This window comes from Waltera sp. (assembly GCF_046969025.1).
In the GTDB taxonomy this organism is placed as follows: domain Bacteria; phylum Bacillota; class Clostridia; order Lachnospirales; family Lachnospiraceae; genus Acetatifactor; species Acetatifactor acetigignens.
In genome coordinates this window covers 57672-115342 of sequence record NZ_JBKVQF010000002.1, presented here as the reverse complement: position 1 = coordinate 115342, position 57671 = coordinate 57672, and the positions used below count along the sequence as shown (strand labels likewise).

Sequence of the window (57671 nt, the reverse complement as noted above, 5' to 3'; positions counted from 1 at the left end):
GATCATGGATGCCATGGAAGAATACATTGCCGAACATGCAGAAAATTCCAAGATCGACAAGCGAGTGGAAGATAAGGTCAACAAGGTAGCGGATAAGGCCAGAGAACTGGCGGAAGAACTACACCGCAAGGTGACCACGGAGGAACTGATGGAAGAGACCGGTATGTCCCGCAAGATGATCGAGGATGCCATAAGAATGAGCGGTTTCAAGATTGAGGATATCGACAACAATGCAAAAGACAGTTTATGAGAATTATAAATACAGCCTGCAGGATACGGCAAAGGTCTACATAGGCGCAAAATATACCTTTGCAGAGCTGCTGGATCAGGACGAGGTGGCGTTTAAATTCCGCCTGATCGTGGAACGCTATATTTTAGCGGAAAAAGAGGTGGATCCCCAGGATACGCTGGAGACCCATCTGTATTATCTGAAGCCGGACAGTTTTCTTGTGAAGATCTACGACCGGATCAAGGCCCGGGTGAAGATCAATATCATCGAGGAGAAAAAAAGGATTTTCGGCAGAGGCAAAAAGCGTTATGTCACGAAGGAATTGAACATCCGGGAATTAGTTGCCATGACACCGGAGGAGAAAGAGGCGAAGGGTGTCGTGATTCAGGAAATCTCCATGAGCAAGCTGGCACTGGCCGCGTTTTGACAGATTAAGCTCACCCACAGAAATCTACGCGGCTGCTTGCAGACAGCGGAGATTTTCTGTTCGTTACGATTTCGATAGCTCGAAGAGCAAAGAAATCGGTTAAGAAAGATTTAGAAAAGGGGACACATCAGAAATGAGAGTAGAAGATTTATCCACATATGAGATTATAGAGAAACGGCAGATCCCGGACATCAACAGCGTGACCTATCTGTGCCGTCACAAGAAGACCGGAGCAAGGGTGGCACTTGTATCCAATGATGACGAGAACAAGGTATTCTATATCGGTTTCCGCACCACACCCAATGATTCCACCGGTGTAGCCCATATTCTGGAACATTCCGTATTATGCGGATCGAAGGAATTCCCGGTGAAGGATCCTTTTGTGGAACTGGTAAAGGGGTCTCTGAACACTTTCTTAAATGCCATGACCTATCCGGACAAGACTGTATACCCCGTGGCCAGCTGCAATGACAAAGATTTCCAGAACCTGATGCATGTCTATCTGGATGCGGTTTTTTACCCGAATATTTACAAAAACGAATCTATTTTCCGACAGGAAGGCTGGCATTATGAGCTGGAAGGTGACAACGAGGAGCTGAAAGTCAACGGTGTGGTCTATAACGAGATGAAGGGTGCTTTTTCCTCTCCGGATGATGTGCTGGAGCGGGAGATCATGAATTCCCTGTATCCTCACACCACCTACGGCTGCGAATCCGGAGGTGATCCGGAAGCGATCCCCGAGCTGACCTACGAAGAATTCCTGAATTTCCACCGGAAATTCTATCATCCCTCCAACAGCTATATCTATCTCTATGGCAATATGGATATGGCGGAGAAACTGACCTTTATCGATGAGCATTATCTGTCTGCCTACGATGCCCTTGAGGTGGATTCCGAAGTGACGGAAGAGGCGGCATTTACCACGCCGAATCGTATTGTCAGGGAATGTCCCATCGGCGAGGGAGAGGACGAGGAGGAGAATACCTACCTGTCCCAGAACTTCTGCGTGGGCAATAGTCTGGACCCGAAGCTTTACATTGCGTTCCAGATCCTGGACTATGCCCTGTGTTCCGCTCCAGGAGCACCCTTAAAACAGGCCCTGGTGGACTGTGGTGTGGGTAAGGATGTCTACAGTATCTATGAGAATGGTATCCGCCAGCCCTATTTCAGTGTGGTGGCGAAGGACACTTCCGTAGAGAAAGAACAGGAATTTTTACAGGTAACGGAAGAAGTGCTGAAAAAGCTGGTAAAGGACGGCTTCGACGAAAAGGCATTGCTTGCCGGCATCAATTATTATGAATTCAAATACAGAGAGGCGGATTTCGGTTCCTACCCCAAGGGACTTATGTACGGTTTACAGGTGCTGGACAGCTGGCTGTACGATGACAGACTGCCGTTCATTCACATCGAGGCCAACGAGACTTTCGCTGAACTTCGAGGGAAAGTGAAGACCGGATATTTTGAGGGTCTGGTACAGAAATATCTGCTGGAAAATACCCATCGCAGCGTGGTGATCTTGCAGCCGAAGCTGGGACTTCTGGAAGAGCAGGAGCAGAAACAGCGGGAAAAGATGGCACAGGTGAAAGCTGCCATGAGTCCGGAAGAGATCGAGAACGTGAAGGAGACCTTCCAGAAGCTGACCGAATTCCAGGAGAGCGAAGACGCAAAGGAAGATCTGGAGAAAATCCCTCTGTTAAAACGGGAAGATATGAAGAAAGAGGCAAATCTGCCGGTGAACGAAGTGCGGAGCATTGGAGATACCACACTTTTGTATCATGATCTGTTTACAAACGGCATCGGCTATTTACGTCTGATCTTCAGATTGGATCAGATCCCCGGTAAATATTTCCCGTATATCGGCATTTTGAAGGGCTGCCTGGGACTGTTAAATACGGAGCATTATGCTTATGGAGATCTGTTTAATGAGATGAATCTGGTCACCGGCGGCATGGCTGCGGTAAATAATGTCTATGGCAAGCTGCAGGATACGGATCAGTTTATACTGACTCTGGAACTGAAGACGAAGGTATTTTATGACCGCCTTGCGGAAGCAATCGATCTGATGCGTGAGATCGTAATGACCAGTGATTTTACGGATGCCAAGAGACTGTATGAGATTCTGGCGGAGGGCAAGTCCCGGATGCAGGCACAGATGACCTCCGGAGGACACAGTGTGGCGGCCGGAAGAGCCTTATCCTACGGCAGTATTCCCGGAGCTGTGAGCGAAGAGATTTCCGGTATCCCGTTCTATCGTCTGATCACGGATCTGGAAGCTCATTTTGACGAGAAAAAAGAAGAATTGGTGGAAATCTTACAGACCTTAGTGAAAATGATCTTCCGTCCGGAAAACCTCATGGTGGATTTCGTAGGTGAGGAAAAAGCCGTGGCTCTTTTAGATGCTCCGGTGGAGGCTTTCAAAGCAGCACTTTATATGGAAAACGTGGAAAAAGAACATTACATTCCGGAAACCTCCCGGAAAAACGAAGGTTTCTTAACCTCCGGTCAGGTCAATTACGTATGCCGTGCCGGTAATTTCCGCAAGAGTGGACTGCAATATACGGGAGCATTAAGAGTACTCAAAGTCATGATGGGGTATGAATATCTGTGGGTTAATGTCCGTGTCAAGGGTGGTGCCTACGGCTGCATGTGCAGCTTCGGCAGATCCGGTGACAGCTACTTTGTCTCCTACAGAGATCCGAATCTGGGCAAGACCATTGAAACTTACGAGAAAGCTGCAGATGCCATTGCAGAGTTCACAGCAGATGAACGTACCATGACCCAGTATATCATCGGTGCGGTCAGTGATCTGGACGTACCCATGAATCCGGCGGCAAAGGGACTGTATTCCCTGAGTGCCTATATGACAGGACTGGATAATGCCACTTTACAGAGAGAACGCGACGAACTACTGGCGGCTACCGAAGAGGATATCCGTGCATTGTCCGCACATATCCGTGCATTTATGCAGGAGGATCTGCTCTGTGTCGTAGGCACGGCTTCTAAGATAAAGGAGGAACAGGAGAGATTCCTGAAGGTGGAAAATCTTTTTTAAAACGGCAAAAGGAAAGCTGCGATTTTGCAAAAGTGGTTCTGAATCGTAAAAAGATCAAATAAATAAAGAACTTTTGTGATATTATTTCGTTTATAGAGGTGAACAATAAAAAGTCAACAGCAGGCGGATCCGACAGGCTGTCAGGATGCCGTCCGCAGAACGGAGAGGGTTATGAAAAAACGAAATTTTGAAACAAAGATCATTACAGGGTTGCTCACTGCCGGCATGATATTATCGCTGACCGCCTGCGGCAGCTCATCGAACGGCAGTTACGGAATCAGTGATCTCATGGATGCGGATTATGCTGTTGCTTCCAAGGAGGCAGCTGCACCGGAGGCGTCCGCTTATGAAGATGGATTTGGCATGACAGAAGGGTACGATTCCGCAGGAAATGCTCAGGACACAAGTACTACAGTGCCTGAGGAGACTGCAGCCACAGCAGACCGGAAACTGATCAAGACCGTGAATATGGATGTCGAGACCAGGGAGTATGATAAGCTGTTAAGCGCGGTAGAGAATAAAGTAACAGAGCTCGGCGGCTATATCGAAAGTCTGGATGCCTATAACGGCAGTACATATTATAGTTATCGTTCTACAAGGAATGCCAATCTGACCATCCGCATCCCGAAGGACAGACTGGAGGAGTTCCAAAATACGGTCTCAGAGCTGGGCAATGTGACCAGTCGTTCGGAGAATGTACAGGATGTGACACTGACCTATGTGGATCTGCAAAGTCACAGGGATGCCCTGCAGACGGAACAGGAGAGACTGTTGCAGCTGTTGGAACAGGCGGAGAGCATCGAAGACATCATTACCATCGAACAGCGCCTGTCCGATGTGAGATACCAGCTGGAAAGTATGGAATCCCAGTTGAGAAGTTATGATAATCAGGTTGACTACAGCACCGTATACCTCTATATTGATGAAGTAGAGGTCTATACTCCGGTAGAGGAAGAGACCACATGGGAACGTATTTCTGCAGGCTTTATGGACAGCTTAAAGAGTATCGGCGAGGGTATTAAGGAAGCAGCCATCTGGTTCGTGATCCATATCCCCTATCTGGTGATCTGGGCCATCGTGATCGTGATCATTGTACTGATCCTGAAAAAGATCAAGAAGCGCACGAAGCGGATCCGGGCGGAGGAAAAGAAAAAATTCGCCGAAGAGGAAGCAAGAATGCAGAAGACTTTGCAGAACACGGCAGAGAATACAGCAGAGAATGCGGTAGCCACACAAAACAGCAATGAGTGAGAATCTATAAGATAAGCCGGACGGACCGGCGGCTGACAGAAAAGCGTCAGGGAAAAAGACAAGAACAGGAGAAATAATAATGAACGAAAATCCGGCATACAAATCCGGCTTTGCCACACTGATCGGACGTCCCAACGTAGGAAAGTCCACACTGATGAACCGACTGATCGGACAGAAGATTGCCATTACATCTAACAAACCCCAGACCACCCGTAACCGTATCCAGACGGTGCTGACACTGGACGAGGGACAGATCGTATTTCTGGACACTCCCGGTATCCATAAGGCGAAAAACAAGCTGGGCGATTACATGGTCAATGTTGCGGAGCATACATTGAACGACGTGGATGTGATCCTGTGGCTGGTGGAGCCCACGAACTTTATCGGTGCCGGAGAACGTCATATTATTGAGCAGCTGAAGAAGACCAAGACTCCCGTGATTCTGGTGATCAACAAGACGGATACCGTGAAAAAGGAAGAGATCCTGGCGTTCATCGATACCTATCGCAAAGAACTGGATTTCCAGGAGATCGTTCCGGTGTCCGCACTGAAGGGAGACAACACGGATGTGCTGATCCAGTGTATTTTAAAATATCTGCCTTACGGCCCGGCATTTTATGATGAAGATACCATCACCGACCAGCCCATGCGTCAGATCGTGGCGGAGCTGATCCGTGAAAAGGCTCTGAGACTTTTGTCCGAAGAAATTCCCCATGGTATTGCCGTGACGGTGGAAAGCATGAAGGAGAGAGGCCGGATCTGTGACATCGAGGCCACGATCATCTGTGAGAGAGATTCCCACAAGGGTATCATTATCGGCAAAGGCGGACAAATGCTGAAAAAGATCGGCTCCCAGGCCCGCCCGGAGATCGAGGATATGCTGGAAATGAAGGTCAATCTGCAGCTTTGGGTGAAGGTGAAGAAGGACTGGAGAGACAGCGACATCTTATTGAAAAACTTCGGATATAATCCGAAAGACATTGAGATGGGCGAATAGAAAAACGAAATTTGCAGACCCTATTTTTACAGAGGATAATACACTGATAGAAGAGGGGGATGCGTAAGATGCAATTCACGAATTACTGGCAGCAATTTGAACATACCGGCAGAGTGGAGGATTACCTGAAATACCTGCAGAGCGCGGGAAAGGAGAAACCTTTGGCTGGTGCGGAATGTAAAAGCCCCCTGGTGGATTGCAGAGCGGAGGGGCGTACAGACCTGTCCGCAGGGGAGGATGGATCATGCAGGAATCCCTGTATGTAACGGGAATTGTATTAAAACAGACACCCTTCGGTGAATATGACAGGCGTGTATGCCTGCTTACCAGAGAAAAAGGGAAGATCACTGCTTTTGCCAGAGGGGCCAGAAAGCCCGGTAACCGGCTGGCTGCAGCGACCAACCCTTTTGCTTTTGGCTCTTTTCGTCTGTATGAAGGACGGAACTCTTATACGATATCGGAAGCAGAGATCCGGAACTATTTTCCGGAACTGATGACGGACTACGTGGGGGCATGCTACGGTATGTATTTCGCGGAAGTGGCGGATTTTTACTGCCGGGAGAACAACGATGAGAAAGAAATGATGAAACTGGTCTACCAGTCGCTGCGGGCTTTGTGTGCACCGGCACTTCCCAATGAACTGGTGCGCAGTATTTTTGAACTGAAGGCCATCGTTGTCAACGGAGAATATCCGGGAGTACCGGAGGAGCGCAAACTGGAAGAATCCACACGGTATGCACTGAAGTACATAGCGGAGAGTTCTGTGGAAAAGTTATATACCTTTACCGTATCGGACAAGGTTCTTGCAGAACTTTCACAGATCGCGTCGGAATATCGGAAGCGTTTCATGGACAGGTCGTTCAAAAGTCTTGAAATACTGAAAACTCTATGTTAAAATCGGTTATGGCTGATGCCAAAAAAGGAGACTCATTTATGAGGCAGAATAGAATAAAAAAGTTTCTTACGGCAGGATTGTCGGGGCTTTTGATACTGTCCCTCACAGGCTGCGGTCAGGCGGCAAAACTTCCCGAGACTGTAGTGAATACTTCTCTGGTGGTGGAGAAGGACGGCAAAGTGACCTCTTATCTGGTGAATACTTTTGACAAAGACTTCTACAATCTGGACGGCCTTACACAGATGGTGGAGGAAGAGGCTGAGGAATTCAATGCCACACATACAGAGGCTACAGAGAATCCCATGAATGTGAAAACGGTGCAGGTTTTGGGAGACGGAGTCATGGTGCAGGTGGTACAGGAGTTCGCCGATACGGACAGTTATGCCGAGTACAACGAACAGGACCTGTTCTACGGGACCAGAGTGGAAGCGCTGGCACAGGGGCTCACGGTGAATCGGGAACTTGTAAACGCAGCGGACGGCACTCCGGCGGATTCTGAGAAGCTGGACAAGGCGTTGGAAAAGAATCATCTGATCATTACAAATGCAAGCGCATATATATACTGTCCTTATCCGGTGCTATATATCAGCGAGGGTGTGGTCATGGGAGAGGATGGGTATGTGGATGCCTCCCAATCCGATGGTGTCGTTACGATACTGATGAAAAAATAGGCTTTACAGTAATACAAATATAGAGCAAGAAAGGTTTGGTACTGACATGGAAAAGACAATGGAGAAAATCGTAGCCCTGGCAAAAGCAAGAGGTTTTGTATATCCCGGTTCCGAGATCTACGGAGGACTGGCAAATACCTGGGATTACGGTAACCTTGGTGTAGAACTGAAGAATAATGTGAAAAAGGCATGGTGGCAGAAGTTCGTGCAGGAGAGCCCTTACAATGTAGGTGTGGACTGTGCGATCCTGATGAATCCCCAGACCTGGGTGGCCAGTGGACATCTGGGTGGTTTCTCCGATCCTCTGATGGACTGTAAGGAGTGTCATGAGCGTTTCCGTGCAGACAAACTGATCGAGGATTTCTGTGAGGAGAACGGCATTGCCATTGAAGGCAGTGTGGACGCATGGAGCCAGGAAGAAATGAAGAATTTCATCGAGGAGCACAATGTTCCCTGTCCTACCTGCGGCAAGCACAACTTCACCGACATCCGTCAGTTCAACCTGATGTTCAAGACCTTTCAGGGGGTTACCGAGGATGCCAAGAACACGGTTTATTTAAGACCCGAGACCGCACAGGGTATTTTTGTTAACTTCAAAAATGTACAGAGAACTTCCCGCAAGAAGATTCCCTTCGGTATCGGACAGATCGGTAAATCCTTCCGTAACGAGATCACACCCGGCAATTTCACTTTCCGTACCAGAGAGTTTGAACAGATGGAGCTGGAGTTCTTCTGCGAGCCCGGCACCGATATGGAGTGGTTCCAGTACTGGAGAGGCTTCTGCCGTGACTGGCTGCTGTCTCTTGGCATCAAGGAAGACGAGATGAGACTTCGTGATCACTCTCCTGAGGAACTGTGCTTCTACAGTAAGGGAACCACCGATATTGAGTTCCTGTTCCCCTTCGGATGGGGCGAACTGTGGGGTATTGCGGACAGAACCGATTATGATCTGACCCAGCATGCCAATACCTCCGGCGAGGATATGACTTACTTCGATGATGAGAAGAAGGAAAAATACATCCCTTACGTTATTGAGCCTTCTCTTGGTGCAGACAGAGTGGTTCTGGCATTCCTGTGTGCAGCTTACGACGAGGAAGAGTTAGAGGGCGGCGATGTTCGTACTGTGCTTCATTTCCATCCCGCACTGGCACCGGTAAAGATCGGTGTGCTGCCTCTGTCCAAGAAACTGAACGAGGGTGCGGAGAAGATCTACGCAGAGCTTTCCAAGAAATACAACTGTGAATTTGATGACAGAGGAAACATTGGTAAGAGATATCGTCGTCAGGACGAGATCGGAACTCCTTTCTGCGTAACTTACGATTTTGATTCCGAGACAGATGGCTGCGTTACCGTACGTTTCCGTGATTCCATGGAGCAGGAGCGTGTTGCTATCAAAGATCTGGATGCTTACTTTGCAGATAAGTTTACATTCTAAGATCACTATTCAGGAGCAGAAAGATTTTTCTGCTCCTTTTCAATATCTTTTTCTATTGGTACGAAAACTTTGATACTTACAGTGGAGGGGACAGCGTGGAACCGATCGAAGTGTTTCAGATTCTGGGAATCGAACAGACAAAAGACGAAAGGGCACTGAAGAATGCCTATCGTGACAAGCTGACGGTAACGAATCCGGAGGATGATCCGGAAGGCTTCAAGCGACTGCGGATGGCTTATGAGGAGGCCTGCCGCTATGCCGGAACGCCGGATGCAGAAGAGAACGAGGAGGCGGAACCGACGCTGGAGGACGATACTCCGGCTGGACAGTGGGTACGTGGTGTTCGGAAGGTCTATGAGAATATTACGGACCGCTGTGATGTGGAAAAATGGAAAGCGCTTTTTGAGGCGGATGACTTTCTTTCTCTGGAGGAAGAGGAAAACTGCACCACTTATCTGCTTCGTTTTCTGATGGAACATTATAAGCTGCCGACCGCAATCTGGAAGCTTCTGGATGAGAAAATCCACATTGTACAGAATGCGGGGGCCTTCAGAGAGCGCTTTCCGGCACAGTTTGTAAGCTATATGGTACATAAGTGCGAATCCGGGGAAGAAGTGGATTTTTCCGAGTTCCGTGGTGCGGAAGATGCGGATTACGATCAGTTTCTGCAATATTATGACAGAGCTTATCAGGCGCTGCAGGAGAAAAAATTACAGGAAGCGGAGCAGATGATCGGATGTGGGGATGCTCTGGGGATTACCCACCCTGTTATGGAAATCTGCCGTGCGTCCCTCTATGAAGGAAAGGGACAGACCGCAGAAGCCATTACTTTGTTAAAGAAACTGTCTGCAAAATATCCGGAGGATGATCTGATCGCTTACAATACGGCGGAAATACTGTGGAGAAATGAAGGGCGCGTAGAAGCGTCTGCTATTTATGAGAGTCTTCGGGAGAAGCTGCCGAAACACTACATGGCGAACCTGCGTCTGACGGACTGGTATTATGAGCAGGGGAACTATAAAGAGGCAAAAAAATGTGCGGAAGAGATTCTTTCCGTAGGCGGAGACGACACATTTCTGGAGACACTGCAGAAGATCAACACCGAACTGGAACGGGAAATGAAACGGGAATATGCGCAGAACCATGATCCCGGTCTGGGACTGGATCTGGGCTGGTGTTATCTGCAGGATGGCAGGACCGATCTGGGAATCCGCACGGTCAGGGAGCTGGAAGCAAAAGTTCCTGCGGACAGGCGTGAGGAATATCTGGGACTTATGACAAAACTGCTGGCAGAAGCGGCAGAATATGAGAAGGCAATTTCCACGGCAGCCAAATGGGAAGAAAGCCTGGAGAAAAAGATCCTCCGGGATACGGATGCCGAAGAGGAGGAAAAAGACAGAGACCGGATCCGACAGTCACATATGATCCGGATGCAGTGCTATCGGGCTTATGGCTATGTACAGCCAGAAAAATTCGCCGAAGCCATTGCGGAAGCGGAAAAAGCCGAGACCGGAACACCGAAGGATATCGGTATGCTGATCGAAAAGGCACAGATCTATGTGGAGATGGAAGAGTATGAACGCTGTGCGGAGATATCCCAGAAACTGATCGGGGATTATCAGGTTTACGCTGCATATGCCAACGAACTGGAAGCGGCGAAGAGGCAGTGGAATGCAGCGGGGGTGATCCAGAACGGCAGAGCCTGTCTAAATTATTTTCCAACCTATGTCAAGGCCTATGAAATGATGGCAAAGGTGTACATGGATCTGACACATCCGGAGGAACTGAAGGAACTGTTACAACAGGCGAAGGATAATAATGTCAAAAGTGTGATCCTGGATGCCTATGAATGGCAGCTGACCAATACGGGGCTTCCCCAGGAACAGATGAACGACGCTATAGATAAATTCCGGAAGGAATATCTGAGCAAACTGGAAGCGGGCAAGACCATATTTTACCGGAGAGGACTTCCGATCATTACGGAATATCTGTATGCCTACCCTTGTGAATTTTTACTGGTGGAGCGGGGAGATTTTCATAATGCGGCGGGCTGTCTGGAGGCGGCAAAAGCGGATTATGAAAAGGCGCTTTCCACGAACCCGGCCAATCCTTTTGCCTGGAAGGGACTGGCACGGATCCACAGATGCCGCGGCAAATACGATGAAGCCATGATCTGCCTGAGAAAATGTGTATTTTTCTATGAAAAGAGCGGAACACAGAATCATGCCTGGCCGGAACTGATTGCGGAACAGGCAGAAATTTATTTTTTGCTGGGTAATACGGAAATGGCGGAACAGTTTTACCGGAGATACCGTGAGATGACGGGAAGTGCCGGAGACCGGGACCGGAACCGTATGAGGGATTTCGCCAGATGTCTGGCCTGCAATGACAAGACTACGGAGGGATTAAAAGTTCTGGAGAAGGCATTCGTCAATGTACTGGATGCGGCAGGAGAAAAGCTGGATCTGTGTGTCTGGTGCGGGGAAAAGACGATCGCCGGAAATATTCTGACATCGTGGCCGGAGAAGATCGAACTGCTTGGGAAAAATACCGGGAATACCCAGGAGTATTTCGAAGATTACTTTTTCCATCTGGGATGGTATGGGCTGATCTGTGGTTCCGGAAAAGTGGCCATCAAGAATATGGATAAGGCACTGATCTTCAATAAGGAGGATCTCAGCAAAAAGGATGACATTGCGGACCTGATTCTGGCATGCATCCTGTACGGAGATAAGAAGAAAGGTGCTGACTATGCACAGGCGCTGAAAGCCTGCATGGAAAGAGAAGATAAAAGCGGCAAGGATGTGTATCTGAAATATCCGAAGCTTCGGATCGTACACGAATATCTGGCGGGATATTATACGGCCACCGATGAGGAACAGGATACGCTCCTGCAACTGGACAAAGACTGTTCCTTCTGCCATGGCTGTGTACATCCCGTCTGCGAGGAACTGGAGATGGTACGGATACTGCAGATGCTGAAAAAGGGCCGGGAGAAAGAAGCACTGGAGCGGCTGAAAGAGCAGATGCAGGAACATCCCGGAATGGGATTGCAGGCCATCTGGCACCGGTATCATTCGGAACAGGTGACGAAGGATACGGATCCTGCCGTAGCCGCTTTTCACAAGGAAAAGCCGCAGCCGGAGAAACGGGGATTCTGGCAGAGGCTGTTCGGGAAGAAGTAAAAAATTAAAATGAAGAGAGAAGAAAACATATGATAGTCGGAATCGATTTGGGAACCACCAACAGTCTGGTGGCAGCATTTACGGAGGAAGGACCTGTGATCATCCCCAACCGTCTGGGAAAACATCTGACCCCCTCTGTGGTCAGCGTGGATGAGAACGGCAATGTCTATGTGGGGGAGACGGCACAGGAACGCAGAAACCTCTATCCCGACAGTGTGGCGCAGGCATTTAAGCGCAGCATGGGAACGGATCGCACTTATGACCTGTCCGGCAAAAAGTTCCGCCCAGAAGAATTGTCCAGCATGATCCTGCGTTATCTGAAAGAAGATGCGGAAGCCTATCTGGGGGAAGAAGTCACAGAGGCCGTGATCAGTGTACCGGCCTATTTTGACGACAAGAGAAGAAAAGCCACCAAGCGGGCCGGAGAACTGGCCGGGCTGAAGGTGGAGCGTATGATCTCGGAGCCTACTGCAGCGGCGGTGGCCTACGGCCTGTACGAAAAAGAAAAAGACACCAGATTTCTGGTATTTGACCTGGGCGGCGGAACTTTTGATGTCTCCATTCTGGAGCTGTATCACAATATTCTGGAGGTGCGGGCGGTAGCCGGAGACAATTATCTTGGCGGTGAAGATTTCACGGAAGTGATGTCGAAGCTTTTTCTGCAAAAGACAGGACTGCATTATAAGGATCTGTCGGAGAAAGAACAGGTGCGTCTCTATAAAAAGGCAGAAGAAGCCAAGCGGGGAATCAGTGATCAGACTGCGGTGACCATGGAACTTATGCTGGGTGAAGAGAACAAAACGGCAGAGATCACCTTAAAAGAATATGAGGAAGAGTGCGAAGAACTGCTAATGAAGATCAGGGAACCGGTGAAGAAGAGTCTGGCGGATGCAGGACTGAAGCTGTCGGACATCGATGAGGTATTGCTGATCGGTGGAGCCACCAGACTGTCGGTGGTCAGGGATTTCCTGATCAGGCTGTTCCGCAAATTCCCGGATACAAGACTGAACCCGGACGAAGCCGTGGCACTGGGCGCGGCGATCCAGGCGGCCATGAAGGAACGCCGGGAGGAGGTAAAGGAAGTCATTCTGACGGATGTATGCTCCTTTACATTGGGAACGGAAGTCGTGGTGGAATACGAGGAAGGCAAATTTGAAGACGGCCGTTTCTGTCCCATCATTGAGCGCAACACCGTGATCCCCGCCAGTCATACGGAGCGGTTGTACACTGTCAGAGACAATCAGGACAAGGTGCGCGTCCGGGTACTGCAGGGAGAGAGCCGTTTCGCCAGAAATAATCTGTTTCTGGGAGAACTGAACATTGATGTTCCCAAGGGGCCCAGAGGCAGTGAAGCCGTGGATGTGACTTACACCTATGACATCAATTCCCTGCTGGAAGTGGAAGTCAAGGTGGTATCCACCGGACTGACCCAGAAAATGATCATCAAGGGACAGGACAACCAGATGACGGATGATGAGATCCAGAAGCGAATGGAAGAATTGTCCTACCTGAAGATCCAGCCCAGAGACCTGGAGGAGAACCGTCTGGTGCTTCTCAGAGCGGAGCGGATGTATGAGGAAGCACTGGGAGACCGGAGAAAAGAACTGGATCGTTATATCACTGTTTTCGAGGCTGCATTGAAAAAGGGCATAAAAGAGGAGATCGAGGAGGCCAGAGAGGCATTGAACGAGATCCTGGAAGACGAGGATGAGTGATGTTTTATCCTTGACGCGGCGAAACGATAACATTATAATGTAGAAATGTAGGTTTATTTTCCGAAAGGTGTAATTTTTAGACAAGGAGACCGAGAGAATGAGACAATTCACTTCTGATGAGCTGAGAAAAGCTTGGAAACAATTTTATATAGACCGTGGCCATGTGGATGTGGGAGCAGTATCCCTGGTATCTGACGGATCCACCGGTGTTATGTTCAACGTAGCGGGCATGCAGCCTCTGATGCCTTATCTGCTGGGACAGAAGCACCCTCTGGGTACCAGACTCTGCAATGTGCAGGGCTGCGTTCGTACCAACGATATCGATTCCGTAGGTGACAAGAGCCATGTGACTTTCTTCGAGATGATGGGAAGCTGGAGCCTGGGAGATTATTTCAAGAAAGAGCGTTGCCAGTGGAGTTTCGAACTACTGACACAGGTATTCGGATTTGATGCCGACCATCTGGCTGCTACTGTATTTGCCGGTGACGAGAATGCACCCAGAGATGAGGAAGGCGCACACTACCGTATCGCTTCCGGTTTCAAGAAGGAGAATGTATATTATCTGCCTGCCGATGACAACTGGTGGGGACTGGAATACGGCCCCTGCGGTCCCGACAGTGAGATGTTCTATATTGCAGACAGACCGGACTGCGGACCGAACTGCGGACCCGGCTGTGACTGCGGTAAATACACGGAGCTGGGTAATGATGTATTTATGCAGTATGAGAAGCATCATGACGGTCATCTGACCCCCTTAAAGCAGAAGAACGTGGATACCGGTTGGGGTCTGGAGCGTATTCTGGCCTTTTTAAACGGTACCAGAGATGTATACCAGACAGACCTGTTTGCCCCGGTGATCGCTTACATTGAAGAGGCTTCCGGTGTGAAATACAATGCGGATGAAAAGCTGACCAGATCCATGCGTATTCTGGCAGACCATCTGCGTACCAGTGTAATGCTGATCGGTGACGAAGCAAAGCTGCTTCCTTCCAATACCGGTGCCGGTTATATTCTCCGTCGTCTGATCCGTCGTGCGGTAAGACACGGACGTACTCTGAATATGACTACAGAGCAGCTGCTGCACATTGCTGCCATGTACATTGATGAGATCTATGCAGAAAGTTATCCTCTGATGAAAAAGAACAGAGAGTTCATTCTGAGCGAACTGCAGAAGGAGATCGCACGTTTCGAGAGCACTCTGGAGAACGGCATGAAGGAGTTGCAGAAGATTCTGGAGCAGAAGAGAAGTGAAGGTAAAAAGGAGATCGACGGCAAGTCCGCATTCTACTTATATGATACCTTCGGATTCCCTCTGGAGCTGACTGTAGAGCTGGCACAGGAAGAGAATCTGACCGTAGATGAGGAAGGCTTTGCCGCTGCCATGGAAGAGCAGAAGCAGAAGGCAAGAGAAGGACAGAACTTCTCCCAGAAGATTACCACCGCAGCAGGTGTATTCGATGGACTGGATGAGAAGGTCACCAGTGAATTTGTAGGTTATGATAAACTGACCGCAGAAGGAAAGGTAGTAGCACTGGCCACCGAGACTGAACTGGTAAACACCTTAAAGATAGGTGAGACCGGTACACTGATCACCGATGTGACTCCGTTCTATGCTACCATGGGCGGACAGAAGGGTGACTTTGGTGTGATCAGCACCGAAAACGGTACTTTTGAAGTGACTGAGACCGTGAAGATCGCAGGCGGACGCATCGGACATATGGGTAAGGTCGTATCCGGAACAGTTACTGTGGGAGACAAGGCAGAGCTGGCAGTGGATACCGACAACAGAAAGAGCGTATGTAAGAACCATTCCGCAACCCATCTGTTACAGAAGGCACTGCAGATCGTACTGGGTGATCATGTAGAACAGCAGGGTTCTTACCAGGACGGCGCAAGAACCCGTTTTGACTTCAGCCACGGACAGGCTATGACTGCAGAAGAAATCGCTAAAGTAGAGGCTCTGGTCAACGAGAAGATCGCAGAGGATATTGCAGTTGTTACCGATATCATGAGCATCGAGGATGCGAAGAAGAGCGGAGCTATGGCTCTGTTCGGAGAAAAATACGGCGATACTGTCCGCGTGGTATCCATGGGAGACTTCTCCAAGGAACTGTGTGGTGGTACTCATGTAAAGCATACCGGTGAGATCGGTTACTTCAAGATCCTGTCCGAGAGCGGTGTCGCTGCCGGCGTCAGAAGAATCGAAGCACTGACCGGTGCCAACGTGATGGCATACTATCAGGCTATGGAAGAGAACTTCAATAAGGCAGCCGCAGCCGCAAAGGCAGCTCCGGCAGCCCTGACCGAGAAGATCCAGCATATGCAGGCAGAACTGAAGGCTCTGAATGCTGAGAACGAATCCCTGAAAGCCAAGATGGCACAGTCCGCACTGGGCAATGTCATGGATCAGGCAGTGGAAGTCAAGGGAACAAAGCTTCTGGCAACCAGCGTAGACGGTGTGGATATGAATGGCTTGCGAGACCTGGGCGACCAGCTCAAGGATAAGCTTGGCGAAGGCGTTGTCGTACTGCTCTCTGCACAGGATGGCAAGGTCAATATGATCGCCATGGCAACAGACGGTGCTGTAAAGGCCGGTGCCCATGCAGGCAACCTGATCAAGGGAATTGCCGCACTGGTTGGCGGTGGCGGCGGCGGACGTCCGAACATGGCGCAGGCCGGCGGTAAGAATCCCGCAGGCATTCCCGCAGCGATCGCGGAAGCGTCCAAAGTACTGGAGGGTCAGCTCGCATAATGGAACGAGAGAATCTGAAATCCCGTTTAGGCTTTATATTGCTGTCTGCCGGCTGTGCCATTGGTATCGGCAATGTATGGAAGTTCCCGTACATGGCCGGCCAGGGCGGCGGTGGCGCATTTGTATTGTTTTATCTGATCTTCCTGGTGATCCTTGGTCTGCCGATTATGACCATGGAGTTCGCTGTGGGAAGAGCAAGTAAGAAAAGTCCCGTAAAGGCTTACCAGGCACTTGAGAAGCCGGGACAGAAGTGGCATATCCACGGGTATTTCACGCTGGCAGGCTGTTATCTGTTAATGATGTTCTATACTACCGTAGCAGGCTGGATGTTACACTATTTTTATATGACGGCTACCGGTAAACTTTCCGGCCTTTCCGCAGATGCGGTAGCGGATCAGTTTACCCGGATGTTGGCAGATCCAGGGGTCATGATGTTCTGGATGGTACTGGTGGTAGTCATCGGTGTCGTCATATGTGCCGGTGGCCTGCAGAACGGTCTGGAGCGTGTGACGAAAGTCATGATGATCGCACTGCTTGCCATCATGGTAGTACTTGCCATCAACAGCTTCTTCATGGCGGGAGCAAAGGAAGGTCTGAAGTTCTATCTGGTACCTGATTTTGGACGTATGCAGGGGGTTGGTGTGGTATCTACACTGGTAGGTGCCATGAATCAGGCATTCTTTACCTTAAGTCTTGGCATTGGTGCCATGGCGATCTTCGGAAGCTACATCGGCAAGGATCATTCCCTGATGGGTGAGTCCGTCAGAGTTGTGGTACTGGATACTTTCGTGGCAATTACCGCAGGACTGATCATTTTCCCCGCCTGCTTTACCTATGGGGTGGATCAGACTTCCGGGCCCAGCCTGATCTTTATTACTTTGCCGAATATTTTCGCAAATATGCCTTACGGCCGCCTGTGGGGAAGCCTGTTCTTCCTGTTCATGGCGTTCGCAGCTCTGTCTACAGTACTGGCGGTATTTGAAAATATCATCTGCTGTGGTATGGAACTGACCGGTGCCAGCCGCAGGAAATCTTCCTTGGTGAACCTGTTCCTGATCATTGCATTGTCCGTGCCCTGCGTACTGGGGTATAATGTGTGGAGCTGGGATGGTTTTGCTGTCTTCGGCGGAGCAGTGCTGGATTTTGAAGATTTCCTGGTAAGTAATCTGTTCCTGCCGTTAGGATCTCTGGTATATCTGTTGTTCTGCGTGACCAGATACGGCTGGGGATGGGAGAACTATAAGGCAGAAGTAAATACCGGCAAAGGCTTAAAAGTCCACGACTGGATGCGCGGTTATCTGACTTGCGGACTGCCCCTGATCGTGATCTTTATTTTCCTGTTTGGAATTTATGATAAGTTTTTTAAATAAGATTTTGTTAAAGCCAGTAGCTCGCATGAGAATAAGAACCGCAGACCCGCTTTCGCTTCGGACGCTTAACCGTAACGGTACATAAGCGAGGAAAATACCCTCGCTAAGTACCGACGGTTGCTTAGAGTCTGCTTGTCCTTATTTTCATGCGGGCTACGGAGACTATAATATAATAAAAAATTAAAAAAGTAGTTGACGAATGTATTTTTTATGCTATAATATCAAATGTGTGTAGAACAACTGCGCATTAGAATAACCCAGTCAGTCATGTTACTTGAAGGGACTGAAGGGAGGTCGGGTGTAAGATGTCAAACGTAATCGTAAAAGAGAACGAGACTTTAGATAGCGCTTTACGTCGTTTCAAGAGAAGCTGCGCTAAGGCTGGTATCCAGCAGGAGATTCGTAAGAGAGAGCATTACGAGAAGCCTAGCGTAAAACGTAAGAAGAAGTCTGAAGCAGCAAGAAAACGTAAATATAACTAATGCAAGACAACAGTCCTCGGCGTAATCACCGGGGACTTTGTACTTATGAGGGAAACAAAATGTGGAATTATGAAATACTGGGAACAGATATCTATCATCTGTTAGCAGCGTTTGTATTGTACAGTATTCTTGGCTGGGCATTGGAATCTACCTATATGTCTTTTTGCAATCACAAGCTGACCAACCGTGGCTTTGGCAAAGGCCCCTTTTGCCCGATCTACGGTTTCGGCGGAGTGCTGGGATATCTGATTTTAAGTCCCCTGCGCGGGAAACTGGTAAAGCTGTATTTTCTTGGAGCCATTCTGGCCACCACTTTTGAATATCTGGTGGGAATCGGTATGATCCGTTTCCTCGGAGAGCTCTGGTGGGATTATAATAACAAGCCCTTCAATTACCGTGGTATCATCTGCCTGGAAAGTACTGTTGCCTGGGGCTTTTATGCAATAGGAATCGTACAGTTCGTTCACGATGCCATGTATCACATTATTGACAGAGTACAGATCCAGGTGGGCATCCGTTTGATTCAGGTAATTCTGGCGATTGTAGCTGTGGATTATGTGGTCCAGCTGATCAAAGTATTTCACATCGATGTGCGTAGCAAGGGTGAAGCCCTGAAGGAACGCTGTCAGGCACTGATCACCAGACTGTAGTGTTCCGGACGGTTGGATTACAGGTATATACAAGGCCATACGACCATATCTTTTAGAAGAAAGGATAAGGGAGTGTGGCTTTTTTATGCAAAAAAACAGGAAAAGGATTTTCACATGGATCTTACTTTTTACGGTCAGCATACAGGTATTCTGGTGGGACGGGATCAGTGTGTCTGCGGAGCCGGCGGCAATCGAAGCTCCCAGTGCCGTGCTTCTGGAGAGCTCTACCGGGAAAGTGATCTTTGAACAGAATGCCAGAGAGCGCAGAAGTCCCGCCAGTATTACCAAGATCATGACATTGCTATTGACATTCGAGGCATTGGATCAGGGGAAGATAAAACTGGAGGATCCGGTGACCGTCAGTGCTTACGCCAGTTCCATGGGAGGCTCCCAGGTATTCCTGGCGGAGAACGAGGTACAGACCTTGGAGACCATGATCAAATGTATTGCTGTAGCTTCTGGCAACGATGCCAGTGTGGCGGTGGCAGAATACATAGCGGGGAGTGAAGAGGCTTTCGTGGATCAGATGAATCAAAAGGCGGCAGAACTGGGAATGGTGGATACACATTTCGAGGATTGTTGCGGACTGACGGATTCCGACGGACACTATACGACAGCCATGGATGTGGCCATTATGTCCAGAGAGCTTACGGTGAAATATCCCCAGGTCTTTGAGTATACCGGTATCTGGATGGAAGACATCACCCATGAGACCAGACAGGGCAGCTCTACATTTACCCTGAACAGTACCAACAAGCTATTGAAACAGTACCAGTGGGCTACGGGACTGAAGACCGGATCCACCTCCAAGGCTAAATTCTGCCTGTCTGCCACTGCCACGAAGGATGGTATTGACCTGATTGCCGTGGTCATGGGAGCCCCGGACTACAAGGCACGTTTTAAGGATGCTCAGACACTGTTAAGTTACGGTTTCAATGTCAGTGACCTGTATCTGGATGAGAATACGGATGCATTGGAGGACCTTCGGATAGAAGGTGGCGTGGAAGATACTGTACCTGTCAGATACCAGAGCGAATTCCGGTATCTGGATACGGAAGGCAATTCGCTGGACGGAGTGAAGAAAACCATAGAATTACCGGAGGAGGCACAGGCGCCTGTCGCAAAGGGGGCGGAGGCAGGCAGAGCGGTCTATCTGTTGAACGGAGTGGAGATCGGAAGCGTTCCGATCCTGTATGAAAATGATGTGGCGAAAGCGGTATACAAGGACTACCTCTTTAAAATAATGGAATTTTATCTTTTGTAAGCCCGAAAAATATGTTATACTATAGAACATATTGGCAATTAACTGGAAATAGACCATGGGGGCAAAGAATTTGGATGTGGTGATTACCGTGATCGCAGTGATCCTGGTGGTTCTTGTATGGATAATGCTGTACGACAGCAATCGTTTTGTGGTACGGCATTATTTCCTGCGGGATCAGAGAATCAAAAAGCCTGTTAAGGCAGTGGTTCTGGCGGATCTGCACAATAAGAGATACGGAAAAGAAAATGAGCGCCTGCTGCAGGCCATTGATGAGATAAGGCCGGACATGATCCTGATCGCCGGAGATATTCTGACGGCAAAGCCGAAGGCAAGTCTGGAGACGGCGGTGGATCTGCTTACGAAGCTTGCCGGGAAATATCCGGTCTACTACGGCAACGGCAATCATGAACACCGTTTGAAACTGTACCCGGAGAACTACGGAGATATGGCGGAGCGGTACGAGGAGGCCCTGCAGAAGATCGGAATCCGGAGGCTGGTGAATGAACATACCGTTCTGGAAGAATCCGGGATCTGCATTTACGGATCGGAGATCGACAAGCTGTATTACAAGCGCTTCGGGATCCAGCCCATGGATCCGGAGTATCTGAAAAGTCTGTTGGGACAACCTTCCGCAGAAAAGTATACGATCCTGATCGCCCACAATCCGGATTATTTTCCGAAATACGCGGACTGGGGAGCAGATCTGGTGCTGGCCGGCCATGTCCACGGCGGTATGGTGAGAGTCCCCATCTGGGGAAAAGGCGTGGTGTCTCCCAATGTGAGACTTTTTCCAAAATATGATGGCGGAGAGTTCACACTGGGGAAAACCAGAATGCTGCTCAGCAGAGGACTAGGAATGCATACGATTCCGATCCGGCTGTTCAATCCTGGAGAGGTCCTGGAAGTGGATCTGCTGCCGGTGGGAGAAGAGGCCGGTGGGAGCGATGAGGGGAAATAGGAGTTTTATTACATGGCAATATCTGTAAAACTGGAAGCATTTGAAGGTCCTCTGGATCTGTTGCTTCATTTGATCGAGAAAAACAAAATAGACATCTATGATATTCCTATTGTTGAGATCACGGCCCAGTATCTGGATTACATCAGGCAGATGCAACGGGAAGATATGAACGTCATGAGTGAATTCCTGGTAATGGCGGCAACACTGATCGATATCAAGTGCAAAATGCTGCTGCCCAAGGAAGTGAACGAGGACGGCGAGGAAGAGGATCCCAGGGCGGAGCTGGTACAGAAGCTGTTGGAATACAAGATGTACAAATATATGTCTTTCGAACTCAGAGACCGGCAGGTGGATGCTGCCAGAAATATGTACAGAGAACAGAGACTTCCGAAGGAAGTGGAAGCCTACAGACAGCCCATCGATTACGAAGAGCTGATCGGCGATATGAACTTGAACAAGCTTCACGAAATATTCAAATCTATTGTGAAGAAACAGGAGGACAAGATCGACCCTGTCCGCAGCCAGTATGGCAATATCGAAAAGGACGAGGTGGATATGGACATCAAGATGCTGTATGTGGAAGCTTATGCCAGAGAACATAAGACCTTCAGTTTCCGAAAGCTTCTGGAGAAGCAGAACAGCAAAATGGAGGTCATCGTTACTTTCCTGATCATTCTGGAGCTGATGAAGACCGGCAAGATCAACATCAGTCAGGAAAATATATTCGATGATATTATGATTACATCTAACGTTTAAGATACAGTGAGGTCGGAACATGGAACGCAGTAAAGCAGAAGCAGTAATAGAAGCCATCCTTTTTACCATGGGGGATTCCGTGGAGATCAGCAGACTTGCGGAAGTGATCGAAGAGGATGTGAAGACCACAAAATCCATTTTAAAAGATATGGCGGCGCGGTATGAGGAAGAGAACCGTGGCATCGGACTGACACAGTTTGACAATTCGGTACAGCTGTGTACCAAGTCGGATATGTATGAATACCTGATCAAGATCGCCAAGACTCCCCGAAAGATGACATTGACGGATACGGTTCTGGAGACCCTGTCCATCATTGCCTATAAGCAACCGGTAACAAGACTGGAGATCGAGAGAGTCAGAGGGGTCAGCTGCGATCATGCCATCAATAAGCTGTTGGAATACGATCTGATCACGGAGTTAGGGCGGCTGGATGCTCCCGGAAGACCTCTGCTGTTCGGCACAACGGAACAGTTCCTTCGCTGCTTTGGTGTGAAGAGCCTGGAGGAACTGCCGGAACTGAACCCGGTGCAGGTGGAGGAATTCAAACAGCAGGCGGAGCAGGAAGTACAGCTCACATTAAACATATAATAGAATAGGACAAAGAATCAGCCTCATAATAATCATAGTAATAAGGGACTCTTTTGGGAGTGATGATTATGCGAGGCTTTTTTTGTGCCCTTTTCGCCGGAATTCTGTGTCTGGAAAGTATAGGCGGATTCTGTCGGCAGGGGTATGTCAGCGAGGGAATCCGGGAACAGGCTACGCACCTTTTTCATGAAACAGCGGAAAAGGAAGCCGGGCAGCTGCAGGAGGATTTACACCTGTATGCACAGGCGGCGGTGCTTCTGGATGCCGACTCCGGGCGGGTGCTATATGGAAAAAATGAAGAGACTCCCATGGCAATGGCCAGCACCACCAAGATCATGACCTGCATTCTGGTGCTGGAAAATGCAAAGGTGGAGGAAGAGGTCAGTATTTCCGCCTATGCAGCCACTATGCCCAAGGTAAAGCTCTATGTGAAAAAGGGGGAGCATTATACGGTAAGAGAACTGCTGTTTTCCCTGATGCTGGAAAGCCATAATGATGCTGCTGCGGCACTGGCGGAATATATCGGCGGAAAGCTTCTGGGTGAGACGAAAGAGGCTTCGGAGCATACTACAGAAGAGAGTAAGGCAGCATTACATAGATTTGCACAGGCGATGAATGAAAAGGCGGTGGAGATCGGCTGCGAGGATACCTGGTTTATCACTCCCAACGGGCTGGATGCCACAGAGACATTGACATTACCTGACGGGAGTATTCTGGAAAAGGAGCACCATACCACAGCAAAGGATCTGGCCTGTATTTTACGGTACTGTATCAGAGAGTCTTCCCAGAGAGATCTGTTCCGGGAGATCACCCGGACACAGGAGTATTGTTTCACGGAAAACGGACGCTCCTTTCAGTGCCACAACCACAATGCCTTTTTGCAGATGATGGACGGAGCTTTTACCGGCAAGACCGGATTTACGAACAAGGCGGGGTACTGCTATGTGGGAGCACTGGAACGGGATGGAAAATGTATGATTGTGGCACTTCTGGCCTGTGGGTGGCCGAATCATAAGACCTATAAATGGAGTGACAGCAGAGAGTTGTTTGGATATGGACTGGAAAATTTTGTTTACCGGAGGTTCGGAGAGGAAGAATTTTCCGGACGGGAACAGTACCTTATGCCGATCCCGGTGACGGAGGCACAGGATGAGGAATTGACAGGAGAAGTGCAGCTGGCGGTGGAACTGGATCCGGAGGCGGAAGGAGCGGAAGGCCTGCTTATGCGCGCAGACGAGAAAGTGGAGATTCTCTACCGGAAAGAGAAAGAACTGAAGGCACCGGTAAAGGAAGGAACGACGGTGGGAGAAATCTGTTATCTGGTGGATGGCGAAATCTGGCGCAGGGAGCGGCTGTATGCTGCTTGGACAGTGGAGGCCGTGGATCTTTCCTGGTGCGGCAGACAGATCCTGAAACGTTTTCTGGTAGCATTCCCGTAGGGATTGCAGAAAAATGGAATGGAAAAAATGACGGGGAAATTGTTCAAAATGAGGTACAATATATAAAAAATGTAAAAATCTGCAATTCGTTCTTTGCGAGTTGCAGATTTTATGTTATACTACAGACTGTTAATCATGGGGGCGTTTGTGCTTCTATATTAATAAACGTTTTCTATTATATTTTATTATATTATCAACGGAGGGCTGAAAACATATGAGTACTACTTCAAAAGCGAGTCAAAGAATAGCAGCTTTACTCGATGACAACAGTTTCGTTGAAATCGGCGGACTTGTAACCGCAAGAGCTACGGATTTCAATCTGAAACCCAATGAAACTCCTTCTGACGGTTGTATTACCGGCTACGGAGTGATCAATGGTAATCTTGTATATGTATATAGCCAGGACGCTTCCGTACTGAACGGAACCATCGGCGAGATGCATGCAAAGAAGATCACCAATCTCTACGATCTGGCTATGAAGACCGGAGCACCTGTAATCGGACTGATCGAATCTGCAGGTTTAAGACTGCAGGAAGCAACCGATGCACTGGCTGCATTTGGTGAGATCTATTTAAAGCAGACCATGGCTTCCGGTGTGATCCCTCAGATCACTGCTGTATTCGGAACCTGTGGCGGTGGCTTAGGACTGTTCCCTACCATGACCGATTTCACTTTCATGGAAGAGAAGAATGCCAAGCTGTTCGTAAATGCTCCTAACGCTCTGGACGGTAATGTGATCACCAAGTGTGATTCTTCTTCCGCTAAATTCCAGGCAGAAGAGAGCGGTATTGTTGACGTGGTAGCTGACGAAGCAACCATTCTGGAGAAGGTAAGAGAGCTGGTAAGCTTCCTGCCTGCCAACAACGAGGATGATGCAAGCTTCTTAGAGGATTGCACTGATGATCTGAACCGTGTAAATCCTGAGATCGCAGGCTGCGTCGGCGACACATCCGTTGCTCTGTCCATTCTGGCAGATGACAACAACTTCTTCGAGGTGAAGGCCGGATATGCTAAGAACATGGTAACCGGTTTCTTACGTCTGGATGGCGTTACCGTTGGTGCGGTAGCTAACCGTTCCGAGATCTGCGACGAAGAAGGCAAGGTAGCAGAGAAGCTGGATGCAGTTCTGACTGCAGAGGGCTGTGAGAAGGCTGCTGAGTTCGTAAACTTCTGTGATGCTTTCGGCATTCCTGTACTGACCCTGACCAATGTAAAGGGTTACGAAGCAACTCTGGCTTCCGAGAAGGCTATCGCAAAGGCTGCTGCAAAGCTGACCTACGCATTTGCCAACGCTACCGTTCCCAAGGTGAACGTTGTGATCGGCAAGGCTCTGGGAACCGCTTATGTGGTAATGAACTCCAAGGCAATCGGTGCGGATATCACCATGGCATGGCCGGATGCACAGATTGGTGCTATGGACGGCAAGCTGGCTGCCAAGATCATGTATGATGGCCAGGGCGCTGATGTGATTAATGAAAAGGCTGCTGAGTACGAAGCACTTACTCTGAATGTAACCAGCGCAGCCAAGAGAGGATATGTGGACCAGATCGTAAATGCTGCTGATACCAGAAAATATGTGATCGGCGCATTCGAGATGCTATTCACCAAGAGTGAAGACCGTCCTGCCAAGAAACACGGAACTGTATAAGAAAGGGTGATTGTAAAATGAAGAAATTTTTAAGCTTAGTATGTATGATTACCTGCATCTTTGGTTTGACCGCGTGCGGCAGTGAGGAGACCTATACGGATTATGAGCAGCGCAAGATGGACACTGCAATCCAGATAGCTACCCAGTATGTGATTCCTTCTCTGGAGAATTTTGAAGACGAAGCTGCACTGGAGAGCTTCTCTGAGTATACCGCTGATGAAGTGGCATATATGGTACAGGAAAATGTAGGTATCACCGTTGATGGTTATGCATACAAAACTGCTATCGAGTCCTTCAACTCCGCTAAAAAGTCCATTGGCGGCATTACCGCAGTCGGTGATGCAGAAGCTGCCATCGATGATGATCAGATCATTGTACATGTAGATGTGACCGGTGCCAAACAGAATGCACAGGCAGAAGTGATCTTCACCAACGATATGTTCCTGAGCATGGAGTCTGCAGCGCTGAACCCCGTGGAGTCCATGGGTGGCCTGATGACCAAAGCTGCACTGAACACTCTGATCGGTATGGGAACTGTATTCGTAATGCTGATCATGATCTCACTGATCATTTCCTTGTTCAACTTCATTCCGAAGATCCAGGCTGCATTCAGCAAGAAGGATAAGGAGGAAGAAGCAAAGAACGCAGGTATTGATAAGGCTGTAACTCAGATCGTTGCACAGGAAGAACCCGAGGCAGATGACACTGAGCTGGTCGCTGTTATTGCAGCTGCGATCGCAGCAAGCGAAGGTGCGGCAAGCACTGACGGATTTGTAGTTCGTTCTATCCGCAAAGTAAGATAATCGTAAAAACGTTAGGAGGATATTAAAATGAAAAATTATACCATTACCGTAAATGGCAACGTATATGATGTAGTAGTAGAAGAGGGCGCATCTACCGGAGCACCCGTAGCAGCAAAGGCTCCCGCAGCTCCCAAGGCAGCACCCAAGGCTCCCGCAGCAGCTTCCAAGGCAAGCGGCGCAGCAGGCAGCATCAAGGTTGAGGCCGGTGCAGCTGGTAAAATCTTCAAGGTAGAGGCAAGTGTTGGACAGGCTGTTAAGAAGGGTGATGCTGTCATCATTCTGGAAGCTATGAAGATGGAGATCCCTGTAGTAGCTCCCGAAGACGGCACTGTAGCAAGCATTGACGTTGCAGTTGGTGATACTGTTGAGGCTGGTGCAGTTCTGGCAACTCTGAACTAGGCTTTTTACATCAGCTCTATAAACAACAGGAGGTCATCAAATGGAATATATAGCTAGTACGCTTAACAACCTGATTCATCAGACAGCGTTTTTTAACCTGACCTGGGGAAACTATGTCATGATTCTGGTTGCATGCTTTTTCCTTTATTTAGCTATCCGTCATGAGTTCGAGCCTTTGCTCTTACTCCCGATAGCGTTCGGTATGCTGTTGGTAAACATTTATCCCGATATCATGCTGCACCCTGAAAATGCAGCAAACGGTGCCGGCGGCTTACTGTATTATTTCTACAAGCTGGATGAACTGGCAATCCTGCCTTCCCTGATCTTCATGGGTGTAGGTGCCATGACAGACTTTGGTCCTCTGATTGCGAACCCCAAGAGCTTCCTTCTGGGAGCTGCTGCGCAGTTTGGTATCTTCGCAGCATACTTCGGAGCAATCTGGCTGGGATTCAACGACAAGGCAGCTGCAGCAATCTCCATCATCGGTGGTGCTGACGGCCCTACCTCCATCTTCCTTGCTGGTAAGCTGGGACAGACGGCGATCCTGGGACCTATCGCAGTGGCAGCATATTCCTACATGTCACTGGTTCCCATTATCCAGCCCCCTATTATGAAGCTTCTCACTACTGAGAAAGAGAGAAAGATCAAGATGGGTCAGCTTCGTCCCGTATCCAAGCTGGAGAAGATCCTGTTCCCCATCGTTGTTACCATCGTTGTATGTCTGATCCTTCCCACCACAGCTCCTCTGGTAGGTATGCTGATGCTGGGTAACCTGTTCCGTGAGTCCGGTGTTGTTCGTCAGCTGACTGAGACAGCATCCAATGCTCTGATGTACATCGTAGTTATTCTGCTGGGTACTTCCGTAGGTGCTACCACCAGCGCAGAAGCATTCCTGAATGCAGATACCTTGAAGATCGTAGCTCTGGGTCTGATCGCATTCATGTTCGGTACCGCCGCAGGTGTTCTGTTTGGTAAACTGATGTGTGTATTTTCCGGTGGCAAGATCAATCCTTTGATCGGTTCCGCAGGTGTATCCGCAGTTCCTATGGCAGCACGTGTATCCCAGAAGGTTGGTGCAGAATCCGATCCTACCAACTTCCTGCTCATGCATGCTATGGGTCCTAACGTAGCAGGCGTTATCGGTACTGCCGTAGCAGCCGGTACATTCATGGCTATCTTCGGTGTATTTTAAAGCGAATGCCCAAGATGTATTTCGCGCAAAGCGCGATGAAATAAGTCCGAAGGACTTAGAATAACGCATCGCGTCAAGTCTAATTATAGAAAATATTATTATGGAGGATATTCGTAATGTCAGAAATTGAAAAGAAACCGATTAAGATTACGGAAACTGTTTTACGTGATGCACATCAGTCTCTGATCGCTACCAGAATGCCGACCGAATTCATGCTTCCCATCGTTGACAAGATGGATAAAGTTGGTTATCATTCCGTAGAGTGCTGGGGAGGTGCTACCTTTGATGCATCCCTTCGTTTCCTGAAGGAAGATCCCTGGGACAGACTGAGAAAGCTGCGTGACGGCTTCAAAAACACCAAGTTACAGATGCTGTTCCGTGGACAGAATATTCTGGGTTACAGACCTTATGCAGATGACGTGGTAGATTACTTCGTACAGAAGTCCATCTCCAACGGTATTGATATCATTCGTATTTTCGACTGTCTGAACGACCTGCGCAACTTACAGGAAGCGGTAAATGCTACCAACAAGTTCAAGGCACAGGAAGGCAGAGGTGAAGCACAGGTTGCTCTGGCTTACACTCTGGGTGATGCTTACACTCTGGAGTACTGGACCAGCATGGCCAAGAAGATCGAAGAGATGGGTGCAGATTCCATCTGTATCAAGGATATGGCCGGTCTGTTAGTACCTTACAAGGCTGCTGAACTGATCAAGGCGATGAAGGAAGTTACCAGGCTTCCCATCCAGTTGCATACTCACTATACTTCCGGTGTTGCAAGCATGACCTACCTGAAGGCAGTAGAGGCCGGTGTTGATGTGATCGATACCGCTATGAGCCCCTTTGCTATGGGTACTTCACAGCCTGCTACCGAGGTTATGGTTGAGACCTTCAAGGGAACCCCTTACGATACCGGTCTGGATCAGAACCTGTTAGCTGAGATTGCTGACTACTTCAGACCTTACAGAGATGAGTGCCTGGCTAACGGCCTGCTGAATCCCAAGGTTATGGGTGTTGATATCAAGACTCTGCTGTATCAGGTACCCGGCGGTATGCTTTCCAACATGGTTAGCCAGCTGAAGGAGCAGAATGCAGAAGACAGATACTACGATGTGCTGAAGGAGATCCCCAAGGTTCGTAAGGATCTGGGTGAGCCCCCTCTGGTTACCCCTTCTTCTCAGATCGTTGGTACTCAGGCAGTCTTCAACGTACTGCTTGGTGAGCGTTACAAGATGGCTACCAAGGAGACCAAGGCAGTTCTTCGTGGTGAGTACGGTCAGACCGTTAAGCCCATGAGCCAGGAAGTTATCGACAAGGTTATCCCCGGCGAGGAGAGAATTACCTGCCGTTACGCTGATCTGCTCGACAATGAGATGGATAAGCTGGAAGGCGAAATGAAGGAATGGAAACAGCAGGATGAGGACGTTCTGAGCTACGCTCTGTTCCCTCAGGTTGCTACCGACTTCTTCAAGTATCGTCAGGCACAGCAGGAAAAGGTTGATATGACCCAGGCTGACACCAAGAACGGTGCATACCCTGTCTAAATAATTCGTCAATAAAAAGGTCGCACGACTGCTCGCAGTCAGTGCGGCTTTTTTATTAGACGAACAAAACCACATGAGCAAGTAGGGCGATAGCCCGGATTGCGAATGTGGTTGCGACTTCGAGAGCGCGAAGCGCGGAGAAGCCGTTATTTAGACATGTCCCCGGTCGAACCGGGGCGATAGCCCGGATTGCTCATGTGGTTGCGGCTTCGAGAGCGCGAAGCGCGGAGAAGCCGTTATTTAGACATGTCCCCGGTCGAACCGGGGCGTCAGCCCGGATTGCTCATGTGGTTGCGGCTTCGAGAGTTCGAAGCGCGTAGAAGCCGTTATTTAGACATGCCCTTGGTCAGCCCCCAGTCAGCCCGATATGCGAATGAGTTTATTTACATATTGACAAACCACCTCTTCACCCACTAAAATAACAAGTGTTATAGAAGAACACATTGTTTGCTGTAAATACAGCGGAATGAGAGGGATTATGGCTCGTAAAGAGATGATCACAATTGATAAAATCCTGGATACGGCATTTGCCATGACAAGGGAAGAGGGATTTGCCAATGTGACAGCCAGAAGGGTAGCGGCGAAAGCAGGGTGCTCTACACAGCCTATTTTCAGAGTATATAAGAATATGGAAGAACTGTGGGATGCGGTCTATGAGAGAGCTGCAGCTTATTTTCTGGATTATTACAGCTTGTATCCCCGTACCGGCAAGACACCTTTCGCCAATCTGGGCATGGCTTACATAGCTTTTGCTAGAGAAGAGAGACACCTGTTCGAGCTTCTGTTTGTATCGGATAACCAGGATGGCAAACATAAGAAAAAGAGTATGTATGAGATCTTGAATGGTGATGCCGGAAACGTGGTCTACGAGATCAACCTGGCCAGAGTGGCGGGCTGCCCGGATCCCGGTGATCTGTTCATGAAAATGTGGATTTTCATTCACGGAGCTGCCTGCATGTCTCTGACCGGAGATTATGATCTGACAGACTTACAGACAATGCAGCTATTAGAGCATTCCTATTACGCTTTTTACAATGAGACAACGCGAGGTTAAGAACCGTGGCAGAATATGATGTTTTTACCCGAATCAACGAACATTATGCAAAAATGAGCAAAGGCCACAAAGCCATTGCGGATTACATATCGGAACATTACGATCAGGCAGTATTTATGACCGCAGCAAAGCTGGGTGAGACATTGGGAATCAGTGAATCTACCGTAGTGCGTTTTGCAGCGGGAATCGGTTATGACGGTTATCCGAAATTCCAGAAGGCACTGGAAAGCTGCGTGCAGGGAAAGCTCAACGGCATTCAGAAAATGGATGCCAAATACGGCAGAAGCTCCCAGTCGGAGATCCTGACCTCCGTACTCAGCGCAGATATCGAAAAGATCCAGGATACCATAGACAATCTGGATCCGGCGGCCTTTGAATCCGCCGTTGCCACGATTCTGGAGGCAGAGACCATTTATATCATGGGACTTCGCAGCAATGAGCCGCTGGCAGCGTTTCTGCATTTTTACCTGAATATGATCCGTGGCAAAGTCTTTTTGCTGAATACCACCAGTGTCAGTGAGACTTTTGAACAGATGATCCATATTGGCCCGAAGGACTGCTTCATCGGTATCAGTTTTCCCAGATACTCCATGCGGACGTTAAAGGCCATGGAGTTTGCCAATGACCGGAATGCCAAGGTGATCGCTATTACCGACAGCATCCATTCCCCCATGAATCTGTATTCTTCCTGCAATCTGCTGGCCAGAAGCGACATGGTGTCGGTGGTGGATTCTCTGGTGGCACCTTTAAGCGTGATCAATGCGCTGGTAGTGGCATTGTGCCTGAAATGTCCGGAGCAGGTGCGTAAAAATCTGGAGACACTGGAAGAGACCTGGAATAATTATCAGGTATATCTGAATGATGAGATCGACTTTATAGATGATGAACCGATGCTGGACTATTCCCTGCGGCGCAAGGAAAAATGATGGACGGACAGATCGGCAAAAGAGGATAGAAATGAGTAAGGTGATTGTGATCGGTGGCGGTGCTGCCGGCATGATGGCTGCCATTGCGGCAGCGCAAAAAGGGCATAAGGTAATACTTCTGGAAAAGAACGAAAAGCTGGGGAAAAAACTGTTTATCACTGGAAAAGGCCGTTGCAATGTGACAAACGCGGCAGATATGGATGTATTGTTCCAGAATGTCTGCACCAATGAAAAGTTTCTGTACAGTGCCTTTTACGGCTTTGACAATACACGGGTATGCGATCTGCTGGAGCAGGCAGGCTGCCCGCTGAAAACGGAGCGGGGAGACCGGGTATTTCCGGTATCCGATCATTCTTCGGACGTGATCGCCGCCCTCCAGAGAGAACTTCGCAAATATCAGGTGGATGTTCATCTGCATACCGAGGTGAAAAAGATCCTAACGAAGGAAACGGATGGCAATCCTGTTTTCTGTGGCGTGGAATGTGCAGACCATAAGAAAATCGCGGCGGATGACTGCATTGTCTGTACTGGAGGCTGTTCCTATGCCAGCACCGGATCCACGGGGGACGGGTATCGTTTCGCGGAAGAGACAGGGCATAAGGTGACGGAGAGGAAACCGGCATTGGTGCCTTTGGAGATCCGGGAAAACTGGTGCAGGGAACTGATGGGCCTTTCCTTAAAAAATGTGGAGATCCGGATGCAGTGCGGGAAAAAGACCTGGTACGAAGGGTTCGGCGAGATGCTGTTTACCCATTTTGGCGTCAGCGGCCCCCTGATCCTGTCAGCCAGCAGTTTTTATTCAAAAAATCTTTCGAAACGTAAAGGCGGCGATGAGGTAAAACTTTTCCTGGATCTGAAACCGGCGTTGACCCCGGAACAGCTGGACAAACGTTTGCTTCGGGATTTTGAGGAAGCAAAGAACAAACAATTTAAAAATGCGCTGGACCACCTGTTCCCTGCAAAGCTGATTCCTGTTATGATAGAGTTGTCCGACATTTCCCCGGAGAAGAAAGTGAACGAAATCAGCCGGGAAGAGAGAAAAGCTTTCGGCTCATTGATCAAGGAACTACCCATGACGGTGGCGGGGACGAGATCTTTTGCGGAAGCAATCATCACTCAGGGGGGAATCTCGGTAAAGGATATCAATCCTTCCACCATGGAATCCAAACGTGTACGGCATCTGTATTTCGCAGGGGAAGTATTGGATCTGGATGCCATGACCGGGGGCTTTAATTTGCAGATCGCCTGGTCTACGGGACATCTGGCGGGGGACAGCATACAATAAATTCGCGCACAAAAAAGTCCGGAGAGAGATTTTACGAATGAAAACCGGAAGATTTGTGAAAAAATAATAATTAATAGAAATCAATTATAACTAATAGAAATAAAGAAAAGAGGACTAGACTATGAGTTTTAATGTAGCAATCGACGGCCCGGCAGGTGCCGGAAAAAGTACCATTGCAAGAGCTGTGGCAAAGAAAAAAGGATTTATCTATGTGGACACCGGAGCAATGTATCGCGCCATGGCACTGTTTATGTTAAGAGAGGGCGTAGAACCCACGGATGCAGCGGTCATCGCCGATAAATGCAAGGAGGCGGATATCACCATTCAGTATGTGGACGGTGAGCAGGTCGTTTTATTAAACGGAGAGAACGTTAATGCTTATCTGCGTACCGAAGAAGTCGGCAATATGGCATCCAATACCAGTGCACAACCTGCAGTACGCACCAAACTGGTAGAACTTCAGCAGGCACTTGCAGCTAAAAGCGACGTGATCATGGACGGCCGTGACATCGGTACAGTGGTTCTTCCAAATGCTCAGGTGAAGATCTATCTGACCGCCAGCAGTATGGTGAGAGCCAGGAGAAGATATGATGAACTGACCGCAAAGGGAGAGACCTGTGATCTGGAGAAGATCCGTCAGGATATCGAAGACAGAGACTATAGAGATATGCACAGAGAGACCTCTCCGTTAAAACAGGCTGAGGATGCGGTACTGGTGGATACCTCCGATATGACGATCGAGCAGGTCATCGACCGGATCGTGGAACTGATCGGTTAAACAGGAGATCTGATATGGAAGTAAGACTGGCAGACTGCGCGGGCTTTTGCTTCGGCGTAAAGCGCGCCGTAGATACTGTGTATGAACAATTAAAAAACGGGAAGACTATCTATACCTATGGTCCCATCGTGCATAATGAGGAAGTGGTCCGGGAACTGGCGGAAAAAGGAGTAAGAGTTCTGGAAAGCAAAGAAGAACTAAAAAACCTGAAAGCCGGGGAGACCATTCCCACTGTGATCATCCGTGCCCACGGAGTGGCAAAAGAAATCTATGATATCATGGAAGCAAACGGTCTGGAGTGCATTGATGCCACCTGCCCCTTTGTGAAAAAGATCCATCGTATCGTGGAACAAAAAAGCACAGAAGGGTACCATGTGATCGTTGTGGGGGACCCGAAACATCCGGAAGTAGAGGGTATCGTCGGCTGGTGTCAGGGCCCGGTAACCGTTCTGGAAACTCCCGAACAGGCAGAAAATTTTGTGAAAACAGAAGGTGAAAAGCTCTGTATTGTGTCTCAGACGACATATAACTACAATAAATTTCAATATATAGTTGAAATTTTTGAAAAAAAAGGTTACAATGATAGTGTTGTGAACACTATCTGTAATGCTACAGAAGAGCGACAGCGATCGGCAAAGGCCATTGCAGCGGAAGCTGACGTTATGATTGTAATAGGAGGGAAGCACAGTTCTAATAGCAGAAAGCTTTACGAAATCTGCCAAAGGGAATGTGTGCACACCTATTTTATACAGACACTGGATGACTTGCATTTAGATCTACCTAAAGCTGTTCGACTAGTGGGTATTACCGCGGGGGCTTCCACCCCAAATAAATTAATTGAGGAGGTTCAAAATTATGTCAGAATTAACTTTTGAACAAATGTTGGAAGAATCATTAAAGACAATACATGCAGGAGAGGTAGTCGAAGGTACAGTCATCGATGTGAAACCGGAAGAGATCATTCTGAACATCGGATACAAATCTGACGGTATTCTTACCAAGAACGAATACACCAACGACTCCAGCGTGGATCTTACCACGGTTGCCAAGGTTGGTGACACCATGGAAGTTAAGGTCCTGAAAGTAAATGACGGTGAGGGTCAGGTTCTCCTTACCTACAAGCGTCTTGCTGCAGACAGAGGCAACAAGAGAATTGAAGAAGCATTTAACAATCACGAGGTACTTAAGGCAACCGTATCCCAGGTACTGGACGGTGGCTTAAGTGTGATCGTGGACGAAGTAAGAATCTTCATCCCCGCAAGCCTGGTATCCGATACTTATGAGAAGGATCTGACCAAGTATGCAGGACAGGAGATTGAATTCGTGATCAGCGAGTACAATCCCAAGAGAAGAAGATATATTGGCGACCGCAAACAGCTGATCGTAGCCAAGAAGGCTGAACTGCAGAAGGAACTCTTTGAGAAGATCAAAGAAGGCGATATCGTAGAAGGTGTTGTTAAGAACGTAACTGATTTCGGCGCATTTATCGATCTTGGCGGCGCAGACGGACTGCTTCACATCTCCGAGATGTCTTGGGGCAGAGTCGAGCATCCCAAGAAGGTATTCAAGGTTGGCGATAAGCTGAAAGTCCTGATCAAAGAGATCAACGGCAATAAGATTGCACTGTCCCTGAAATTCGACGATGCTAACCCCTGGAAGAATGCAGCAGAGAAGTATGCTGTAGGCAATGTTGTAACCGGTAAGGTTGCAAGAATGACCGACTTTGGTGCTTTCGTAGAATTAGAGCCCGGTGTAGATGCTCTGCTTCATGTATCCCAGATCGCAAAGGAGCACATTGAGAAACCTTCCGATGTACTGAGCGTTGGCGATGAAGTTACAGCTAAGGTTGTAGATTTCAATGAGGCTGATCACAAGATTTCCCTGAGCGTTAAAGCTCTGACAGCTCCAGAACCCGTTGAGGCAGAGGAAGAGTCCGATGCAGATGTTGTATCTGTAGATATTGACGCTGTTATCGCTGCAGAGGCTGAGAACTCTGAGAAATAATCAACCGTTAGGTGGTAGATATTCATGATATATGATTATGAGTATTTTAAAAAGGAGATTTATTCTCTGACTACGATCGATCTGAATGCTTACAAAGAGAAGCAGATGAAACGGCGTATTGATACTCTGATCGCCAAGCATAAGATCGTAGGTTATGACAAGTATGTACAGGCACTGAAGACGGATAAAGTACTTTTTGAGGAATTTGTAGGATACATTACTATCAATGTTTCAGAATTCTACCGTAATCCTGAACAGTGGAAATATCTGGAAGAGACCGTGATCCCGGAACTGATTCAACGCTTCGGCAAGAACCTGAAGGTTTGGAGTGCGGCATGTTCCACGGGAGATGAGCCTTACTCTCTGGTAATGGCTCTGTCACGGCACATTCCGTTACAGCAGATTCGTATCTATGCTACAGATCTGGACAAACAGGTTATCGCAAAGGCAAAGACCGGCCTGTATGGAGAAAAGAGCATAGAAGGCGTGCCGGAGGATCTGAAGAAGAAATACTTCACGAAGATTGGTCCTTCTTACAAGATTGCAGATGAGATCAAGGCAAGAGTGGATTTTCACCAGCACAATTTACTGAAGGATACTTATCCTACCGACTGTAATCTGATCGTGTGCAGAAATGTATTGATTTACTTTACAGAAGAAGCAAAGGATGAAGTATTCCGGAAGTATTACCAGTCACTGGCCAAGGGTGGTATGCTGTTTATCGGAAGTACCGAACAGATCATGAATTATCGCGAAATCGGATTTGACAGAAAGAGTTCTTTCTATTATGTGAAACCGATGTAGTGAGTACAGAAAATGACAAAATAAGAAAGAGGAAAGCAGTTTTGCTTTCCTCTTTTTGTACTTTTTGTACTTTCTGTGCTATAAGTGCTATAAGTACTATAAGTACATCTAAGGGACGATGTCTCATTTCGTTCCGGTTAGTAAGTAGATGCGATCATGGACAAAACATGATTGGCATACTGTGTAAATCCTTCTCTGTTTTTCTTCATTTCATCCGTCAACTCGAAGAATAATTCCTTGCTCTTATAATCTCTCTTGAAGAATGGCGTGAACAGAATCTCCCATTGGGGAAGATAGCAGGAGAATTTCCGGGTGTAACAGTTCGCTGCGGAGGCTTGGAGCCTGTGCTCTTTGTCCACGAAACCGGCTACAGATTTGTGCAATGCCACATCTTCCGTAGGAAGATAGTAATAGTCCTTGTAGTTGGAATAGAAATATTTTAATTCTTCCTCGTAAATGGGAACCTTTAAAGTAGCCGATTCTCCTTCTCCACGGAAATAGCAGTTGGCCGCAGAAGCGGTTACCAGTCTGGGCAGGGAAGTGGGAATCTGCAGGGTGATCAACAGTTCCTTGCGCTGTGCGCCACTGACATCTTTGTAATAGTTGGCCTGTACTTTTCTGGCTTTCACACAATTCTCGTTGAACAGATCATAGTAGGCCAGAATCGGAAGAACTTCCAACATTCCCTTCAGGTCGTCCGCATTATGCAAAAATAATGCTTTTTCTGTGAATTCCGAAGGATTTTTTACATAATCATGGTATAGACCAATGAGTTCTCCGCCGGAGAAAACATCGGTCCGGGCAATTCCGAGATACTGCTCCAAAGTTTTCTGCTTACAGTTCGGCAGCTTTAGGAAGAATTTATAAGGGGAGATCCGGCGGTAAATGTCGATACCCTGAAATCCGTCAAAGGAGAACGGAAGCTTTAACTGCGCACATTTCTGGGTGATAAAGGGAAGGTCAAAATTATTGCCGTTGAAATGTACCAGATAGCGATAATCTCTTGCAAAATCAAAGAAAGCAGTGAGAATATCCCCTTCCTGGGAATAGTCATCCGCCATCCACTGGATGGTCCGCCATTTGCCGGCCTGATAGTAGGCACAGCCAATCATATATAAATAAGAAGTACGGGAAGTGAATCCCGTGGTCTCAATATCGAGAAAAAGGATTTGTTCCAGAGGCGCCAGCTTATCCAAGGGATAGGAGATCGCGAAATCCTCCAGAGTCTCTTCTGATTTTTTCATGTATGACCTCTTTCTGCCGTGTGGGCAAGTTAATAAACGCTTTCTTCGTTCTTCGAACTCTCGAAAGCGTAACAAACATGCGTAATCCGGGCTATCGCCCTACTTACTTATGTTTGTTTATTCACCTCATAGAAAACCTGTGCTGCCTGCAAGCAGTCACACAGACTTTCTATGGGTGAATTTATTTTACCATAATTTTAGAATTTGCAGTAGCATTTTGTTGATAAAAGTTGATAAAAATAGTACAATTATCATAATGCAATTTGCAATACAAGTAACTATTTAGAAAGGATGTTAGGAAATGGCAAAGTTGACATTTGTAGGCGGAATACATCCCTATGATGGAAAAGATCTGTCCAAGGACAAACCGATCCAGGATGTCCTGCCCAAAGGGGAAATGGTCTATCCGTTGTCCCAGCACATCGGCGCTCCGGCGAAGCCCATCGTGGCAAAAGGAGACCGGGTGCTGGCGGGACAAAAGATAGCGGAAAGTGGTGGCTTCGTGTCGGCACCCATCTATGCATCTGTGTCGGGTACGGTAAAAACCATTGAGACGAGACGTGTGGTAACAGGAGATCTGATACAGAGTATCGTGATCGACAATGACGGCCTGTATGAGAGCGAAGAATTTCATCCTTATGCACCGGTGGACAAACTGCAGAAGGAAGAGATCATCGACATTGTGAAGGAAGCCGGTATCGTAGGTATGGGTGGTGCCGGATTTCCTACGCATGTCAAGCTGTCTCCCAAGGATCCTGACAAAATTGAATATGTAATTGCTAACTGTGCGGAATGTGAGCCTTATCTGACTTCCGATTACCGCAGAATGATGGAAGAGCCGGACAAGCTGATCGGTGGTCTGAAGATCATGCTGAAGCTGTTTGACAATGCCCACGGTATTCTGGCCGTGGAGGACAATAAGCCGGATTGTATCTCTCTGTTAAAACAGATGACTAAGAACGATCCTCAGATCACGGTGAAGGCACTGAAGACCAAGTATCCTCAGGGCGCGGAGCGTCAGCTGATCTATGCCACAACGGGACGGAAGATCAATTCCTCCATGTTGCCTGCGGACGTAGGTTGTATTGTAGATAACGTAGATACTGTGGTTGCCATTTACAGAGCGGTGACGGAAGGACGCCCTCTGATGGAACGTATCATCACTGTTACCGGAGATGCTGTGGCCAATCCCCGGAATTTTCGTGTACCTATCGGTATGAGTTATCAGGAACTGTTGGATATAGCCGGTGGATTTAAGCAGGAGCCGGAGAAGATCATCTGCGGAGGTCCCATGATGGGATTCGGTATGTTCCAGCTGGATGTACCTACCACAAAGACCTCTACCGCATTACTGGCACTGACCCAGGACGATGTATCCGCTATGGAGCCCAGTCCCTGCATCAACTGCGGACGTTGCGTGGAAGCATGTCCCGGACGTATTGTTCCCAGCCTTTTGGCAACCTATGCGGAGCATTTTGATGAAGAGGCTTTCGTGGAACATAACGGTATGGAATGCTGTGAATGCGGCTGCTGTAGTTTTGTATGCCCGGCAAAGCGTCCTCTGACGCAGGAGATCAAATCCATGCGTAAGATCCAGCTTGCCAAGAAGAAAAAGAAGTAGGAGGGAAGAACAGTGAGCGGACTTTTAAAAGTATCTTCAAATCCTCATATCCGGTCAAAAGTAACGACCAGCAGCATTATGACAGCCGTGGTGATCGCACTGCTGCCGGCTGCCGGTTTCGGAATCTATAACTTTGGCCCCAGAGCACTGGCAGTCATGGCTGTGACCATTGCCAGTACAGTATTGACGGAGTTATTATTCGGCTGGCTCTGGAAGAAAAAAATCACGATTTCCGATATGTCAGCAGTGGTAACGGGACTGCTGCTGGCGCTGAATCTGCCGGTGAGCATTCCGCTGTGGATGGCGGCATTGGGCGGTGTGTTTGCCATCCTTGTGGTAAAAATGCTGTTCGGTGGTCTGGGTCAGAACTTTATGAACCCGGCACTGGCAGCCAGATGCTTTCTGCTGATCTCTTTCCCGTCCCAGATGACGAATTTTGCCTGTGATGCCTATACCGGGGCTACACCGCTGGCAGCACTGAAGGCAGGAGAGAGTGTCAATGTCATGAATATGATCGTAGGTAAGACCGCCGGTACCATCGGCGAGACTTCCGTGATCGCACTGCTGATCGGTGCCTGTTTCCTGATCCTGATCGGTGTGATCGACCTTCGGATCCCCGGTACATATATTGTGACCGTGATCCTGTTTGCGGGAATCTTCGGCGGGCACGGCTTTGATCCTGCCTATCTGTCTGCACAGTTAGCAGGCGGCGGCCTGATCCTGGGTGCCTTTTTCATGGCAACGGATTATGTCACCAGACCGATTACCATCAAGGGACAGTATGTATACGGTGCGGTACTGGGACTTCTTACCGGAATCTTCCGTATCTTCGGACCGGGAGCAGAGGGAGTGTCCTATGCCATCATTTTAGGTAACCTTCTGGTACCTCTGATCGAAAAATTCACCATGCCGGTGGCTTTTGGCAGAAAGGCAGGTGCGAAACGTGAAAAATAAGAATGATATTCAGGCAATGTTAAAAGAAGCGGGCATTTTGTTCGCAATTACTCTGATTGCTGGACTTTTGCTTGGCTTTGTCTATGAACTGACCAAGGAGCCCATCCGTCAGCAGGAGGAAAAAGCGGTGCAGGAAGCCTGTCAGGCGGTCTTTGCGGATGCGGAGCATTTTGAAGAACTGGATGCTTATACACCTTCTGCGGATACGGCGCAGAAGCTGGCAGATACCGGAATCACTATCGGTACCGTCTATGAAGCGCAGGATGCTTCCGGAACGCAGTTGGGCTATGTGATCCAGACCACGACCTCCGAAGGCTATGGCGGAAATATTGTGCTGTATGTGGGAATCCGTCTGGATGGTACGGTCAATGATATTTCTATTTTAAGTATTTCCGAGACTCCCGGACTGGGCATGAAAGCGGGAGATGTGCTGGTGCCGCAGTTCCACAACAAGAACGTGAAGAGCTTTGCCTACACCAAGACCGGATCCACTTCTGACAGTGAGATCGATGCCATCAGCGGTGCGACCATCACCACGAAAGCAGTGACTAACGCTGTCAACGGAAGCCTTCTGGCATTTAATGATTATGTACAGGGAGGTGCTGGCAATGAATAAAGCAGGTGAAAGACTTTATAACGGTATCATCAAGGAAAATCCTACATTTGTACTGATGCTGGGAATGTGTCCGACTCTGGCGGTGACCACATCGGCCATGAACGGACTTGGCATGGGCCTGACCACGGCAGTGGTACTTACCATGAGTAACCTGATCATTTCGCTGCTTAGGAAAGTGATCCCCAGCCGGGTGAGAATCCCTGCATTTATCGTGATTATTGCATCCTTTGTAACTGCGGTACAGCTGCTGTTGCAGGCGTATCTGCCGTCACTGAACGATGCTCTGGGTGTGTATATTCCTCTGATCGTTGTAAACTGTATCATTCTGGGAAGAGCAGAGAGCTATGCGTATTCCCATCCGCCCATTCCTTCCCTGTTCGATGGACTTGGCATGGGACTTGGTTTCTCTCTGGCACTGACTTGTATCGGTGCAGTACGTGAGATCCTGGCGGCCGGATCCATCTTCGGATTTCGGATCATGCCGGATTCCTATGTGACGATCAATATTTTCGGACTGGCTCCCGGTGCGTTCTTCGTACTGGCTGCACTGACCGCTTTGCAGAACTATATCAAGAATAAGAGAAAGCTAGCTGGCAAGGATTACGAGAAGATCCAGTCCGGCTGCGGACATGACTGTCTGCACTGTGGCGAGAGTGGCTGCTCGGAGCGGTTTTATGACAATACCAATACCACGGAAGAGGCTGTGAAGGATGCGGCAAAAGCGGCAGCAAAACCTCAGACGGCAGAGGATGATCTGGAGACCATCGATTTAGATAAGGAGGACAAATAAATGGATAGTGTAAAAGATATGCTTCTGTTACTGATCAGTTCCTCCATCGTCAGCAATATCGTATTAAGCCAGTTCATGGGACTGTGCCCCTTCTTAGGCGTGTCCCGCAAGATCAAGACGGCGGGCGGCATGGGAACGGCGGTTATCTTCGTTATTACGCTGGCCAGTGCGGTAGCGGGTGTGATCTACAAATTTATCTTACAGCCGTTACACATTGAGTATCTGGAGACGATAGTGTTCATTCTCGTCATTGCTGCACTGGTACAGTTCGTGGAAATGTTCCTGAAAAAGGCAATGCCTTCCCTGTATCAGGCACTGGGCGTCTATCTGCCTCTGATTACCACCAACTGCGCGGTGCTGGGTGTAGCCATTACCAACGTGCAGAAGGAATACGGTATTCTGACCGGTATCGTAAATGGCTTTGCCACAGCGCTTGGCTTTACCATTGCCATCGTGATCCTGGCAGGACTGCGTGAGAAGATGGAATACAATGAAGTGCCGGAATCTTTCAAGGGAATGCCCATGGTACTGCTGACAGCAGGACTGATGGCCATTGCTTTCTGCGGATTCTCCGGTCTGATCTAGGAAGGAGTAACATAGATGAGTATAACAGGAATTCTGATTGCTGCGGCTTGTGTCGGAATCGTCGGCATCTTTGTGGGACTGTTCCTTGGCGTGGCCGGCATTAAATTCAAAGTAGAAGTAGATGAGAAGGAAGAGGCGGTGTTAGCTGCCCTTCCCGGAAATAACTGTGGTGGCTGCGGCTTCGCCGGATGTTCCGGTCTGGCAGCTGCCATTGCAAAGGGAGAGGCTGCGGTGAACACCTGTCCCGTAGGCGGAGAGGAAGTCGGCAAAAAAATCGCCGCCATCATGGGTGTAGAAGCAGAGGCTTCCGAGCGCAAGGTAGCTTATGTGCATTGTCAGGGTGACTGCGAGCGGACCACAACGGATTATGATTATTATGGCATCAAGGACTGTCGTATGATGAGCTTTGTGCCTGGAGGCGGGCCGAAATCCTGCAACAGTGGCTGCCTGGGATTCGGAACCTGTGCACAGGTCTGTCCCTTCGATGCCATTCATGTAGAGAACGGTGTGGCTGTAGTAGATAAGGAAAAATGTAAGGCCTGCGGAAAGTGCGTGGAGGTCTGCCCCAAGCATCTGATCAGCTTACGGCCTTATTCCAATACGGTACAGGTAGCCTGCAGTTCTACGGACAAGGGCCCTGTTACCATGAAGGCCTGCAAGACCGGCTGTGTGGGCTGCGGTATCTGCGTAAAGAATTGCCAGCACGATGCTGTGAAGGTCGAGAATTTCCATGCAATCATTGATCCGGAGAAATGTGTGGGCTGTGGTGCCTGCATGGAGAAATGCCCGAAGAAATGTATCGTAAAAGCATAAAGAAAGTACAAGAGGAGAAAAGATATGCGTCTTCCGGACGATTATGAAGATCACGGAGGAGGGCTGACACCTACGGTGATCAGTGCCATCGTTGCTGTTACAATTTTCGTGGCAGTGATCCTTACGGTGGTGCTGATCATGAACAGACAGCCCACTTCCCACCAACAGAACAATACGGCTGCACAGACGGAGAATGTACAACAGGCAGAAAATAATCAGACAGACAAATATCCGGACACGCAGGACCTGATCACCGGAAGCACATTGACTCCTTCGGATCTGGATTTCTGGGACATGTACCCGGAGACTACGGCAACACCATTGCCGTCTGCGGAGCCTTCCCAAAAGGATAACAAAAAGGAAACAGCGGAAGCGGATCCCTCCACCGATGGAAAACATACCCTGGTGACCAACCGGGACGGCAAGGAAGAATGGGTGCTGATCAGCCCGTACCTTCCCAAGCACGAATATGATTTCACCAAACTGGTGTGCCAGTCCGACCTGATGAAATATTATCAGGACGGCAAACTGACTTCCTATGTCGGGGTGGATATTTCCAAATATCAGGATTATGTGGATTTTTTGAAACTGAAAAAAGCCGGAGTGGATTTTGTGATGTTGCGGGTAGGTGCCAGAGGCTATGGCAGCGGACAGATCGTATTGGATGATTATTTCGTAGACAATATCAAGAGAGCCACAGATGCTGGATTACAGATCGGGGTGTATTTTACCTCACAGGCCATCACGGAAGAAGAGGCGGTGGAGGAATCCAATATCGTTCTGGAGAATATCAAAGACTACAAGATCACCTATCCGGTGGCTTTTGATATGAGTTTTGTGGACAATGATACGACGAGAATCGAGACTGTCAGTCGTGCTGACAAGACGAAGATCACCAAGGCTTTCCTGGATACCATAGAGGCAGCCGGATATAAGCCCCTGCTTTACGGAGACAAGGAGTGGCTGATCAAAGAGATTGACCTGTCAAAATTATCGGCATATGACGTATGGCTTTCCCAGATGGAAGACGTGCCGGATTATCCTTATCGTTTTACCATGTGGCAATATGCCAATGATGTCACCATCGACGGCATTGCAGGCTATGCCAATATGAATATCAGTTTTATTGATTATTCGGAGAAATAGGCTCATAATTCAGGATTCCCGGTGCAATGTCGAGCGTAGAATAGATCTCGGCATAACGGCGGGGAGTGATGGCTTCCACATAGTTGGGGGTAAAATTACTGGTGACTCCTTTGCTATGCAAAATATCGATGGCCTTGTTATAGGCAATGGCTGCTTCGATATCAGTAGCGTAGCGCCCCACAATATAATTACCACGGATATGAATGCGGACAGTATAAACGTACTGTCCGTTTTTTGCTGCCGTTTTCCGGACACCGTGATAGATGTTGTGGATCTGCAGATTTTCCCTGCGGAAGTCCGTAGGATCTCCGTTGACAAAACAATAATCCACGCCGGTAACTCCGTAGCTTTTGATGCCATAGCGTGAGGTCAGCGTCTGCTGCATTCCGTAGTCGGCCACAAAATAATGATTTCCCCGGCACATGATCTTATGGGAAGAATAATAGAACAGGTCTTCCATGTCGAATTTTAAGACATGGTGGGGGGACAAATAATAATAGAAGAGCTGCTGTCCCAGATAGATCGGATTGCCGATGTATAGTCCGTTGTCCCGCAGATTGATCAGACTGACCCATTTTTCGAAGGACAAAGGGGACACCTTCTCGTAGGACTGCAGTGTCAGGGAAGGATCGGACAGCAGGAGAAGCCCCTGTTCGTAGGCCCGATGGGCCTGTAAGGCATCGGGGAAACTGCCAAGACTGATATGCTTGCCGTTTTTGGTCAGAGAAGCACGGTAATAGACAGTTCCGTCTTTTTTTTCGGCCCGGAAGACTCCTTTATATAATTGTTCTTTTTCAATGTTTTGCTCACTCATATTTCTATAGTAACATTTTTCTCCGGAGAACAACAGATATATTTTTCGGACGAGCTGCATAAAATGAAGTTAGAGCCAAAATGAGAATTGGGGAAAGGAACAAAGCCTGTATGTATAAAAGAGCATTAAGCGGACTACTTGCAATAAATCTGATATTTCTGATCGGTGTTTTAAGTCTCTGCCGCATGGAAGAAATCGGTAGGAAATTGCAGCAGACGGTGTCGGAGGTACATATGGAAGAAAGCCTGCTGGCGGACAAGGAAAGCATCATGATGGGGATTGCTTCCCGGACTTCTTCCGGACAGAGAGTAGTGGATTGCAGTGAATTACAGCGGGAGAGTAAGTACCAGCTGGAACAGGCGGATCTGGAAGTGCTGCTTCGGATCGTGGAAGCGGAAGCCGGGTGCGAAGACGAGGATGGGAAGCTGTTGGTGGCCAATGTGATCCTGAACCGTCTGAATTCCGAAAAATTTCCGGACAGCATTACGGAGATCGTATTCCAGCGGGAAAACGGGGTGTCACAGTTTTCTCCCATTGCCGACGGCAGTTATTACAAAGTAAGTGTCAGTGAAGAGACGGTAGAAGCTGTCGGACGGGCTCTGGCGGGCGAGGACATTTCCAGGGGAGCATTGTATTTTGCCGCCAGAAAATATGCCGACAGTGAAAGTATGCGCTGGTTCGATGAAAAATTGACGCTATTATTCCGACATGGCGGACATGAATTTTTTTCGGATAAAAAAGCGCTTCAATGATTCACCTTGCAACAGTGTTTAAAGTATGCTATACTTTTCGAAAATATAGATGGAGATGCTAGGGAGATATTCCAGCATACATTCATACATAGACACGGAGGAGAGGAAATGGAAGTAATTTATCGCAGCACACGCAGCAACAGCGAACCGGTAACCGCATCCCAGGCAATTCTGAAGGGATTATCCGATGACGGAGGACTGTTTGTACCGGATCATATTCCTGCATTGGACAAGAGTCTTTCAGAACTGACCGGAATGAGTTATCAGCAGGTAGCTTATGAAGTTATGAAATTATTCCTGACAGACTTTACCGAGGAAGAACTGAAAAATTGTATCAACAACGCTTATGATTCCAAGTTTGATACGGAGAAGATCGCTCCTCTGGTACAGGCGGATGATGCTTATTATCTGGAATTGTTCCATGGTTCCACCATTGCGTTCAAGGATATGGCACTTTCCATTTTACCTCACCTGATGATCACTTCCGCCCGTAAGAATAATATCAAGAATGAGATCGTGATCCTGACTGCTACTTCCGGTGATACCGGTAAGGCAGCTCTGGCAGGCTTTGCCGATGTCAAGGGTACCCGGATCATCGTATTTTACCCGAAGAACGGTGTCAGCCCGATTCAGGAGAAGCAGATGGTGACCCAGAAGGGTGCCAATACTTTTGTGGTAGGCATTCACGGTAATTTCGATGATGCCCAGACCGGTGTGAAGAAGATTTTCTCCGACAAGGAACTGGCAAAAGAAATGGATGAGAAGGGCTTCCAGTTTTCCTCTGCGAACTCCATTAACATCGGACGTCTGGTACCTCAGATTTGTTATTATGTTTATGCGTATGCACAATTATTAAAAGATGGTAAGATCACAGAGGGTGAGAAGATCAATGTTGTGGTTCCCACCGGCAACTTCGGTAATATTCTGGCTGCATTTTATGCGAAGAATATGGGACTGCCCATCGATAAGCTGATCTGTGCTTCCAATGACAATAAGGTATTGTATGATTTCTTCCGCACTGGCACCTATGACCGCAACAGAGAATTCGTACTGACCACTTCACCGTCCATGGATATTCTGATCTCCAGCAATCTGGAGCGTCTGATCTACCGTATTGCAGGCAATGATGCAGACAAGAACCGTGAGCTGATGAGCGCTCTGTCCGGCAACGGCAAATACGAGATCACCGAAGAGATGAAGGCACAGCTGGCTGACTTCTACGGCAACTTTGCAAGCGAAGCGGAGACCGCCGCAGAGATCCGCCGTCTGTATGAAAAATGCGGTTATGTCATCGATACTCATACCGCAGTAGCTTCCGCAGTGTACGGCAAGTATGTGGCTGAGACCGGAGATCACAAGACCACCGTGATTGCTTCCACCGCAAGCCCCTTCAAGTTCACCAGAAGCGTTATGGATGCCATTGACATCAAGTATGATGCCATGGGTGACTTTGAACTGGTGGATGAACTGTCTAAGATCGCCAAGGTGAAAGTACCCAATGCCATCGAAGAAATCCGTACCGCACCGGTGCTGCACGATACCCAGTGTGACGTGGACAAGATGAAAGACACGGTGAAGAGTTTTCTTGGAATGTAGTTAAGAATTAAAAATTAGTGAGATACCGCCCAAGTCACGTCAACGGCTTTCTGGGCGGTATTGTTTTTGTGTAAAAACTTTATCCTTTATCTTGCGGGGGTTCTTTGCTATAATAGGTAAGGTTAGCAGACTGTAACAATAATATGAAAATAGATACCGGAAGGAGAACAACATGACTGCAAAAGAAATGCTTGGAAAAGTGGATCATACCCAGTTGAAAGCCTTTGCTACCTGGGAGGACATCCAGAAATTATGCGATGAGGCGATTCAGTATCATACCGCCAGCGTATGTGTGCCCCCTTGCTATATCAAGAGAATCCATGACACTTACGGAGACAAAATCAATATCTGTACCGTAGTAGGATTTCCCTTAGGATACAGTGTGACGGAAGCCAAGGTGGCCGAGGTGCGCAAGGCACTGGAGGATGGTTGCAACGAGATCGATATGGTAGTGAATATCAGCGATGTGAAGAACGGGTTGCTTGACAAGGTGGAGGAAGAGATCCGTACACTGAAGAAAGAGTGCGGACATCATATCCTCAAGGTGATCATTGAGACCTGTTATCTGACCGAGGAAGAGAAGATTGCCATGTGTAAGGCAGTGACCAATGCCGGAGCGGACTTTATCAAGACTTCCACCGGCTTCGGAACCGGCGGCGCCACGAAGGAGGATGTGGAACTGTTCAAGAAATACATTGGCCCTAACGTAAAGATCAAAGCGGCAGGCGGCGTATCCAGCATGGAAGATCTGGAAATGTTCTTAGAACTTGGCTGTGAAAGAATCGGTACTTCCAGAGCTGTAGGACTCTGCAAGGGTGAACTTACGGAAGGGTATTGATTAACTGATATATAGAATGGAGATAACATGGAAAACAAAGTGATTCAGGACAGACTTGCACTTCTTCGGAAGAAGATGCAGGAAGAGGGCATTGATTTCTATATGATGCCCACAGCGGATTTTCATAATTCCGAATATGTAAACGATTATTTTAAAGTAAGAGAATATTTCTGCAATTTTACCGGTTCCAACGGCACACTGGTAGTCTGGAAAGACGGCGCGGGACTGTGGACTGACGGCAGATATTTCATCCAGGCAGAAGCAGAATTGGAGGGAACGACCGTAGAACTGTTCCGTATGTTACAGGAGGGAGTTCCCACCATCGAGGAACTCCTGGAGCAGAACATGCAGCAGGGACAGACTTTAGGATTTGATGGCAGAATTATCGCTGCCATGGACGGCAAAAAATACGAAAAGGTACTGGAAAAGAAGCAGATCCGCATCGCTTATGAGAAGGATCTGGCAGAGAGCATCTGGACAGACAGACCGGATTTTCCTGCCGGAAAAGTAACCGTACTGGATGAGAAAATCGCCGGTAAGAGCGTAGAGGAAAAACTGACAGAGACCAGAGAAAAGATGGCGAAGGACGGTGCCAATGCACTGCTTCTGACCAAACTGGATGATCTGATGTGGCTCTTCAATATCCGCGGTTGTGATGTGGAATGCAATCCGGTAGCAATGTCCTATGCCTATATTACAGAAGAGTCCGCAACTCTGTTTATCCAGCAGAAAGCACTGGATGCACAGGTGACGGAATACCTGGCAGCTCATCGTATCGAGGTAAAGGAATACGACACCGTCGTAGATTTCCTGAAGGCACTCCCTGCGGGCAATGCGATCCTCGTGGACAACAGATATTGCAGCTATACTTTATACAAGACATTGCAGAAGAATCAGAAGTTAGTAGAGGGCAAGAATCCCACCGAACTGTTAAAGGCCATTAAGAATCCGGTAGAGCTTGCGAGAATGCAGGAGATCTTTTTAAAGGACAGCGTGGCCGTAACGAAATTTATCTACTGGCTGAAGACCCATGTGGGCAAAGAGAAGATCACTGAGGTGACCGCAGCGGACTATCTGGAACAGAAGAGAAGAGAGATCCCGGAATTCTTAGATCTGTCCTTCCCGACCATCGCAGGTTACAAGTCCAATGCAGCCATGATGCATTACGAAGCAACCCCGGACAACTGTGCGACTCTGGAGCCGGAAGGAATGCTTCTGGTAGATTCCGGCGGACAGTATCTGGGAGGTACCACCGATGTGACCAGAACCATCGTTTTAGGTCCCATTTCCGAAGAGATCAAAAAGCATTACACCATGGTAGCAGCGGCAGTGATGCAGCTGACCCATGCACACTGGCTCTACGGCTGTACCGGACGGAATCTGGACATTCTGGCAAGACAGCCTATCTGGGATATGGACATTGATTACCAGTGCGGTACCGGACACGGCGTAGGTTATATTCTGAATGTGCACGAAGGTCCCCAGAACATGCGCTGGAGATTCACCGGAGGTATGGTGGAGGCAGTGTTTGAGGATGGTATGGATATCACCAATGAGCCCGGCATCTATATTCAGGGCAGCCACGGTATCCGCATCGAGAATGTTATGGTGGCGAAAAATGATGTGAAGAACGAGTATGGTCAGTTCATGCATTTCGAGACCCTGACATGGGTACCCATCGACAGAGAAGCCATTGATGAAAAGTATCTGAACGATACCCAGAAAAAGTATCTGCACGAGTATCAGAAGACTGTCTACGAGAAGATTTCTCCCTATCTGAATGAGGAAGAAAAAGAGTGGCTGGCCAAGGAAACCAGGGTAAAGTAAAGAGAATATAAAATCAGTATAAAATTTTTAGCGGTTTCTTGACTTTTTTACTGGGGTTTGAGATAATACAGACGATGTGGCAGAAGATAAAGACACACATAAATTTAAAGGAAAGAGGTTAATGTAAGATGGCAGAGATCAATTTAAGCAAGTACGGCATCACCGGAACCACAGAAATCGTTCACAATCCTTCTTATGAAGAATTATTCAAAGAAGAGATGAAGCCTGAACTGAAAGGCTACGAGAAAGGTCAGGAGACCGAACTCGGTGCGGTAAATGTTATGACCGGTATATATACAGGACGTTCTCCCAAAGATAAGTTCATCGTTGAAGATGAGAACTCCAAGAACACTGTATGGTGGACTTCTGATGAGTACAAGAACGACAACCATCGTATGTCTCAGGAAACATGGGCTGCTGTAAAGGATATCGCTAAGAAGGAACTGTCCAACAAGAGACTGTTCGTTGTAGATGCATTCTGCGGTGCTAATAAGGACACCCGCATGGCTATCCGTTTCATCGTTGAGGTAGCTTGGCAGGCTCATTTCGTAACCAACATGTTCATCAAACCCACCGAGGAAGAGCTGAAGAACTTCGAGCCCGATTTCGTAGTTTACAACGCATCCAAGGCTAAGGTTGAGAATTACAAGGAGCTGGGTCTGAACTCCGAGACTTGTGTAGCATTTAATATCACTAGCCGCGAGCAGGTTATTGTTAACACATGGTACGGCGGAGAGATGAAGAAGGGTATGTTCTCCATGATGAACTACTACCTGCCTCTGAAGGGCATTGCTTCCATGCACTGCTCCGCAAACACCGATATGAACGGTGAGAACACCGCAATCTTCTTCGGTCTGTCCGGAACCGGTAAGACAACCCTGTCTACCGATCCTAAGCGTCTGCTGATCGGTGATGACGAGCACGGCTGGGATGACAACGGCGTATTCAACTTCGAAGGTGGATGCTACGCTAAGGTTATCAACCTGGACAAGGATTCCGAGCCCGACATCTACAACGCAATCAAGAGAGATGCGCTGCTTGAGAACGTAACCGTTGATGCTGACGGCAAGATTGATTTCAACGATAAGAGCGTTACCGAGAATACTCGTGTATCTTATCCTATCAACCATATTAAGAATATCGTACGTCCTATTTCTTCCGCACCCGCAGCTAAGAACGTAATCTTCCTGTCTGCTGATGCATTCGGTGTACTGCCTCCTGTATCTATTCTGACTCCGGAGCAGACCCAGTACTACTTCCTGTCCGGTTTCACAGCTAAGTTAGCTGGTACCGAGCGTGGTATTACCGAGCCTACCCCTACCTTCTCTGCTTGCTTCGGCCAGGCATTCCTGGAGCTGCATCCTACCAAGTATGCAGAAGAGCTGGTTAAGAAGATGGAGAAGAACGGTGCTAAGGCATATCTGGTTAACACCGGATGGAACGGAACCGGCAAGCGTATCTCCATTAAGGATACCCGTGGTATCATCGATGCTATTCTGGATGGTGCGATCAAGACCGCTCCTACCAAGAAGATCCCTTACTTCGATTTCGAAGTTCCTACCGAGCTGACTGGTGTTGACACCGGTATTCTGGATCCCAGAGATACCTACGCTGATCCTTCCCAGTGGGAAGAGAAGGCAAAGGATCTGGCTCAGAGATTCATCAAGAACTTCGCTAAATACGAAGGAAATGATGCTGGTAAGGCTCTGGTTGCTGCTGGTCCTCAGCTGTAATCTTACTTTACAGACAAATGCAAATATGGAAGGCTGTCTCTTCGGAGACAGCCTTTTTTGCAGATAATAATATTGGTAAAAATTTCAGTTGTAAAATGGATCTCAACTCGCTATAATATACTTAACCTGAGATGTACGATAACTCTTACCAGTTTTGAACCTACATTTACTTTAAACGGGATTCCTATATTGCCAAGTGGCTGTCAAGCCCTCACTCCGCAAGGAGGATTGGAAGGGAAGGCAAAAGGTTGGTTGCGGTTACCCACCTAGCATTGCTAGGAGTCAAAAGGTAAGAGGCGGCATTTTGGGGATAACAATACAAAAGAGAGAGCAGTCCTTTGGGACTGCTCTTTTAAAGTCATAAAACAGATTCTGAATAGGCGGGAAATGATTTGAAGAAAAACAGACTGCTTGAGAATTATTATAAACTTTCCAGAGAACAGAGAATACAGTGGAAGAAATACCTGTGTGTGTTAGGTACAGCATTTCTTCTTTTTTTACTTCTGATAAATTTGTTATATAGCTGCGGTCGGGAGGAGCCGGGGGCACCGGAGACAGAAGAGGCCCTGCCTCAGCATATTCCAGTAGTACGGGAATTGAAAAACGTCTGGATCACGGAGGCGGAAGCTGGGCAGATCACTTTATTCTGTGACGGAGTAAGAGAGACCTATGATCTGGATACAGAGGCGAATGAGGCAGGCAGGCTGCCGACACCGGACCAGATGCAGGAACAGCTGGCAGATGTGGAACTTACGGATGACCTCGTGAGTGCCGTTATCCTGAAAACAGAGAAGTTCACAGGCCGGGTGCTGTCGGCAGATGAAAGCGGTATCGAGATCGAGGGCAGGGGCCGGATCCCGTTGGCTGAGGATTACAAAGGGTATCGCCTGTACCGGGAGCTTACCATGTGTACCACTGAAGATCTGCGATTCGGCTATATGGATGCGGACTTTATTCGTGAAAATGACGAGATCTGCGGTATCCTGCTGGCCAGAGAAGATAACATGGACAAAATCCGGGTATTGATCAAAACTTCGGATTTTTCGGATGTTTTGCACCAGACGGTGACACTGACGGCGGAAAGTGATTTTCTACTACAGTACGGAACCGGTGAGGAAATGCAGGAAGAATTGTTTTCCAGGGGAGACGAGGTGACCATTGACACAGACAGCGATTATTTCGTGGGAGAACGGATCCGTATAGTACCGACAGTGCTGACCGGCCGGGTACGGCTGATCAATGTGAATCGAAGTCAGGGAACACCTTCTTACAGAGGGCATATAGAGCTGCTGCGGACCGCAGACGGAATTGCAGTGGTAAATGAGCTTCCGCTGGAAGAATATCTCTACAGTGTAGTGCCAAGTGAAATGCCGGCATCCTACCCGCTGGAAGCCCTGAAAGCACAGGCTATCTGTGCCAGAACCTATGCTTACGGACATATGCTGCGGGCGGGCTATCCCCGGTACGGCGCCCATGTGGACGACAGCACTTCCTATCAGGTCTACAATAATATCACAGAAGCTGACAGTGCTACCACGGCGGTGAAGGAGACCTACGGACAGATGATCCTGACAGATGAAGGAACGGTGGCGAACACTTATTATTACTCTACCTCCTGTGGCGTGGGAACTACGGCAAATGTATGGAAGACAGCGGAGGCGGAGGCACTTGATTATCTGAAGAGCAGCCGGCTGAATCCGGAGAGCCTGATGCAGACGGACGGTGGGGTAATCGCGGCAGACAGCAATGAGGTAAACGGAGATGCAGGTCCAGAGGATCTGAGGGAAGAAGAGGCTTTCCGGGATTTTATCACGGAGACACATGCGGAAGATTATGAAGCGCAGGAAGGCTGGTACCGCTGGACATATACGGTAAAAGAGATTGATGTGGAACGGATAGTGGAGACGTTGAAGAAACGTTATGAAGCCAACGGAAAGTTAATATTGACCCTGAAGGACGATGACTATGTCAGTCAAAATATAAAAGCTTTTTCAAAAGTAAACGATATCTCCGTTGTAAAACGTGGCCCCGGTGGTGTGGCAGACGAAATGGTCATTGTCACGGACAAAGGAACCTTTAAGGTGATCTCGGAATATAATATCAGAGCAGTACTTTGTGACGGGGTTACGAAGGTGGTAAGGCAGGATGGTAGTGAGGTGGCCATGCCGAATCTCCTTCCCAGTGCATTTTTTGTGATTGAACCTAGCCATGATAAGAAAAATGTGGTAGGATATAACATTATCGGCGGTGGATTCGGTCATGGCGTGGGAATGAGCCAGAACGGTGCCAAAAATATGGCACTACAGGGGCTTGGCGCGGAACAGATCCTTAACTTTTTCTATGAAGGATGCGAGATATGCTCAGGACAATAATCAGCATCTGGCGTGATTTTTCCAGCCAGATGAAAAAACAGAATATCAGCGCTTATGCATCGAGTACAGCCTTTTTCCTGTTTTTGTCGGTGATTCCGATGCTGATGGTAGTCTGTGCGGTGATTCCTTATACCCCGGTGACGGAGCAGAATCTGGTCACGGCGCTGACGGATGTGACGCCGGATATTGCAGATGCCATGGTGGAGAGTCTGGTCGTTGATGTGTATGAGAGTTCTGTGGGAATTCTGCCGGTGGCTCTGATCGCTATGGTCTGGTCGGCGGCGAAGGGTGTCATGGCACTGATGCGGGGATTAAATGCGGTCAATGGTGTGGACGAGAAGCGTAATTACTTCGTGATCCGTTTTATTGCAAGCTTTTATACGTTGATCATGCTTGTAGTGTTGATTTTGTCACTGTTTTTCATGGTATTTGGTAATCAGCTGGTGGATATTGCATTACATAGGATTCCGCAGCTGCAGATGTTTGTGAGTCTCCTGATGAATTTCCGCTTTCTGTTTGTATGGGCGGTGCTGATCCTTTTGTTTGGCCTGATTTATACATATATCCCGGACACAAAGCTGAAATTCACGGAACAGGTTCCGGGAGCCTGCTTTGCTGCGGTAGTATGGAGTGTATTTTCCTGGGGATTTTCCATGTATGTGTCCTATGGAAATGGGTATAGTATTTATGGAAGTCTGACCATTATTGTGATCATTATGTTGTGGATGTATTTCTGCATGTATATCATTCTGATCGGTGCTTATCTGAACCGTTATTTCCGTCCGGTGAACCGGGTACTGGTGAATCATGCCAGCAGTAAGAGCGAACTGGCAAGAGAGAACCGTAGACGCATCCGGGAGATCAAGAAGATCCAGCGCAGAAAAAAACATTATACGGAGATCGACAGGGATCCTAAGGGGCAGGATGAAAATCTGACAGACAGGAATTGAACTGCGGACATAAATGTAGTACACTGATACGGAGAGGGCGAGGGACCTCTCCTGTTATGATTATAGTAAAAGAGTATCCGGAAGACGGATGCGGAAATGAGGATAAATATGGAAAAGAAAAACACCTGGGAGACCTATTCTTCCAAACAGTTAAAAGAGCTGGAGAAAATAAACGCACAGTATCGTGATTTCTTAGACAACGGTAAGACCGAGAGAGAGTGCATTGATACCATTGTCAATACTATTGAGAAGTCCGGTTACCGTGAACTGGAGAGTCTGATCAAAGAGGGCGCTGCTCTTAAAACCGGAGATAAGGTATACAGCGTATGGATGAACAAATCCATCGCCATGTTCCAGATCGGACGTAAGCCCATGACAGATGGCATGAACATCCTCGGAGCCCATATCGACAGCCCCAGACTGGATGTAAAGCAGAATCCCCTGTATGAGGATGGTGGATTCGCTTATCTGGACACCCATTATTACGGTGGCGTGAAGAAGTACCAGTGGGTGACCATTCCACTGGCAATCCACGGAGTCATCGTGAAAAAGGACGGCACCTGTGTAGAAATCAATATTGGTGAGAGCGAGGATGATCCTGTATTCTTCGTGTCCGATCTGTTGATCCATCTGGCACAGGAGCAGCTGGAGAAAAAGGCAGCAAAGGTTATCGAGGGTGAAGCCCTGGATATCATCGTAGGCAACAAGCCTCTGCTGATCGATAAGAAAGATAAGAAGAAGGACGAGAAAGAAGCCGGAAAAGAAGCAGTAAAGGCAGGTGTTCTGGATATTCTGAAAGAGACCTACGATATTCATGAAGAGGATTTCGTTTCCGCAGAGCTGGAGATCGTTCCTGCAGGAAAAGCAAGAGAAGCAGGCTTTGACCGCAGCATGACACTGGCTTACGGTCAGGATGACAGGGTCTGTGCTTACACTTCCATGCAGGCGATGCTGGACAGCGATGTGACCGACCGTACCATGTGCTGTATTCTGGTAGATAAGGAAGAAATCGGCTCCGTAGGTGCTACCGGCATGCAGTCTCATTTCTTTGAAAATGCCGTGGCAGAGGTGATGAATCTGGCAGGCGAATACAGCGAACTGAACGTGAGAAGATGCCTGGCACATAGCTGTATGCTGTCTTCCGATGTCAGCAGTGCTTTTGATCCTACCTATGCGTCCAGCTTCGATAAAAAGAACGTGGCATACTTAGGCAGCGGTATGGTCATCAACAAATTCACCGGAGCCAGAGGTAAGTCCGGTTCTAACGATGCCAATGCGGAGTATCTGGCACATTTGCGCCATATCTTCGACAAAGCAGAGGTGAACTTCCAGACTGCAGAGCTTGGTAAGGTCGATTTGGGCGGCGGTGGAACCATCGCATATATTCTGGCACTGTATGGCATGAATGTCATCGACAGTGGTGTGGCAGTGCTGAACATGCATGCACCGTGGGAAGCTACCAGCAAGGCCGATGTATATGAGGCATATCGCGGATATAAAGCATTTGTGGAAGGAGCGAGCCTGTAATGGCAGAGACGACCGAACTGAAAAAATCCGATTTTTACTTTGATCTTCCCCAGGAGCTGATCGCACAGGACCCGCTGGAGGATCGTTCTTCCTCCAGACTGCTGGTACTGGATAAAAATACGGGAGAGATCTCTCATCACATTTTTCGGGATATTATCGACTATCTGCATCCCGGAGACTGTCTGGTGTTAAACAACACCAAGGTGATTCCAGCGAGACTTTTGGGAGAACGGGAAGGTACCGGCGGACATGTGGAAGTCCTTCTATTAAAACGAAAAGAAGCGGATGTCTGGGAGACTCTGGTAAAGCCCGGCAAGAAATGCAAGCCCGGTCAGCGCCTGACCTTCGGGGATGGACTATTAAAGGCAGAAGTCCTGGAGACTGTGGAAGAAGGTAATCGTCTGATACGTTTTGAATATGAGGGTATTTTTGAAGAAGTGCTGGACAAGCTGGGAGAGATGCCCCTGCCTCCTTACATAACCCATAAGCTGAAGGATAAGAATCGTTATCAGACCGTTTATGCCAAATATGAAGGCTCCGCAGCAGCACCTACGGCGGGATTGCATTTTACGCAGGAATTGTTGCAGCAGATTGCGGACAAAGGCATTAAGATCGCTTATGTGACATTGCATGTGGGACTGGGAACTTTCCGACCGGTAAAGGAAGAGAACGTACTGGAGCATCATATGCATTCTGAGTATTATCAGGTGACGGAAGAAGCGGCGAACACCATCAATGAGACAAAGAAAAATGGTGGGCGTGTGATCTGCGTGGGTACCACCAGTTGCCGTACCGTGGAGAGCGCAGCGGACGAGCAGGGCATGGTACAGCCCGGCTGTGACAATACCGAGATATTCATTTATCCCGGATATCGTTTCAAGGTGCTGGATGCACTGATCACGAATTTCCATCTGCCAGAGTCCACACTGGTAATGTTGG

The 57671-nt window shown here is 48.3% G+C and carries 50 protein-coding genes and 1 other RNA gene (2 of these 51 cut by a window edge); 49 read left to right on the top strand and 2 right to left on the bottom strand.

Annotated elements, in window-relative coordinates:
* The 32 genes from ACLTOH_RS01550 to ACLTOH_RS01395 all read left to right on the top strand — a co-directional run.
* On the top strand, positions 1 to 250 hold the 3' portion of the coding sequence (locus ACLTOH_RS01550; RefSeq protein ID WP_337535889.1) for a hypothetical protein. Its footprint begins 503 nt before the window's first position; only the last 250 of its 753 coding nucleotides appear in the window; its start codon lies off the left edge, out of view; the stop codon is at positions 248 to 250.
* Positions 231 to 656, top strand: coding sequence for a hypothetical protein (locus ACLTOH_RS01545; RefSeq protein ID WP_022313373.1), 426 nt, complete (start codon positions 231 to 233; stop codon positions 654 to 656). Before ACLTOH_RS01550 ends, ACLTOH_RS01545 begins: the two co-directional genes overlap by 20 nt.
* A 133-nt stretch (positions 657 to 789) precedes the next feature.
* A complete protein-coding gene (locus ACLTOH_RS01540; RefSeq protein ID WP_412223169.1) occupies positions 790 to 3708 on the top strand; it encodes an insulinase family protein in 2919 nt (972 codons plus the stop codon).
* 171 nt (positions 3709 to 3879) lie between these two features.
* Entirely contained in the window at positions 3880 to 4959 is a 1080-nt protein-coding gene (locus tag ACLTOH_RS01535) for a DUF4349 domain-containing protein (protein ID WP_337412987.1), read from the top strand.
* Between the two features lie 79 nt (positions 4960 to 5038).
* Positions 5039 to 5956, top strand: a complete 918-nt coding sequence (gene era, locus ACLTOH_RS01530; RefSeq protein ID WP_022313376.1) for a GTPase Era — start codon at positions 5039 to 5041, stop codon at positions 5954 to 5956.
* A 59-nt stretch (positions 5957 to 6015) separates the two neighbouring features.
* Entirely contained in the window at positions 6016 to 6222 is a 207-nt protein-coding gene (locus ACLTOH_RS01525) for a hypothetical protein (protein WP_337412988.1), read from the top strand.
* On the top strand, positions 6201 to 6851 hold the full coding sequence (gene recO, locus ACLTOH_RS01520; RefSeq protein WP_412223168.1) for a DNA repair protein RecO: 651 nt from the start codon (positions 6201 to 6203) through the stop codon (positions 6849 to 6851). Before ACLTOH_RS01525 ends, recO begins: the two co-directional genes overlap by 22 nt.
* Before the next feature lie 38 nt (positions 6852 to 6889).
* Positions 6890 to 7522 (top strand): hypothetical protein, encoded by a 633-nt coding sequence (locus ACLTOH_RS01515; protein ID WP_337412989.1) that lies wholly within the window; start codon positions 6890 to 6892, stop codon positions 7520 to 7522.
* A 46-nt stretch (positions 7523 to 7568) separates the two neighbouring features.
* Complete coding sequence (locus ACLTOH_RS01510; RefSeq protein ID WP_117464948.1) at positions 7569 to 8957, top strand: glycine--tRNA ligase; 1389 nt, start codon at positions 7569 to 7571, stop codon at positions 8955 to 8957.
* Positions 8958 to 9052: 95 nt separating this feature from the next.
* Entirely contained in the window at positions 9053 to 12142 is a 3090-nt protein-coding gene (locus ACLTOH_RS01505) for a tetratricopeptide repeat protein (protein WP_412223167.1), read from the top strand.
* A 29-nt stretch (positions 12143 to 12171) separates the two neighbouring features.
* Positions 12172 to 13857, top strand: coding sequence for an Hsp70 family protein (locus ACLTOH_RS01500; protein ID WP_412223166.1), 1686 nt, complete (start codon positions 12172 to 12174; stop codon positions 13855 to 13857).
* Positions 13858 to 13954: 97 nt separating this feature from the next.
* Entirely contained in the window at positions 13955 to 16609 is a 2655-nt protein-coding gene (alaS, locus tag ACLTOH_RS01495) for an alanine--tRNA ligase (RefSeq protein ID WP_412199806.1), read from the top strand.
* Positions 16609 to 17979: a sodium-dependent transporter gene (locus ACLTOH_RS01490; RefSeq protein WP_412223165.1), complete on the top strand. Its 1371-nt coding sequence runs from the start codon at positions 16609 to 16611 to the stop codon at positions 17977 to 17979. Before alaS ends, ACLTOH_RS01490 begins: the two co-directional genes overlap by 1 nt.
* A gap of 305 nt (positions 17980 to 18284) precedes the next feature.
* A complete protein-coding gene (gene rpsU, locus ACLTOH_RS01485) occupies positions 18285 to 18461 on the top strand; it encodes a 30S ribosomal protein S21 (RefSeq protein WP_016290398.1) in 177 nt (58 codons plus the stop codon).
* A gap of 59 nt (positions 18462 to 18520) precedes the next feature.
* Positions 18521 to 19111: a putative ABC transporter permease gene (locus ACLTOH_RS01480; RefSeq protein WP_117464953.1), complete on the top strand. Its 591-nt coding sequence runs from the start codon at positions 18521 to 18523 to the stop codon at positions 19109 to 19111.
* Positions 19112 to 19196: 85 nt separating this feature from the next.
* Positions 19197 to 20375 (top strand): D-alanyl-D-alanine carboxypeptidase family protein, encoded by a 1179-nt coding sequence (locus ACLTOH_RS01475; RefSeq protein WP_227733070.1) that lies wholly within the window; start codon positions 19197 to 19199, stop codon positions 20373 to 20375.
* A gap of 55 nt (positions 20376 to 20430) precedes the next feature.
* Positions 20431 to 21333, top strand: coding sequence for a metallophosphoesterase (locus tag ACLTOH_RS01470; protein WP_412223163.1), 903 nt, complete (start codon positions 20431 to 20433; stop codon positions 21331 to 21333).
* Positions 21334 to 21345: 12 nt separating this feature from the next.
* Complete coding sequence (locus ACLTOH_RS01465) at positions 21346 to 22089, top strand: segregation and condensation protein A (protein WP_022313388.1); 744 nt, start codon at positions 21346 to 21348, stop codon at positions 22087 to 22089.
* Between the two features lie 19 nt (positions 22090 to 22108).
* Complete coding sequence (scpB, locus tag ACLTOH_RS01460; protein WP_022313389.1) at positions 22109 to 22678, top strand: SMC-Scp complex subunit ScpB; 570 nt, start codon at positions 22109 to 22111, stop codon at positions 22676 to 22678.
* Between the two features lie 68 nt (positions 22679 to 22746).
* On the top strand, positions 22747 to 24117 hold the full coding sequence (locus tag ACLTOH_RS01455) for a D-alanyl-D-alanine carboxypeptidase family protein (RefSeq protein WP_412223161.1): 1371 nt from the start codon (positions 22747 to 22749) through the stop codon (positions 24115 to 24117).
* A 214-nt stretch (positions 24118 to 24331) separates the two neighbouring features.
* On the top strand, positions 24332 to 25765 hold the full coding sequence (locus ACLTOH_RS01450; RefSeq protein ID WP_117464956.1) for an acyl-CoA carboxylase subunit beta: 1434 nt from the start codon (positions 24332 to 24334) through the stop codon (positions 25763 to 25765).
* Between the two features lie 17 nt (positions 25766 to 25782).
* Positions 25783 to 26568 (top strand): OadG family protein, encoded by a 786-nt coding sequence (locus tag ACLTOH_RS01445; RefSeq protein ID WP_118537225.1) that lies wholly within the window; start codon positions 25783 to 25785, stop codon positions 26566 to 26568.
* 27 nt (positions 26569 to 26595) lie between these two features.
* Positions 26596 to 26967 (top strand): biotin/lipoyl-containing protein, encoded by a 372-nt coding sequence (locus ACLTOH_RS01440; RefSeq protein WP_118537226.1) that lies wholly within the window; start codon positions 26596 to 26598, stop codon positions 26965 to 26967.
* A 40-nt stretch (positions 26968 to 27007) separates the two neighbouring features.
* Complete coding sequence (locus ACLTOH_RS01435; protein ID WP_117464958.1) at positions 27008 to 28159, top strand: sodium ion-translocating decarboxylase subunit beta; 1152 nt, start codon at positions 27008 to 27010, stop codon at positions 28157 to 28159.
* A gap of 116 nt (positions 28160 to 28275) precedes the next feature.
* A complete protein-coding gene (locus ACLTOH_RS01430; protein WP_412223157.1) occupies positions 28276 to 29703 on the top strand; it encodes an oxaloacetate decarboxylase subunit alpha in 1428 nt (475 codons plus the stop codon).
* 478 nt (positions 29704 to 30181) lie between these two features.
* A complete protein-coding gene (locus ACLTOH_RS01425) occupies positions 30182 to 30757 on the top strand; it encodes a TetR/AcrR family transcriptional regulator (RefSeq protein WP_022312392.1) in 576 nt (191 codons plus the stop codon).
* Positions 30758 to 30762: 5 nt separating this feature from the next.
* The gene (locus ACLTOH_RS01420; protein ID WP_022312393.1) at positions 30763 to 31683 is read left to right on the top strand and encodes a MurR/RpiR family transcriptional regulator; all 921 of its coding nucleotides are present in this window, start codon (positions 30763 to 30765) and stop codon (positions 31681 to 31683) included.
* 31 nt (positions 31684 to 31714) lie between these two features.
* Positions 31715 to 32968: an NAD(P)/FAD-dependent oxidoreductase gene (locus tag ACLTOH_RS01415; RefSeq protein WP_412223155.1), complete on the top strand. Its 1254-nt coding sequence runs from the start codon at positions 31715 to 31717 to the stop codon at positions 32966 to 32968.
* Between the two features lie 121 nt (positions 32969 to 33089).
* Positions 33090 to 33746 (top strand): (d)CMP kinase, encoded by a 657-nt coding sequence (gene cmk, locus ACLTOH_RS01410; RefSeq protein ID WP_118503347.1) that lies wholly within the window; start codon positions 33090 to 33092, stop codon positions 33744 to 33746.
* Between the two features lie 14 nt (positions 33747 to 33760).
* Positions 33761 to 34621, top strand: coding sequence for a 4-hydroxy-3-methylbut-2-enyl diphosphate reductase (ispH, locus tag ACLTOH_RS01405; RefSeq protein WP_227733076.1), 861 nt, complete (start codon positions 33761 to 33763; stop codon positions 34619 to 34621).
* Entirely contained in the window at positions 34602 to 35750 is a 1149-nt protein-coding gene (rpsA, locus tag ACLTOH_RS01400) for a 30S ribosomal protein S1 (protein ID WP_117464964.1), read from the top strand. Before ispH ends, rpsA begins: the two co-directional genes overlap by 20 nt.
* Before the next feature lie 24 nt (positions 35751 to 35774).
* A complete protein-coding gene (locus tag ACLTOH_RS01395) occupies positions 35775 to 36554 on the top strand; it encodes a CheR family methyltransferase (protein WP_117464965.1) in 780 nt (259 codons plus the stop codon).
* A gap of 137 nt (positions 36555 to 36691) precedes the next feature.
* Here the strand turns inward: ACLTOH_RS01395 and ACLTOH_RS01390 are convergent, their stop codons facing one another.
* Entirely contained in the window at positions 36692 to 37798 is a 1107-nt protein-coding gene (locus tag ACLTOH_RS01390; RefSeq protein ID WP_022311886.1) for a ribonuclease H-like domain-containing protein, read from the bottom strand.
* Between the two features lie 301 nt (positions 37799 to 38099).
* Between ACLTOH_RS01390 and rsxC the strand changes: the two genes are divergently transcribed.
* The 7 genes from rsxC to ACLTOH_RS01355 are packed head-to-tail and all read left to right on the top strand — an operon-like array spanning position 38100 to position 44323.
* Positions 38100 to 39419, top strand: a complete 1320-nt coding sequence (rsxC, locus tag ACLTOH_RS01385; protein WP_117568667.1) for an electron transport complex subunit RsxC — start codon at positions 38100 to 38102, stop codon at positions 39417 to 39419.
* Positions 39420 to 39431: 12 nt separating this feature from the next.
* Complete coding sequence (locus tag ACLTOH_RS01380; RefSeq protein ID WP_022311884.1) at positions 39432 to 40373, top strand: RnfABCDGE type electron transport complex subunit D; 942 nt, start codon at positions 39432 to 39434, stop codon at positions 40371 to 40373.
* 16 nt (positions 40374 to 40389) lie between these two features.
* Entirely contained in the window at positions 40390 to 40989 is a 600-nt protein-coding gene (locus ACLTOH_RS01375; protein WP_117464994.1) for an RnfABCDGE type electron transport complex subunit G, read from the top strand.
* On the top strand, positions 40982 to 41779 hold the full coding sequence (gene rsxE, locus ACLTOH_RS01370; RefSeq protein WP_022311882.1) for an electron transport complex subunit RsxE: 798 nt from the start codon (positions 40982 to 40984) through the stop codon (positions 41777 to 41779). The genes ACLTOH_RS01375 and rsxE overlap by 8 nt, the downstream gene beginning before the upstream one ends.
* Positions 41780 to 42364 (top strand): electron transport complex protein RnfA, encoded by a 585-nt coding sequence (locus ACLTOH_RS01365; RefSeq protein ID WP_022153243.1) that lies wholly within the window; start codon positions 41780 to 41782, stop codon positions 42362 to 42364.
* A 15-nt stretch (positions 42365 to 42379) separates the two neighbouring features.
* Positions 42380 to 43177, top strand: coding sequence for an RnfABCDGE type electron transport complex subunit B (locus ACLTOH_RS01360; RefSeq protein WP_117568669.1), 798 nt, complete (start codon positions 42380 to 42382; stop codon positions 43175 to 43177).
* 24 nt (positions 43178 to 43201) lie between these two features.
* Entirely contained in the window at positions 43202 to 44323 is a 1122-nt protein-coding gene (locus ACLTOH_RS01355; protein WP_117464968.1) for a glycoside hydrolase family 25 protein, read from the top strand.
* Here ACLTOH_RS01355 and ACLTOH_RS01350 read toward each other — a convergent pair.
* The gene (locus tag ACLTOH_RS01350) at positions 44301 to 45137 is read right to left on the bottom strand and encodes a hypothetical protein (protein WP_227064058.1); all 837 of its coding nucleotides are present in this window, start codon (positions 45135 to 45137) and stop codon (positions 44301 to 44303) included. The two genes, ACLTOH_RS01355 and ACLTOH_RS01350, sit on opposite strands and share 23 nt — an antisense overlap.
* A gap of 110 nt (positions 45138 to 45247) precedes the next feature.
* Here ACLTOH_RS01350 and ACLTOH_RS01345 point away from each other — a divergent pair, with 110 nt between their 5' ends.
* The 10 genes from ACLTOH_RS01345 to queA form a co-directional block, all read left to right on the top strand.
* Positions 45248 to 45889, top strand: a complete 642-nt coding sequence (locus ACLTOH_RS01345) for a cell wall hydrolase (RefSeq protein ID WP_227064059.1) — start codon at positions 45248 to 45250, stop codon at positions 45887 to 45889.
* A gap of 108 nt (positions 45890 to 45997) precedes the next feature.
* Positions 45998 to 47485 carry a threonine synthase gene (thrC, locus tag ACLTOH_RS01340; protein ID WP_227064060.1) on the top strand — a complete coding sequence of 496 codons (1488 nt, stop codon included), beginning with the start codon at positions 45998 to 46000 and terminating at the stop codon, positions 47483 to 47485.
* Positions 47486 to 47657: 172 nt separating this feature from the next.
* Positions 47658 to 48323: a deoxyribose-phosphate aldolase gene (gene deoC, locus ACLTOH_RS01335; RefSeq protein WP_337413001.1), complete on the top strand. Its 666-nt coding sequence runs from the start codon at positions 47658 to 47660 to the stop codon at positions 48321 to 48323.
* Between the two features lie 27 nt (positions 48324 to 48350).
* Entirely contained in the window at positions 48351 to 50150 is a 1800-nt protein-coding gene (locus ACLTOH_RS01330; protein WP_412223153.1) for an aminopeptidase P family protein, read from the top strand.
* Positions 50151 to 50278: 128 nt separating this feature from the next.
* Positions 50279 to 51883: a phosphoenolpyruvate carboxykinase (ATP) gene (gene pckA / locus ACLTOH_RS01325; RefSeq protein ID WP_022311925.1), complete on the top strand. Its 1605-nt coding sequence runs from the start codon at positions 50279 to 50281 to the stop codon at positions 51881 to 51883.
* A gap of 120 nt (positions 51884 to 52003) precedes the next feature.
* Positions 52004 to 52198, top strand: a non-coding RNA gene (ssrS, locus tag ACLTOH_RS01320) — 6S RNA.
* A 77-nt stretch (positions 52199 to 52275) separates the two neighbouring features.
* Positions 52276 to 54255 carry a SpoIID/LytB domain-containing protein gene (locus ACLTOH_RS01315; protein WP_412223152.1) on the top strand — a complete coding sequence of 660 codons (1980 nt, stop codon included), beginning with the start codon at positions 52276 to 52278 and terminating at the stop codon, positions 54253 to 54255.
* On the top strand, positions 54240 to 55205 hold the full coding sequence (locus ACLTOH_RS01310) for a YihY/virulence factor BrkB family protein (RefSeq protein WP_412223151.1): 966 nt from the start codon (positions 54240 to 54242) through the stop codon (positions 55203 to 55205). Before ACLTOH_RS01315 ends, ACLTOH_RS01310 begins: the two co-directional genes overlap by 16 nt.
* 108 nt (positions 55206 to 55313) lie before the next feature.
* Positions 55314 to 56732, top strand: coding sequence for an aminopeptidase (locus ACLTOH_RS01305; RefSeq protein WP_412223150.1), 1419 nt, complete (start codon positions 55314 to 55316; stop codon positions 56730 to 56732).
* 17 nt (positions 56733 to 56749) lie between these two features.
* Positions 56750 to 57671, top strand: partial view of a tRNA preQ1(34) S-adenosylmethionine ribosyltransferase-isomerase QueA gene (gene queA / locus ACLTOH_RS01300; RefSeq protein ID WP_227064067.1) — the 5' portion only. The gene runs 122 nt beyond the window's last position; 922 of the gene's 1044 nt are visible here — the first part of the coding sequence; the start codon lies at positions 56750 to 56752; its stop codon lies off the right edge, out of view.

Bases quoted from the DNA above. Each gene is read 5' to 3' on its own strand.
- ACLTOH_RS01545 (WP_022313373.1), top strand. From the start codon at position 231: ATGCAAAAGACAGTTTATGAGAATTATAAATACAGCCTGCAGGATACG.
- ACLTOH_RS01540 (WP_412223169.1), top strand. From the start codon at position 790: ATGAGAGTAGAAGATTTATCCACATATGAGATTATAGAGAAACGGCAG.
- ACLTOH_RS01535 (WP_337412987.1), top strand. From the start codon at position 3,880: ATGAAAAAACGAAATTTTGAAACAAAGATCATTACAGGGTTGCTCACT.
- era (WP_022313376.1), top strand. From the start codon at position 5,039: ATGAACGAAAATCCGGCATACAAATCCGGCTTTGCCACACTGATCGGA.
- ACLTOH_RS01525 (WP_337412988.1), top strand. From the start codon at position 6,016: ATGCGTAAGATGCAATTCACGAATTACTGGCAGCAATTTGAACATACC.
- recO (WP_412223168.1), top strand. From the start codon at position 6,201: ATGCAGGAATCCCTGTATGTAACGGGAATTGTATTAAAACAGACACCC.
- ACLTOH_RS01515 (WP_337412989.1), top strand. From the start codon at position 6,890: ATGAGGCAGAATAGAATAAAAAAGTTTCTTACGGCAGGATTGTCGGGG.
- ACLTOH_RS01510 (WP_117464948.1), top strand. From the start codon at position 7,569: ATGGAAAAGACAATGGAGAAAATCGTAGCCCTGGCAAAAGCAAGAGGT.
- ACLTOH_RS01500 (WP_412223166.1), top strand. From the start codon at position 12,172: ATGATAGTCGGAATCGATTTGGGAACCACCAACAGTCTGGTGGCAGCA.
- alaS (WP_412199806.1), top strand. From the start codon at position 13,955: ATGAGACAATTCACTTCTGATGAGCTGAGAAAAGCTTGGAAACAATTT.
- ACLTOH_RS01490 (WP_412223165.1), top strand. From the start codon at position 16,609: ATGGAACGAGAGAATCTGAAATCCCGTTTAGGCTTTATATTGCTGTCT.
- rpsU (WP_016290398.1), top strand. From the start codon at position 18,285: ATGTCAAACGTAATCGTAAAAGAGAACGAGACTTTAGATAGCGCTTTA.
- ACLTOH_RS01480 (WP_117464953.1), top strand. From the start codon at position 18,521: ATGTGGAATTATGAAATACTGGGAACAGATATCTATCATCTGTTAGCA.
- ACLTOH_RS01475 (WP_227733070.1), top strand. From the start codon at position 19,197: ATGCAAAAAAACAGGAAAAGGATTTTCACATGGATCTTACTTTTTACG.
- ACLTOH_RS01470 (WP_412223163.1), top strand. From the start codon at position 20,431: ATGGGGGCAAAGAATTTGGATGTGGTGATTACCGTGATCGCAGTGATC.
- ACLTOH_RS01465 (WP_022313388.1), top strand. From the start codon at position 21,346: ATGGCAATATCTGTAAAACTGGAAGCATTTGAAGGTCCTCTGGATCTG.
- scpB (WP_022313389.1), top strand. From the start codon at position 22,109: ATGGAACGCAGTAAAGCAGAAGCAGTAATAGAAGCCATCCTTTTTACC.
- ACLTOH_RS01455 (WP_412223161.1), top strand. From the start codon at position 22,747: ATGCGAGGCTTTTTTTGTGCCCTTTTCGCCGGAATTCTGTGTCTGGAA.
- ACLTOH_RS01450 (WP_117464956.1), top strand. From the start codon at position 24,332: ATGAGTACTACTTCAAAAGCGAGTCAAAGAATAGCAGCTTTACTCGAT.
- ACLTOH_RS01445 (WP_118537225.1), top strand. From the start codon at position 25,783: ATGAAGAAATTTTTAAGCTTAGTATGTATGATTACCTGCATCTTTGGT.
- ACLTOH_RS01440 (WP_118537226.1), top strand. From the start codon at position 26,596: ATGAAAAATTATACCATTACCGTAAATGGCAACGTATATGATGTAGTA.
- ACLTOH_RS01435 (WP_117464958.1), top strand. From the start codon at position 27,008: ATGGAATATATAGCTAGTACGCTTAACAACCTGATTCATCAGACAGCG.
- ACLTOH_RS01430 (WP_412223157.1), top strand. From the start codon at position 28,276: ATGTCAGAAATTGAAAAGAAACCGATTAAGATTACGGAAACTGTTTTA.
- ACLTOH_RS01425 (WP_022312392.1), top strand. From the start codon at position 30,182: ATGGCTCGTAAAGAGATGATCACAATTGATAAAATCCTGGATACGGCA.
- ACLTOH_RS01415 (WP_412223155.1), top strand. From the start codon at position 31,715: ATGAGTAAGGTGATTGTGATCGGTGGCGGTGCTGCCGGCATGATGGCT.
- cmk (WP_118503347.1), top strand. From the start codon at position 33,090: ATGAGTTTTAATGTAGCAATCGACGGCCCGGCAGGTGCCGGAAAAAGT.
- ispH (WP_227733076.1), top strand. From the start codon at position 33,761: ATGGAAGTAAGACTGGCAGACTGCGCGGGCTTTTGCTTCGGCGTAAAG.
- rpsA (WP_117464964.1), top strand. From the start codon at position 34,602: ATGTCAGAATTAACTTTTGAACAAATGTTGGAAGAATCATTAAAGACA.
- ACLTOH_RS01395 (WP_117464965.1), top strand. From the start codon at position 35,775: ATGATATATGATTATGAGTATTTTAAAAAGGAGATTTATTCTCTGACT.
- ACLTOH_RS01390 (WP_022311886.1), bottom strand. From the start codon at position 37,798: ATGAAAAAATCAGAAGAGACTCTGGAGGATTTCGCGATCTCCTATCCC.
- rsxC (WP_117568667.1), top strand. From the start codon at position 38,100: ATGGCAAAGTTGACATTTGTAGGCGGAATACATCCCTATGATGGAAAA.
- ACLTOH_RS01375 (WP_117464994.1), top strand. From the start codon at position 40,390: ATGTTAAAAGAAGCGGGCATTTTGTTCGCAATTACTCTGATTGCTGGA.
- rsxE (WP_022311882.1), top strand. From the start codon at position 40,982: ATGAATAAAGCAGGTGAAAGACTTTATAACGGTATCATCAAGGAAAAT.
- ACLTOH_RS01365 (WP_022153243.1), top strand. From the start codon at position 41,780: ATGGATAGTGTAAAAGATATGCTTCTGTTACTGATCAGTTCCTCCATC.
- ACLTOH_RS01360 (WP_117568669.1), top strand. From the start codon at position 42,380: ATGAGTATAACAGGAATTCTGATTGCTGCGGCTTGTGTCGGAATCGTC.
- ACLTOH_RS01355 (WP_117464968.1), top strand. From the start codon at position 43,202: ATGCGTCTTCCGGACGATTATGAAGATCACGGAGGAGGGCTGACACCT.
- ACLTOH_RS01350 (WP_227064058.1), bottom strand. From the start codon at position 45,137: ATGAGTGAGCAAAACATTGAAAAAGAACAATTATATAAAGGAGTCTTC.
- ACLTOH_RS01345 (WP_227064059.1), top strand. From the start codon at position 45,248: ATGTATAAAAGAGCATTAAGCGGACTACTTGCAATAAATCTGATATTT.
- thrC (WP_227064060.1), top strand. From the start codon at position 45,998: ATGGAAGTAATTTATCGCAGCACACGCAGCAACAGCGAACCGGTAACC.
- deoC (WP_337413001.1), top strand. From the start codon at position 47,658: ATGACTGCAAAAGAAATGCTTGGAAAAGTGGATCATACCCAGTTGAAA.
- ACLTOH_RS01330 (WP_412223153.1), top strand. From the start codon at position 48,351: ATGGAAAACAAAGTGATTCAGGACAGACTTGCACTTCTTCGGAAGAAG.
- pckA (WP_022311925.1), top strand. From the start codon at position 50,279: ATGGCAGAGATCAATTTAAGCAAGTACGGCATCACCGGAACCACAGAA.
- ACLTOH_RS01310 (WP_412223151.1), top strand. From the start codon at position 54,240: ATGCTCAGGACAATAATCAGCATCTGGCGTGATTTTTCCAGCCAGATG.
- ACLTOH_RS01305 (WP_412223150.1), top strand. From the start codon at position 55,314: ATGGAAAAGAAAAACACCTGGGAGACCTATTCTTCCAAACAGTTAAAA.